Annotated in this window: 49 protein-coding genes, 1 tRNA gene and 4 pseudogenes (2 of these 54 only partly in view); 26 read left to right on the top strand and 28 right to left on the bottom strand. The window is 73.1% G+C overall.

What is annotated here, in order from left to right; genetic code table 11:
- The 5 genes from argC to ACFY30_RS09265 all read left to right on the top strand — a co-directional run.
- Nucleotides 1-812 carry the 3' portion of an N-acetyl-gamma-glutamyl-phosphate reductase gene (gene argC, locus ACFY30_RS09285; protein WP_390844529.1) on the top strand. It extends 214 nt beyond the left edge of the window, so only the last 812 of its 1026 coding nucleotides appear in the window; its start codon lies beyond the left edge, outside the window; the stop codon is at nucleotides 810-812.
- Nucleotides 813-886: 74 nt separating this feature from the next.
- On the top strand, nucleotides 887-1774 hold the full coding sequence (locus ACFY30_RS09280; RefSeq protein ID WP_390844528.1) for a transketolase: 888 nt from the start codon (nucleotides 887-889) through the stop codon (nucleotides 1772-1774).
- Nucleotides 1771-2760, top strand: coding sequence for a transketolase family protein (locus ACFY30_RS09275; RefSeq protein ID WP_390844527.1), 990 nt, complete (start codon nucleotides 1771-1773; stop codon nucleotides 2758-2760). The genes ACFY30_RS09280 and ACFY30_RS09275 overlap by 4 nt, the downstream gene beginning before the upstream one ends.
- A complete protein-coding gene (locus tag ACFY30_RS09270) occupies nucleotides 2757-4457 on the top strand; it encodes an AMP-binding protein (RefSeq protein WP_390844526.1) in 1701 nt (566 codons plus the stop codon). The genes ACFY30_RS09275 and ACFY30_RS09270 overlap by 4 nt, the downstream gene beginning before the upstream one ends.
- Nucleotides 4458-4488: 31 nt before the next feature.
- The gene (locus ACFY30_RS09265; protein ID WP_390844525.1) at nucleotides 4489-5634 is read left to right on the top strand and encodes an acyl-CoA dehydrogenase family protein; all 1146 of its coding nucleotides are present in this window, start codon (nucleotides 4489-4491) and stop codon (nucleotides 5632-5634) included.
- A gap of 26 nt (nucleotides 5635-5660) precedes the next feature.
- Here the strand turns inward: ACFY30_RS09265 and ACFY30_RS09260 are convergent, their stop codons facing one another.
- Nucleotides 5661-6251, bottom strand: a complete 591-nt coding sequence (locus ACFY30_RS09260) for a CGNR zinc finger domain-containing protein (RefSeq protein ID WP_390844524.1) — start codon at nucleotides 6249-6251, stop codon at nucleotides 5661-5663.
- A gap of 109 nt (nucleotides 6252-6360) precedes the next feature.
- Between ACFY30_RS09260 and ACFY30_RS09255 the strand changes: the two genes are divergently transcribed.
- From ACFY30_RS09255 to ACFY30_RS09240, 4 genes are all read left to right on the top strand, one after another.
- Nucleotides 6361-7815, top strand: coding sequence for an MFS transporter (locus ACFY30_RS09255; RefSeq protein ID WP_390844523.1), 1455 nt, complete (start codon nucleotides 6361-6363; stop codon nucleotides 7813-7815).
- A 101-nt stretch (nucleotides 7816-7916) separates the two neighbouring features.
- A complete protein-coding gene (locus ACFY30_RS09250; protein ID WP_390844522.1) occupies nucleotides 7917-9095 on the top strand; it encodes an FAD-dependent monooxygenase in 1179 nt (392 codons plus the stop codon).
- An 18-nt stretch (nucleotides 9096-9113) separates the two neighbouring features.
- Nucleotides 9114-9686 carry a YdeI family protein gene (locus ACFY30_RS09245; RefSeq protein ID WP_390844521.1) on the top strand — a complete coding sequence of 191 codons (573 nt, stop codon included), beginning with the start codon at nucleotides 9114-9116 and terminating at the stop codon, nucleotides 9684-9686.
- 116 nt (nucleotides 9687-9802) lie between these two features.
- Nucleotides 9803-10534, top strand: a complete 732-nt coding sequence (locus ACFY30_RS09240) for an alpha/beta fold hydrolase (RefSeq protein WP_390844520.1) — start codon at nucleotides 9803-9805, stop codon at nucleotides 10532-10534.
- Nucleotides 10535-10778: 244 nt separating this feature from the next.
- On the opposite strand, the gene ACFY30_RS09235 is transcribed toward ACFY30_RS09240, so the two are convergent.
- The 11 genes from ACFY30_RS09235 to ACFY30_RS09185 form a co-directional block, all read right to left on the bottom strand.
- Entirely contained in the window at nucleotides 10779-13127 is a 2349-nt protein-coding gene (locus tag ACFY30_RS09235) for an amino acid adenylation domain-containing protein (RefSeq protein WP_390844518.1), read from the bottom strand.
- A 410-nt stretch (nucleotides 13128-13537) separates the two neighbouring features.
- Entirely contained in the window at nucleotides 13538-14644 is a 1107-nt protein-coding gene (locus tag ACFY30_RS09230; protein WP_390844517.1) for a 3-deoxy-7-phosphoheptulonate synthase, read from the bottom strand.
- A gap of 74 nt (nucleotides 14645-14718) precedes the next feature.
- Nucleotides 14719-15741, bottom strand: a complete 1023-nt coding sequence (locus ACFY30_RS09225) for a ketoacyl-ACP synthase III family protein (protein WP_390844516.1) — start codon at nucleotides 15739-15741, stop codon at nucleotides 14719-14721.
- A 173-nt stretch (nucleotides 15742-15914) separates the two neighbouring features.
- Nucleotides 15915-17867 (bottom strand): anthranilate synthase family protein, encoded by a 1953-nt coding sequence (locus ACFY30_RS09220; RefSeq protein ID WP_390844515.1) that lies wholly within the window; start codon nucleotides 17865-17867, stop codon nucleotides 15915-15917.
- Nucleotides 17864-18529, bottom strand: a complete 666-nt coding sequence (locus tag ACFY30_RS09215) for an isochorismatase family protein (RefSeq protein WP_390659191.1) — start codon at nucleotides 18527-18529, stop codon at nucleotides 17864-17866. The genes ACFY30_RS09220 and ACFY30_RS09215 overlap by 4 nt, the downstream gene beginning before the upstream one ends.
- A 28-nt stretch (nucleotides 18530-18557) precedes the next feature.
- Nucleotides 18558-19349, bottom strand: a complete 792-nt coding sequence (locus ACFY30_RS09210; protein ID WP_390844514.1) for a 2,3-dihydro-2,3-dihydroxybenzoate dehydrogenase — start codon at nucleotides 19347-19349, stop codon at nucleotides 18558-18560.
- The gene (locus tag ACFY30_RS09205; RefSeq protein WP_390844513.1) at nucleotides 19346-20884 is read right to left on the bottom strand and encodes an amidohydrolase family protein; all 1539 of its coding nucleotides are present in this window, start codon (nucleotides 20882-20884) and stop codon (nucleotides 19346-19348) included. Before ACFY30_RS09205 ends, ACFY30_RS09210 begins: the two co-directional genes overlap by 4 nt.
- Nucleotides 20884-21795, bottom strand: coding sequence for a phosphopantetheine-binding protein (locus ACFY30_RS09200; RefSeq protein WP_390844512.1), 912 nt, complete (start codon nucleotides 21793-21795; stop codon nucleotides 20884-20886). The genes ACFY30_RS09205 and ACFY30_RS09200 overlap by 1 nt, the downstream gene beginning before the upstream one ends.
- A 6-nt stretch (nucleotides 21796-21801) precedes the next feature.
- Complete coding sequence (locus tag ACFY30_RS09195; protein ID WP_390844511.1) at nucleotides 21802-23502, bottom strand: (2,3-dihydroxybenzoyl)adenylate synthase; 1701 nt, start codon at nucleotides 23500-23502, stop codon at nucleotides 21802-21804.
- Complete coding sequence (locus ACFY30_RS09190; RefSeq protein ID WP_390844510.1) at nucleotides 23499-24593, bottom strand: ketoacyl-ACP synthase III family protein; 1095 nt, start codon at nucleotides 24591-24593, stop codon at nucleotides 23499-23501. Before ACFY30_RS09190 ends, ACFY30_RS09195 begins: the two co-directional genes overlap by 4 nt.
- On the bottom strand, nucleotides 24593-25936 hold the full coding sequence (locus tag ACFY30_RS09185; protein WP_390844509.1) for a salicylate synthase: 1344 nt from the start codon (nucleotides 25934-25936) through the stop codon (nucleotides 24593-24595). Before ACFY30_RS09185 ends, ACFY30_RS09190 begins: the two co-directional genes overlap by 1 nt.
- Before the next feature lie 264 nt (nucleotides 25937-26200).
- On the opposite strand from ACFY30_RS09185, the gene ACFY30_RS09180 reads away from it, so the two are divergent.
- Entirely contained in the window at nucleotides 26201-26599 is a 399-nt protein-coding gene (locus ACFY30_RS09180) for a VOC family protein (RefSeq protein WP_390659198.1), read from the top strand.
- A gap of 158 nt (nucleotides 26600-26757) precedes the next feature.
- Nucleotides 26758-26830, top strand: a tRNA-Arg gene (locus ACFY30_RS09175).
- A gap of 88 nt (nucleotides 26831-26918) precedes the next feature.
- Here the strand turns inward: ACFY30_RS09175 and ACFY30_RS09170 are convergent.
- From ACFY30_RS09170 to ACFY30_RS09160, 3 genes and pseudogenes are all read right to left on the bottom strand, one after another.
- Nucleotides 26919-27128, bottom strand: a pseudogene (locus ACFY30_RS09170) (site-specific integrase); the annotation flags it as partial.
- Nucleotides 27129-27518: 390 nt separating this feature from the next.
- A complete protein-coding gene (locus ACFY30_RS09165; RefSeq protein ID WP_390844745.1) occupies nucleotides 27519-28316 on the bottom strand; it encodes a hypothetical protein in 798 nt (265 codons plus the stop codon).
- Nucleotides 28317-28646: 330 nt separating this feature from the next.
- Nucleotides 28647-28805: pseudogene (locus ACFY30_RS09160) on the bottom strand (helix-turn-helix domain-containing protein); the annotation flags it as partial.
- A 915-nt stretch (nucleotides 28806-29720) separates the two neighbouring features.
- Here ACFY30_RS09160 and ACFY30_RS09155 point away from each other — a divergent pair.
- The 6 genes and pseudogenes from ACFY30_RS09155 (at nucleotide 29721) to ACFY30_RS09130 (ending at nucleotide 34439) form a co-directional block, all read left to right on the top strand.
- Nucleotides 29721-30191, top strand: a complete 471-nt coding sequence (locus tag ACFY30_RS09155) for a DUF4232 domain-containing protein (RefSeq protein WP_390844508.1) — start codon at nucleotides 29721-29723, stop codon at nucleotides 30189-30191.
- Between the two features lie 405 nt (nucleotides 30192-30596).
- On the top strand, nucleotides 30597-31751 hold the full coding sequence (locus ACFY30_RS09150) for an Ig-like domain-containing protein (RefSeq protein ID WP_390844507.1): 1155 nt from the start codon (nucleotides 30597-30599) through the stop codon (nucleotides 31749-31751).
- Nucleotides 31752-31826: 75 nt separating this feature from the next.
- Nucleotides 31827-32246 (top strand): annotated as a pseudogene (locus ACFY30_RS09145) (aldo/keto reductase); the annotation flags it as partial.
- A gap of 26 nt (nucleotides 32247-32272) precedes the next feature.
- On the top strand, nucleotides 32273-32989 hold the full coding sequence (locus ACFY30_RS09140; RefSeq protein WP_390844506.1) for an NAD(P)-dependent oxidoreductase: 717 nt from the start codon (nucleotides 32273-32275) through the stop codon (nucleotides 32987-32989).
- A gap of 220 nt (nucleotides 32990-33209) precedes the next feature.
- Nucleotides 33210-33734 carry a PaaI family thioesterase gene (locus ACFY30_RS09135; RefSeq protein ID WP_390844505.1) on the top strand — a complete coding sequence of 175 codons (525 nt, stop codon included), beginning with the start codon at nucleotides 33210-33212 and terminating at the stop codon, nucleotides 33732-33734.
- Nucleotides 33735-33953: 219 nt separating this feature from the next.
- A complete protein-coding gene (locus ACFY30_RS09130) occupies nucleotides 33954-34439 on the top strand; it encodes a VOC family protein (protein WP_390844504.1) in 486 nt (161 codons plus the stop codon).
- A 604-nt stretch (nucleotides 34440-35043) separates the two neighbouring features.
- On the opposite strand, the gene ACFY30_RS09125 is transcribed toward ACFY30_RS09130, so the two are convergent.
- Nucleotides 35044-35448, bottom strand: a complete 405-nt coding sequence (locus ACFY30_RS09125; RefSeq protein WP_390844503.1) for a hypothetical protein — start codon at nucleotides 35446-35448, stop codon at nucleotides 35044-35046.
- A 285-nt stretch (nucleotides 35449-35733) separates the two neighbouring features.
- On the opposite strand from ACFY30_RS09125, the gene ACFY30_RS09120 reads away from it, so the two are divergent.
- The 3 genes from ACFY30_RS09120 to ACFY30_RS09110 all read left to right on the top strand — a co-directional run bounded on the left by ACFY30_RS09120 (nucleotide 35734) and on the right by ACFY30_RS09110 (nucleotide 37913).
- Nucleotides 35734-35931, top strand: a complete 198-nt coding sequence (locus ACFY30_RS09120; protein ID WP_390844502.1) for a hypothetical protein — start codon at nucleotides 35734-35736, stop codon at nucleotides 35929-35931.
- Between the two features lie 211 nt (nucleotides 35932-36142).
- Nucleotides 36143-37471, top strand: coding sequence for a hypothetical protein (locus ACFY30_RS09115; RefSeq protein ID WP_390844501.1), 1329 nt, complete (start codon nucleotides 36143-36145; stop codon nucleotides 37469-37471).
- Nucleotides 37472-37559: 88 nt separating this feature from the next.
- A complete protein-coding gene (locus tag ACFY30_RS09110) occupies nucleotides 37560-37913 on the top strand; it encodes a YceI family protein (protein ID WP_390844500.1) in 354 nt (117 codons plus the stop codon).
- A 53-nt stretch (nucleotides 37914-37966) separates the two neighbouring features.
- Here the strand turns inward: ACFY30_RS09110 and ACFY30_RS09105 are convergent, their stop codons facing one another.
- Nucleotides 37967-38818, bottom strand: a complete 852-nt coding sequence (locus ACFY30_RS09105) for a hypothetical protein (RefSeq protein ID WP_390844499.1) — start codon at nucleotides 38816-38818, stop codon at nucleotides 37967-37969.
- 285 nt (nucleotides 38819-39103) lie between these two features.
- Between ACFY30_RS09105 and ACFY30_RS09100 the strand changes: the two genes are divergently transcribed.
- The gene (locus ACFY30_RS09100) at nucleotides 39104-39310 is read left to right on the top strand and encodes a dehydrogenase (RefSeq protein WP_390844498.1); all 207 of its coding nucleotides are present in this window, start codon (nucleotides 39104-39106) and stop codon (nucleotides 39308-39310) included.
- Between the two features lie 156 nt (nucleotides 39311-39466).
- Here ACFY30_RS09100 and ACFY30_RS09095 read toward each other — a convergent pair whose 3' ends face one another.
- Complete coding sequence (locus ACFY30_RS09095) at nucleotides 39467-41842, bottom strand: ATP-binding cassette domain-containing protein (protein WP_390844497.1); 2376 nt, start codon at nucleotides 41840-41842, stop codon at nucleotides 39467-39469.
- A gap of 5 nt (nucleotides 41843-41847) precedes the next feature.
- Complete coding sequence (locus tag ACFY30_RS09090; RefSeq protein WP_390844496.1) at nucleotides 41848-42273, bottom strand: helix-turn-helix domain-containing protein; 426 nt, start codon at nucleotides 42271-42273, stop codon at nucleotides 41848-41850.
- Between the two features lie 194 nt (nucleotides 42274-42467).
- Here ACFY30_RS09090 and ACFY30_RS09085 point away from each other — a divergent pair, with 194 nt between their 5' ends.
- Entirely contained in the window at nucleotides 42468-43775 is a 1308-nt protein-coding gene (locus ACFY30_RS09085; protein ID WP_390844495.1) for a chloride channel protein, read from the top strand.
- Here the strand turns inward: ACFY30_RS09085 and ACFY30_RS09080 are convergent.
- The 5 genes and pseudogenes from ACFY30_RS09080 to ACFY30_RS09060 form a co-directional block, all read right to left on the bottom strand.
- Nucleotides 43723-45544 (bottom strand): annotated as a pseudogene (locus tag ACFY30_RS09080) (glycoside hydrolase family 15 protein). The gene ACFY30_RS09085 and the pseudogene ACFY30_RS09080 sit on opposite strands and share 53 nt — an antisense overlap.
- Before the next feature lie 14 nt (nucleotides 45545-45558).
- A complete protein-coding gene (locus tag ACFY30_RS09075) occupies nucleotides 45559-46977 on the bottom strand; it encodes a DUF2252 domain-containing protein (protein ID WP_390844494.1) in 1419 nt (472 codons plus the stop codon).
- Nucleotides 46974-47225 (bottom strand): hypothetical protein, encoded by a 252-nt coding sequence (locus ACFY30_RS09070; RefSeq protein WP_390844493.1) that lies wholly within the window; start codon nucleotides 47223-47225, stop codon nucleotides 46974-46976. Before ACFY30_RS09070 ends, ACFY30_RS09075 begins: the two co-directional genes overlap by 4 nt.
- Before the next feature lie 51 nt (nucleotides 47226-47276).
- Complete coding sequence (locus ACFY30_RS09065) at nucleotides 47277-48416, bottom strand: YhjD/YihY/BrkB family envelope integrity protein (RefSeq protein WP_390844491.1); 1140 nt, start codon at nucleotides 48414-48416, stop codon at nucleotides 47277-47279.
- 836 nt (nucleotides 48417-49252) lie between these two features.
- The gene (locus ACFY30_RS09060) at nucleotides 49253-50560 is read right to left on the bottom strand and encodes a hypothetical protein (RefSeq protein ID WP_390844490.1); all 1308 of its coding nucleotides are present in this window, start codon (nucleotides 50558-50560) and stop codon (nucleotides 49253-49255) included.
- A gap of 158 nt (nucleotides 50561-50718) precedes the next feature.
- On the opposite strand from ACFY30_RS09060, the gene ACFY30_RS09055 reads away from it, so the two are divergent.
- Nucleotides 50719-51141 carry a DUF6325 family protein gene (locus ACFY30_RS09055; RefSeq protein WP_390844730.1) on the top strand — a complete coding sequence of 141 codons (423 nt, stop codon included), beginning with the start codon at nucleotides 50719-50721 and terminating at the stop codon, nucleotides 51139-51141.
- Between the two features lie 20 nt (nucleotides 51142-51161).
- Here the strand turns inward: ACFY30_RS09055 and ACFY30_RS09050 are convergent, their stop codons facing one another.
- From ACFY30_RS09050 to ACFY30_RS09040, 3 genes are all read right to left on the bottom strand, one after another.
- Nucleotides 51162-51533, bottom strand: coding sequence for a hypothetical protein (locus ACFY30_RS09050; RefSeq protein ID WP_390844489.1), 372 nt, complete (start codon nucleotides 51531-51533; stop codon nucleotides 51162-51164).
- Between the two features lie 146 nt (nucleotides 51534-51679).
- Complete coding sequence (locus tag ACFY30_RS09045; RefSeq protein ID WP_390844487.1) at nucleotides 51680-52399, bottom strand: SDR family NAD(P)-dependent oxidoreductase; 720 nt, start codon at nucleotides 52397-52399, stop codon at nucleotides 51680-51682.
- A gap of 144 nt (nucleotides 52400-52543) precedes the next feature.
- Nucleotides 52544-52969 (bottom strand): hypothetical protein, encoded by a 426-nt coding sequence (locus ACFY30_RS09040; protein ID WP_390844486.1) that lies wholly within the window; start codon nucleotides 52967-52969, stop codon nucleotides 52544-52546.
- A 120-nt stretch (nucleotides 52970-53089) separates the two neighbouring features.
- On the opposite strand from ACFY30_RS09040, the gene ACFY30_RS09035 reads away from it, so the two are divergent.
- The 3 genes from ACFY30_RS09035 to ACFY30_RS09025 all read left to right on the top strand — a co-directional run bounded on the left by ACFY30_RS09035 (nucleotide 53090) and on the right by ACFY30_RS09025 (nucleotide 54662).
- A complete protein-coding gene (locus tag ACFY30_RS09035; RefSeq protein WP_390844485.1) occupies nucleotides 53090-53386 on the top strand; it encodes an SHOCT domain-containing protein in 297 nt (98 codons plus the stop codon).
- A gap of 34 nt (nucleotides 53387-53420) precedes the next feature.
- Nucleotides 53421-54011 carry a GNAT family N-acetyltransferase gene (locus ACFY30_RS09030; RefSeq protein ID WP_390844484.1) on the top strand — a complete coding sequence of 197 codons (591 nt, stop codon included), beginning with the start codon at nucleotides 53421-53423 and terminating at the stop codon, nucleotides 54009-54011.
- An 81-nt stretch (nucleotides 54012-54092) separates the two neighbouring features.
- A complete protein-coding gene (locus ACFY30_RS09025; protein ID WP_390844483.1) occupies nucleotides 54093-54662 on the top strand; it encodes a DUF4232 domain-containing protein in 570 nt (189 codons plus the stop codon).
- Nucleotides 54663-54846: 184 nt separating this feature from the next.
- On the opposite strand, the gene ACFY30_RS09020 is transcribed toward ACFY30_RS09025, so the two are convergent.
- Nucleotides 54847-55930: the 3' portion of an MFS transporter gene (locus ACFY30_RS09020; protein ID WP_390844482.1), read on the bottom strand. Its footprint extends 191 nt past the window's final position; only the last 1084 of its 1275 coding nucleotides appear in the window; its start codon lies off the right edge, out of view; its stop codon occupies nucleotides 54847-54849.

Genomic DNA, 55930 nt, shown 5'->3' with positions numbered 1-55930 from the left:
CCACCCCGCACCGGGAGACCATGCAGCGGATGCCGGAGTACCTCGCCGCCGCACACGTCGTCGTCGACCTGTCCGGCGACTTCCGGCTGCACGACACGACCGTCTACGAGGACTACTACGGCACCCCGCACCAGGCGCCCGCCCTGATCGACGGCTTCACCCCGGGCATCCCCGAGTTCCACCGGGAACGGCTGCGCACCGCCGACCGGATCTCCGTGCCCGGCTGCATGGCCAACGCCGGCATCCTCGCCCTGGAGCCGCTCGCCCGCGACAAGCTGATCGAGGGCGACATCACGGTGGACGCCCGCACCGGGTCCAGCGGCTCCGGCGCCAAGGCCGGCTCGGAGAACCTGCACGCCGAACGCAGCGGCGCGCTGCGGGTGTTCGCCCCCACCAGGCACCGGCACGAGGCCGAGATCGCCCAGGCGACCGGGCACACCGTGCGGATGACGGCGACCGGCGTCGAGGCGGTGCGCGGGGTGCAGCTGCTGTGCCGGGCGGGGCTGGCCGACGGGGTGGACGAGCGCGCCGTCCGCGCCACCTACCGGGCCCGGTACGCCGACGAGCCCTTCGTCCGGATCGTCGCCGCCCGGCGCGGGATGCACCGCTTCCCCGACGCCAAGATCCTCGCCGGCTCCAACTTCTGCGACGTGGGCTTCGCCCTGGACCGCGGCGCCTCCACCGTCACCGTGATCGCGGCCCTGGACAACCTCGTCAAGGGCGGCGCGGGCAACGCCGTGCAGTGCATGAACATCCGCTTCGGCGAACCGGAGGAGCGCGGCCTGGAGTTCACCGGCCTGCACCCCAACTGAGCAGGCCCTCGGCCCCCTTCACCGCCGTACGCCACCCGACACCGTCTCCACCGCACCCGCCGAAAGGACCAGGCATGAGCAGCCCGCCCCTGCTGCGCGGCACCCCGCCGCCGGCCGCAACGACCGCCGACGACCCCCGCCGGGAAGCGGACCTGCCCGAGGTCGTCACCCGGATCAGGGAGCACGTCGTGACCATGTGCGCCTCTCCCGAGGGCGGGCATCTGGGCGGGTCGATGTCCCTGGTGGAGATCCTCGCCGTGCTCTACTTCCGGGTGCTGCGGCACGACCCGCGCTTCCCGGGACTGCCCGAGCGGGACGTGCTGCTGCTCAGCAAGGGACACGGCGGCATCGGCCTGTTCGCGACCCTGTGCGAGGCCGGCTACTTCCCGGCCGGGGAGCTCGCCGGGTACGCCCGCCCGGGCAGCCACTTCACCGCCCACCCCCACCCCGGGATCCCCGGCGTGGAGATGCCCTCCGGCTCCCTCGGACACGGGCTGGCCGTCGGCGTCGGGTACGCCCTGGCGCACCGGCTGGAGGAGTCCGACCGGCGCTGTTTCGTCGTCATGGGCGACGGCGAGCTGCAGGAGGGCTCGGTGTGGGAGGCCGCGTCGGTGGCCTCCGCGCACCGGCTCGGCCGGCTCACCGCGATCGTGGACCGCAACGGTCTGCAGATCAGCGGCTCGACCGAGAAGGTCGCCGCCCTGGAGCCGCTGGCCGACCGCTGGCGCGCCTTCGGCTGGCGGGTCCTGGAGGCCGACGGCCACGACACCGACGCGCTCACCGCCGCGCTGACCCTGGCCCCCGACCCGCACCGGCCGACCGTGCTGATCGCGCACACCGTCAAGGGCAAGGGCGTCCCGCAGATCGAGGGCCAGGCCCGCAGCCACTACGCCCGGCTGGGCCGCCGGCAGGAGCTCCAGCTCCTGAAGGCCCTGCGCGCCGAGGCGGAGGCCCGCCGATGACCACCGTGGCCGCACCCGCCTCCGCCGCCCCGGCGGCCGACACCCGTTCCGCCCGCGAGGTCTACCGCGACACCGTCGCCCGGCTCCTGCCCCGCGAGGACCGGCTGGTCGTGCTCGACAGCGACACCGGGCTGTTCAACGGCGTCGACTTCGGTCTCGCCGCCGACCGCTACCTCAATCTCGGGATCGCCGAGCACACCCTGATGGGCGCCGCCTCCGGGCTCGCCCGCGAGGGCCGGATCCCGCTGGTGAACACGATGGCCGCGTTCGCCTCCTCCCGCGCGCTGGAGGCCGTCAAGCTCGACATCGCGCTGAACAACCTGCCGGTGCTGATCGCGGCCACCCACTCCGGGGTGTCGGCCGGTCACCTCGGACCGACCCATCACGCCCTGGAGGACCTGGCGACGCTGCGGGTGCTGCCGCACATGACCGTCGTGGTGCCCGGTGACCCCGCCCAGACGGCGGAGCTGCTGCGTCAGGCCCTCGCCTGCGGCGGACCGGTCTACCTCCGGCTCGGCCGCGGCGCCACCCCCGCCCTGCCGGCCGGCGCCGAGGCGCCGCGCCTGGGCAGGGCGCAGATCCTGCGCCGGGGCGCCGACGTCACGATCGCGGCCTGCGGGCCGTACCCGGTCCTGGCCGCGCTGGAGGCGGCCGGGCTGCTCGCGGCGGACGGCATCGAGGCGAACGTCCTGCATCTGCACACCGTCAAGCCGCTCGACACCCCGGCCCTGCTCGACGCTCTCGGCGACCAGCGGACGGTGATCACGGTCGAGGAGCACTGGGCGGCCGGCGGGTTCGGTTCCGCCGTCGCCGAGGAGCTGAGCGCGGTGCGGCCGGTCCGGGTCCACCGGATCGCCATGCCGGACGCCTTCGTCCCGGTCGCCGGCGGCCAGCGGCTGCTGCTCGAACAGGGCGGGGTCAGCGCGCTCGCCGTCGCCGACCGCGCCCGCCGGGCGCTCGACACCACCCGGGGAGACTCCCGATGACGACGACAGCACAGCCGTACAGCGCCGTGGACGGCGCCGAGGCCTGGCGCGCGGCCGGCTGGTGGCGGGACGAGACGATCCTGCACGATCTGCGCCGCTGGGCCGCGCTGCGGCCCGAGCGCCCCGCCCTGGTCTGCTACTCGGGCGCCGACGCCCGGACGGTGGGCTACGCCGAGCTGGCCCGCCGGGTCGACCGGCTCGCCGTCGGGCTGCTGCGGCTCGGCGTGCGGCGCGGTGACGTGGTGACGCTGCAGCTGCCCAACTCCTGGGAGCTGGTGGCGCTCTGTCTGGCCGCCGCCCGGATCGGCGCGGTCGCCGGGCCGGTGGTGCCGACCATGCGCCGCCGCGAGGTGGAGTTCATGACCCGGCTCACCGGGAGCCCGGTGTACATCGCCGCCGCCGAGGTGCGGGGCTTCTCCTACGACGAGATGAGCGCCGAGGTCGCCGCTGCCGTGCCCACCCTGCGCCACCGGGTCCTCCTCGGCGGCGACGGCGCGCTCACCGCCGGCGCACTGGACTTCACCCGCGACCTCTACGGCCCGGAGCCCGACCCGGCGCTGCTCGCGTCCCTCGACGCGCTCGAGGCCGGTCCCGACGACCCCGCGCAGATCATGTTCACCTCCGGCACCACCGGTGAGCCCAAGGGCGTGGTGCACAGCCACAACACCCTGTACGCGATGAACAAGGCGCAGGCCGACGTGCTCGGGCTGACCGGGGACGAGATCACCGCGATGGGCTCGCCCACCACGCACCAGGCCGGTTTCACGTGGAACTTCGTGATGCCGATGCTGCTCGGCGCGACCGCGGTGCAGGTGGACCGCTGGGACGCGGAACGGATGCTGGGCATCCTCCAGGAGCAGCGGGTGACGTTCTTCATGGGGGCGCCGACCTTCCTCTCCGATCTGATCGACGCGCAGCGCCGCACCCCGCACGACCTGTCGGCGCTGCGCAGCTTCGCCACCGGCAGCGCGCCGATCGCGCCGCTGCTGGTGGAGGACGCCGACGTGGTGCTCGGCTGCCGGGTGTACGCGCTGTGGGGCATGACGGAGAACGGCTGTGTCACCGTCACGCGTCCCGGGCAGCCGCCGCTGCGGGCCGCCGAGAGCGACGGCACGGCGGTGCCGGGCATGGAGGTCCGGATCACCGGCAAGGAGGGCGGCCCGGTCCCGCCCGGGGGGAGCGGACGGCTCCAGGTGCGCGGCGCCGCCCAGTGCCTGGGCTACTTCCGCCGGCCGGAGGTCTACGCCGCCTCGGTGACCGCCGACGGCTGGTTCGACACCGGTGACCTGGCCCGGGACGACGGGCACGGCGGGATCCGGATCGCCGGGCGGGTCAAGGACATGATCGTGCGCGGCGCCGAGAACATCCCGGTCGTCGAGGTCGAGGGCGCGCTGCTGCGGCACCCGGCGGTCAAGGACGTCGCGGTGGTCGGCTACCCGGACGCGCGGCTCGGCGAGCGTGCCTGCGCGTTCCTGGTCACCGACGGCGCGGAACTCGGACTCCCGGACGTGCGGGCCCACTTGGCGGGCCTCGGCATGGCGAAGACGTACTGGCCGGAGCGGGTGGAACTGCTGCCTGAGCTGCCGCGCACCCCCTCGGGAAAGATCCAGAAATTCGTCCTGCGCGAGCTGCTGTCCGACCGGTCCGGCCCGCTCGCCCCGCTCGGCCCGTCCCCCGCCGGCCGCCCCCGCGTCTGACGCCCGCCCCGAGAGAAGGAAGCACAGCCCCATGGACTTCACCTTCACCGCACAGCAGGACGAACTCGCCAAGCGGGTGGCCGAGTTCGCCGCCGACCGGATCGCCCCGCACCGGCAGGAGCAGGACCGCTCCGGCACCTACCGCCCGGGCCTGGTCGCGGACCTGGCCGCCGCCGGCCTGTTCGCGCTGCGGATTCCCGAGGAGTACGGCGGCCTCGGCCTGGACGCGGTCAGCGCGGGCATCGCGCTGGAGCGGCTGGCGGCCGCGGATCTGTCGGTGTGCTTCCCGGTGCTCAACGCCGCCCTCATCGGCGGGGTCCTCGCCGACAACGGCACCGCCGAGCAGCGGGCGGCCTGGCTGCCGGCGATCGCGCGCGGCGAGGCCGTGGTCGCACTGGCGCTGACCGAGCCGGACCACGGCACGGACGCGGCCGGCATCCGGATGGCCGCGACGCCGGACGGGGACGGCTGGGTGCTGACCGGCGAGAAGACCTCGATCATGATCGCCGCGCACGCCACCCACGCCCTGGTCTTCGCCCGCACCGGCCAGGAGGGCGCCCGCGGCATCAGCGCCTTCTACGTCGCCCTGGACGACACCCGGGTCCGGCGCGAGCGGCTGACCGACCTCGGCTGCAAGGCCGGCGGCCGGGGCCGGCTGGTGCTGGACGGGCTGCGGGTCGGACCGGGCGAGCTGGTCGGCGAACCGGGCGGCGGTTTCACGGCCGTGATGCGCGGCTTCGGCGTCTCCCGGGCGCTGATCGCGCTGATGGCCATCGCGGTCGGCGACGCGGCCCTGGAGGAGGCGTACGCCCACGCCACCCGCCGTACCGCGTTCGGGCAGCCGCTCGGACGGTTCCAGTCGGTGACGTTCCCGCTGGTGGAGCACACCACGCTGCTGCACGCGGCACGGCTGGTCGCGTACGAGGCGCTGTGCCGGGCGGACCGGGGCGAGGATCCGCGGATCCCGTCGAACATGGCGAAGTGGTGGGCGCCGAAGGCGGCCGTGGAGGCCACCCACCAGGCGCTGCTGACCATGGGGCACCTGGGCTGGAGCGAGGACGGGCCGGTGGCGCAGCGGCTGCGCGACGTCATCGGTCTCCAGCTCGCCGACGGGACCGCGGCGGCCACGAAGATGACCGTGGCGCGGCTGGTCCTGGGCAAGGAGTACGCGCCGTGACCGCGCCCGTGGTGCGCCGGCCGGGTTCAGCCGTTCGCGGCGGCCGCCTTCAGGCCCTGCCGGTACACGGTCATCTTGGAGCGGGTGCCGCACACCGCCATGGAGCACCAGCGGCCGGAGCGGTTGCGGGCGCGGTCGTAGAACGCCCACTCGCAGCGGTGGTCGTGGCAGGACTTCAGCCGCTGCCAGGTGCCCTCACCGGCGGCCTCCACGACGATCCCCAGCACCTGTGCCATCAGACCGCGGGCGCCGTCGTGGACGGGCCTGAGGCCGGGCAGGCCGGTGGCGTCGAAGCCCAGGACCAGCGGGAGCTGCGCGGCGACGCGCTCGACGGCCGCGCGGGCCGCGGGGTCGGGTTCACCGCCGTTGTTCTCCCGCAGCAGCGCCCTGAGCGCCTCGCGGAGTTCGACCGCGCGCCGGCGGTCGGCCTCGGTGACCTCGCTCGCGGCGCCGGGCGGTCCGTACTCCCCGAGCCAGCGCGTGAAGCCCTCGACGGTGGCGAACTCGTCCGGTCCGAACTCCACGTTGAGGCTGTTGACGAAGGACTGCACCAGGGCGAGCCGGCCGGGCGCCACCTCGCGGTCCCCGGGCTGCCGCACCCGCGATTTTCCTGTCATTCCCCAGACAGTACCGGTCACTCACGTTCACCGGTATCCACTCCGTGATCTCGCATCACCGGACCACCGCACCACCTCATCCCCCCATTGATCCCTCGAAAGGAATGCCATGGCCGGCACCACCGGCGGGCGACCGCCGCTCCTCCTGCTGTGCACCGCGCAGTTCATGCTCGCCCTCGACTTCGCCATCGTGAACGTCGCCCTCGGCGGCATGCAGCGTGACCTCGGCTTCACCGACAGCGGTCTGCAGTGGGTCGTGGGCGCCTACGCGCTCTTCTACGGCGGTTTCCTGCTGCTCGGCGGCCGGGCGGGCGACGTCATCGGCCGCAAGCGGCTGTTCGTCGCCGGACTCACCGTCTTCACCCTCGCCTCGCTGGTCGGCGGGCTCGCCACCGAGCCGTTCGTGCTCGTCGCCGCACGCGCGCTCCAGGGCCTCGCGGCCGCGGCCGTCTCCCCGGCCGTCCTCGCGCTGATCGCCGCCGGATTCCCGGAGGGCAAGGAGCGGGTGAAGGCGATGGGCGTCTTCGGCGCGGTCTCCTCGGCCGGCTTCTCCGGCGGTGTGGCGGCCGGCGGGCTGCTCACCGAGTACATCAGCTGGCGTGCCGTCATGCTGGTCAACCTGCCGGTCGGCATCGTCCTGGTGGCCCTCGCCGCGAAGAAGCTCGCCGCCGACCACCACACCACCCGCGCCACCAAGCTCGACATCCCCGGCGCCATCCTCGTCACCTCCGCGATGTGCGCGTTCAGCTACGGCCTGACCGTCGCCTCCGACGAGGGCTGGAACTCCACGGCCGTCATCGCCTCGCTGACCGCCGGCACCGTGCTGCTGATCGCATTCCTGATCGTCCAGACCCGGGTCCCGGCCCCCCTCGTCCCGCTGTCGATCTTCCGCAACCGCAGCCTGTCCTCCGGCAACGCCATCGCGTTCCTGTCCGGCGGTGTGATGTCGGTGTCGACCTTCTTCATCACCCTCTACCTCCAGCAGGTCCTCGGCTACTCCGCCGTCAAGACCGGCCTCGCCTTCTTCCCGCAGGCGTTCACCGTGTTCCTCGCCAGCGTCCCGGTGATCCGGCTCACCGAGCGGCTGGGCGCCCGCAACACGCTGACCATCGGCGGGCTGTTCCTCGCCGCCGGCTCGGCGCTGCTCGCCCAGGTCAGCGCCGACAGCTCCTACCTGCTGGTGGTGCTGCCCGGCGGCGTCCTGCTCGGCCTGGGCGTCACGGTCATGATGATCACCACCGCCGTCGCAGCCACCAGCGGTGTCAGCGGCCCGCAGATGGGTCTCGCCTCCGGCCTGTACAACTCCGGCCGCCAGCTGGGCGTCGGCCTGTGCCTCGCGGTCGGCGTGGCCCTGGCCGGCCTGGCGGACGGCGCCGTCCGCGCCATCCCGATCGACGGCTTCCAGTCGGCGTTCTGGTTCACCGGCGCCCTCTCGGCCGGCATCGTCGCGGTCTCGGTCCTGGGCCTGCGCGGCACGGCCGTCGCCCAGGCCGCGCCGAAGCCCGCCGCCCCGGCGGCGGACGGCGTGAGCGCTCCCGCCGGGGCGCCGGCGGCCGCCAAGTAGTCCGTACCCCGTCCGACGCGGCCGGCCCTCTCACCCCCCGAGGGCCGGCCGTCCCCCCGTCCCGGCACACGCCGGCGCATGCGAGAGGACCAGAACGAGCCATGACTCACATACTCGTCGCGGGCGGCGGCATCGGCGGGCTGGCCGTCGCGCTCGGCCAGGCCCGCAGCGGACACCGGGTGACCGTCCTGGAGAGCCGGCCCGAGTTCGGCGAGATCGGCGCCGGCATCCAGCTCGCGCCCAACGCCTTCCACGCCCTGGACGCCCTCGGCGTCCGGGACGCCGTGGCCGGCCGCGCCGACTTCATCGACGAACTCCGCTTCATGGACGGCACCACCGGCCGGCGCGTGGCGGCCATGCCGCTGACCGGCGGGTACCGGACCCGGTTCGGCAACCCCTACGCCGTCGTGCACCGCGCGGACCTGCACCGGGCGCTCCTCGACGGCTGCCGGGACGCCGGAGTGCGGCTGCTCGGCGGACAGCGCGTCACCGGCTACGAGCAGTCGGGCGGGCAGGTGAGGGCGCTGACCGCGGCCGGTGACCGCTTCCCGGCCGAGGTGCTCATCGGCGCCGACGGGCTGCGCTCCGCCGTGCGCGAGCAGCTCGTCGGCGACGGCCCGCCGCGCATCTCCGGCCACACCATCTACCGCTCCGTCATCCCGATGTCCGAGGTCCCCGAGCGGCTCCGGGCCCGCGCCGTCACCCTCTGGGCCGGCCCCGGGTGGCACTTCGTGCACTATCCGATCGGCGGCGGCGACTACCTCAACCTCGCCGCCACCCGCGACGACGGCGCCCGCCGGGAGATCACCGGCACCCCCGCCACCCGCGCCCACGTCCTCGCCCAGTTCGGCGAACTCGCAGACACCGCACGCCAGTTGCTGGAGCTGGGCCGCGACTGGCGGATCTGGGTGCTGTGCGACCGCGACCCCGTCGACACCTGGGTGGACGGCCGGGTCGCGCTGGCCGGCGACGCCGCGCACCCGATGCTCCAGTACGCGGCCCAGGGCGCCTGCATGGCCCTGGAGGACGCGGTGGCCCTCGGCACCCTGCTGCGCTGCGACCCGGCCGACGTGCCGCAGCGCCTGGAGAAGTACAACGGCGTACGGCGCGAGCGCACCGCCCGCACCACGCGCACCGCCCGCTGGATGGGCAGCGAGCTCTACCACCCGGCGGGCCCGCGCGCCGCCGAACGCGACGCACTGCTCGCCGGGCACTCCGCCGAGGACCTGCACGACGCGGTGTCGTGGCTGCACGGCGCCACCGATTTCATCAGCACCTGAACGGGGGCGATTTCCCGCATGGTTGTGAACGACAGTTCCGAGGCGATCCACTTTTCCGACGAGAACGAACTGGAGAACTGGTTCGAGAGAAATCACCGGAACACCGACGGGCTCTGGCTGAAGATCGCCAAAAAGGGGGCGGGAATCCGTTCCGTCGACGCGGTCCAGGCCCTCGACGTGGCCCTGTGCTACGGCTGGATCCCGGCCCGGCGGCAGTCCCTCGACGAGAGCTTCTTCCTCCAGAAACTCACCCCCCGCCGCGCCCGCAGCGTCTGGTCGATGGTCAACATCCGCAAGGTCGAGGCGCTGATCGAGGCCGGCCGGATGCGTGAACCGGGCCTCTCCGAGATCCGCGCCGCCCAGGCCGACGGCCGCTGGGACGCCGCCTACGAGGGACAGGCCCGCGCCGAGATACCGGCCGAGCTCACGGCGGCGCTCGCCGAACGGCCGGCCGCCGCCGAACGGTTCGAGCGCCTCGACCGCACCGGCCGGTACCTGCTGATGCTGCCGCTCCTCAAGGCGGTGGGCGAGCAGAACCGGGCGCTACAGCTGAAGAAGGTCCTGCACCAGCTGGAGACCCCGGGTCACTGACCCCCGAGAAGCCGCCGTCCCGCGTTTTCGCAGCGGGGCGGCGGCTTCTCGTTTCCATAACCATCCGTCATTTCCCGTCCCGCCACGGCGAATTCCCCGCAACTACCCTTCCGGGCATGACTCTTCACCTACGCCAATGGGGCACGGGCGACCGGATCGCCGTACTCGTCCACGGAATGCTGAGCAGTTCGGAGTGCTGGTGGGAGATCGGCCCGGCGCTGGCCGCCCGCGGCTACCGGGTGGTGGCGGTGGACCTGCCCGGGCACGGGCACTCCCCCGCCCTCCCCGGCGCGGGCCTGGACGACTTCACCGCCGCGCTGGCGGAGTCCGTGCCGGCCGCCCCCGATCTCGCCGTCGGTCACTCGATGGGCGCCTTCGTCCTCGCCTCCGCCCTGGACCGGATCGCCCCGCGCCGGGTGGTGTACGTGGACACCCCCTTCGGCCCGAGCCGCCTCGACGCGGATCCGCAGACGCTCACCGCGGTGTACGCCAAGGCGAAGGCCCGCCGTACGCTCGACGCCCTCGACCGGCAGGAACCGGGCTGGCGGCGGTACGACCGGGAGGTGGAGGCGCGGGCGGCCGAGCAGTTCGACGTGGCCACCTCGGTGAGCCTGTTCGCCTCCGTGGCCGGCCGGGGGTTCGCCCCGCCGGCCCACGTCCCCTCCCTGATGGTCCGCCCCGAGCCCAGCCGCTTCGTGCCCCCGGAGGCGGTCGAGTCGCTGCGGCGGCAGGGGGTGGAGGTCCGTTCCGTCGAAGGCGCCGGCCACCTCACCTGGTACGGCCACCACGAGGCCTTCATGGCGGCGGTCGACGGCTGGCTGGCGGAGCCGCTGCCGAACGCCGCGTGATCCCCGGACGCGGGGGGGGGGGGCCGGGCGGCGGGGGGGGGGGCGCGGGCCGCGCGGGGCCGGGGGGGGGGGGGCCGCGGCCCCCCGCCCCCCCCCCCCCCCCCCGCCGCGCCCCCCCCCGGGCCCTCCAGGCGGGCGTGGGCGGGCGGGCGGGCGCCGCGGCGCCCCACCCCGGGTGCTCCCCCGCGCGCGCGAGTGCCCCGCCGGACGGTCCGGCGGGGCACTCGCGCGTCACGGGACGGGGTCAGGCCGCCGCCGGAACCCGCGCGGCGACCAGCGCCGCCATCTGCGCCACGGTCGGCTCGTCGAAGAGGTCGACGATCTCGATGTCCACCGTGAACTCCTCGCGCACCAGCGTCGTCAGCCTGGCGGCGCGCAGGGAGTCGCCGCCCAGCTCGAAGAAGTTGTCGTGGACGCCCACCCCGTCGAGCTCCAGGACCTTGGTCCACAGCCCGAGCAGCGCCTCCTCCAGCTCCCCCGCGGGCGCCTGGTACGGGGTGTCCAGCTCCGGGCGCGAACGCGGCGGCTCGGGCAGCGCCGCCCGGTCGATCTTGCCGTTGACGCTGGTGGGCAGGCCGCCGATGACGTACACCGCCGGCACCATGAAGGACGGCAGCCGCTGGGACAGGCCGCGGCGCAGGTCCCGTACCGAGGGCGCGGGTTCCGGGCCGGGCTCGATGTACGCGGTCAGCTGGACGTCGCCCTGGCCGTCCCGGTGGGCGAGGACCGCGGCCTGGCTGACGCCGGGCAGGGTGGTGAGGACGACCTCGATCTCGCCGAGGTGGACGCGGTTGCCGCGCACCTTCACCTGGTTGTCGGTGCGGCCGACGATCTCGATGCTGCCGTCCGGCCAGTACCGGGCCAGGTCGCCCGTGCGGTACATGACCGGGTGGCGGGCCGGGTCGATCGGGTTGGTGATCCACTTCTCGGCGGTGGCCTCCGGGCGGCCCAGGTAGCCGGCCGACAGGCTGACGCCGGCGATGCACAGCTCGCCCACGAGGCCCGGCGGCAGCGGGCGCAGCTCCTCGTCGAGGACGTACGTGGTGACGTTGGTGGTGGGGCGGCCGATGGGCGGGAGCCGGCGGGCGCGGCCCTGTGCGCCGAGGCGCTCGCCGAGTCCGGTGATGTCGCAGCTGGCGACGACGGTGGCCTCGGCGGAGCCGTACAGGTTGATCAGCCGGAACGGCAGACCGGCCGGGGGCCAGGACTGGATGCGCTCACCGCAGACCCGGATGTTCTCCAGCGGGGTGTCCTCGGGCCATTCCAGGCGCCACAGCCGCTCGGCCATCGGCTTCATCAGCAAGGTGGTGGTGATGCCCTCGCGCAGGAACCACTCCTGCAGACGGTGCTCGGAGGAGACCACCGAGACGTCGGGGATGTGCACGGTGCCGCCGCGGGCGAGCACCGGGAAGCACTCGACCTCGATCATGCCGTAGCCGGGGGCGGCCAGCCAGGTGCCCTGGGAGGCGCCGGTGGTGCCGGTCAGTTCGGCCATGCTGTGGATCAGGTTGCGGGCGGCGCCGAAGCGGACCATGACGGCCTTGGGGGCGCCGGTGGAGCCGGAGGTGTAGCAGATGTGGATCAGGTCGTCGGCGTCGACCGGCTCGCTGACCTCGGTGTCCGGCTCGGTACGCCAGTCGTCGGTGTCCAGGGCGATGACCGGGGCGAGTCCGCGGACCTTGTCCACGTGGGCGGCGAGGGTCAGGACGACGGCGGCGGAGGCGTCCTCGATCATGTAGCGGACGCGGTCGGCGGGGAAGTCGCTGTCCAGCAGGATCGCCGCGCAGGCCAGCTTGAAGCAGGCGAGCTGGGCGATCAGGCTCTCCGCGCCGCGCGGGAAGCAGACGCCGACCCGGTCGCCGGGCCGCACCCCGCGGGCGGCCAGGCGGTGCGCCAACTGGTTCGCCCGCCCGTCGAGTTCGCGGTACGTCAGCCGGGTGCCGGGCAGGATCACGGCGAGGGCGTCGGGGGTGCGGCGGGCGTGCTCGGCGACCAGCTCGTGGAAGAAGGCCGGGCCGACCGGGCCCTCGGTGTCGTTCCACTCCACCAGGATGCGGTGCAGCTCCTCCTCCGTGAGCAGGGCGATGTCCCGGACGGCGCCCTCGGGAGCCGTCGCCAGCGCGGCGAGGACCCGCTCCAGGTGACGGGCGTACTGGTCGGCGGCCGTGGCGTCGAACTCATCGCCGTCCAGGGCTAGTTCGAAACCGCCGTCGGTGACCGAGAGGGTCAGCGCGGCGAGCGCGGAGGACGCGGGGCCGGTGGTGTCGACGGCGGCGTGGGCCGGCCGGCCGGTGCCCGTCTCCGCCGCGACGGGGGCCTCGGGCACGGCCCGCAGCAGCTCGCCGAGGGTGGTCCGGCCGTCCACGCGCAACGCGAGCGGCTCGGCCGGGCCCGGCTGCCGCCGGCGCCCTATCAGCAGATCGGTCTCTCCGGTGTACCGGTGCACGAGCGCGGCCAGCGCGGCCGTGGCGTACACCTCGGCCCGCTCGGCGACGGCCGCGGGAGCCGCGATGACACGCCGGTGCAGCTCACCGGTACGGGCGCCGTCCAGGACACGCGCCAGGGGCAGTGACGAACTCGTGGTGACAGCCACGGCATTGATTCCTCTCGGTTCTGATGTGCGGAAGCGGGTGGGGTGAGTGGGCGCCCCGCGCAGCAGGGGCGGGGCGCCCTCACCGGGACGGCGGGGGCCGGGCGTGCCCGCGCGGGGCGGGAGCCAGGTGTGCACCCGTCGTCCGGGGCGGGAGCCGGGCGACCTGCGGTGCGCGACGGAGCCAGGCGTCCCGCACCCGGCGGGCGCAGGGAGCGGCCTCGCGGGGCGGTGGTCGGGCACCTCGCGGACGGAGCCGGGCGTACCGCGCGGGGCGGACCCAGGTGTGTCTCACGAGGCGGGAGCCAGGCGTGTCCTTGCGGCCGCGAGTCGGGCGCATGTCACGAGGCCGACCCAGACGTACCTCGCGGGGCGGAGCCCGGAGGGGCCCTGGGGGTGGAGCCGGGGCGGGGTCAGGCGGGTGTCGGAGTGAGGGTTCGGCGGGTGCTCACCGCTGTGGCCAGCTCGTCGATCATGGCGGCCGTGGTCGGCCAGTCCACGCAGGCGTCGGTGACGCTCTGGCCGTAGACGAGGCGGTCGGTGCGGCCGAGTTCGAGGTCCTGGCGGCCGGCCGCGAGGAAGCTCTCGATCATGACGCCGGCGATGCCGCGTTCACCGGCGGCGATCCGGGTGGCGATGTCGGTGACGACGAGCGGCTGCCGCTCGTGGTCCTTGTTGCTGTTGCCGTGGCTCGCGTCGACGATCAGCTGCTGCGGCAGCCCCGCCGCGGCCAGCTCCGCGAGGGCGGCGGCGACCTCGTCGGGACCGTAGTTGGGGCCGTCGGCCCCGCCGCGCAGCACGACGTGGCCGTCGGGGTTGCCTTTGGTCGCGACGACGGCGGCCCGGCCGTCCCCGGCGATGCCGGGGTAGACGTGCGGGCGGGAGGCGGAGACGACGGCGTCCACCGCGTCCCGGACCCCGCCGTCGGTGGTGTTCTTGAACCCGATCGGCATGGTGAGCCCGCTGGAGAGCTGACGGTGCACCTGGCTCTGCACGGTGCGGGCGCCGATCGCGCCCCAGGCGACGGCGTCGGCCAGGTAGTGCGGGACGAGCGGGTCGAGGAACTCGCAGGCCACCGGCAGCCCGGTGCCGGCGATCTGGGCCATCAGGCCGCGCGCCAGCCCGAGCCCGCTGGGCAGGTCGTCCGAGCCGTCCAGGCGGGGATCGCTGAGCAGCCCCTTCCAGCCGACCCGGGTGCGCGGCTTCTCCACGTACACCCGCATGACGACGATCAGGTGGTCCCGGGTCTCGGCGGCCAGCGCGGACAGGCGCTCCGCGTAGCCGAGGGCGGCCTCCGGGTCGTGCACCGAACACGGGCCGGTGACGACGACGAGGCGGTCGTCCTGGCCGTTCAGCGCACGGGCGATGTCGCGGCGGGTCAGGGCGGTGGTCTTCTTCGCGAGGGCCGACAGCGGTATCCGTGCGCGCAGGGCTTCCGGGCTGGGCAGCAGCGCGGCGGGACCGGGCGCCGGGGTGGCCGTCGGCTGGGGGGCGACGCTCGCGGTACGAAAGGGGGTCATGGTCGTGATCCGTTTCTTCGAGGAGGACGCTTTCGAGCGGGACGCTTCGGGACGGACGCGTGGAGCGGAGGCGCTCAGACGCCGTCGGCCGTGAGGACCGCCGCGGAGAAGGTGAAGCCCATGCCGGTGCCGATCACCAGGATGCGGTCGCCGCGCTCGAGCAGGTCGTTCCGCAGCAGGTGGTCGAGGCCGTACATCTGGTCGCAGGGCCCGAGGTGGCCGATGGTCAGGCCGAGTTCGTGGACGGTGTTGCGCGGGGTGATGCCGAGGGGTCGTACGAAGCTCTCGCGGTACAGGGTCCGGCCGACGAACGGGGTCAGGAACCAGTCGATGCCGTCGGCGCCGACGCCCGCCTCGTCCAGGGCGCGGGCGACCACCCGCCGGGTGCAGTCGGCGACGCGGGTGTGCACGTCGCGCAGGGAGACCTCGCCGGAGGCGAGGAACTCACGGGTCCTGCGCCGCATGTCGGGCTGCCCCTCGGGCGAGGTGCGGAACGGCTCGGCGCCACGGGAGAGTCCCTCCAGCACGGTGTCGGTGCGGCTCACCAGGGAGCGCAGCCGCAGCCGCCCGCCGTCGCGGGTGACCACACCGGCGGCGGCGCCGTCGCCGAAGACCATGCCGGGGGAGGTGTGGAAGCGGTCGGTGGGGGGCGCGAAGCGGTCGGCGAGGGTGATCAGCGCGGACGGCACGTCCGGGCGGGCGAGGAGGGTGGAGGCGGCGACGTCGAGCGCGGCGAGCGAGCCGTTGGACCAGGCGTTGACCGTCGTGGGTGTGGAGTCGACGTGCTCGCCGAGCAGTTCACGGGCGATCCAGCAGGCGGCGGGCCACAGGTCGATGCCCTGGAAGTGGCCGTGGCTGTGCAGCAGCACGGTGTCCGTGTCGATCCGCGCGCCCTTCTCCACCGCGTCCTTGACGGCCTGCCGGCCCGCGGTCACCGCCATCTCGGGCGGCGCCTGGGTGGCCCGCGCGTAGCTGATCATGCCGGTGCTCTCGGCGGCCTCGGCCGAGTACCGGCCGTCGGCGACCGCCGCGGCCACCGGCTCGAACTCGCCGAGGGTGCCTCCGGTGCCGGCGATCCAGATGTTGTCGAAGCGCATCGGACGGTTCCTTCCAGGGGTGGGGCGGCGGGAGAGGGCAAGAGGGGTGGAGACCCAGAGGGGTGGAGACAGGGTGGAGACAGGGGGAGACGACGGCCGCGGGGTACGGGGGAGGCGGGCGGCCCGGCCGGAACCGGGTCCCGCCGCACCGGGCCCTGCTACCACTGAAAACGTTATGCCGGTATCGCGTCCTGGACAACGGCCTCCCGATAAGGTCCCGTTACCTCTCCGAGCAGGTCCGCGATCAGCTCGGCGAGCAGCTCGGGACCGCGCCGCGTCAGCACCGACGCGGGATGGAACTGCACCGAGGCGAAGCCCGGTCCGCGCAGCGCGTGCACCTCTCCGTCCGCCTCACGGAACACCCGGACCAGGCCCTCCCGGCCGGCGCAGTCGATCAGCTCGGCCGCGCTGTGGGCCGCGAACGTGTTGTAGAAGCCGACGGGTTCACTGCGCCCGAAGCAGTCGATCACCCGCTGCACCCCCTGACTGGGCACCGTCCGGCGCACCAGCGGCAGCCCGAGCAGGGTGCTGAGCACCTGGTGGCCCAGGCAGACGGACAGGAACGGGATCCCGCGCCGCAGCAGTTCGGTGGTCACCCCGCGCAGCCGGGCGATCTTCGGGTCGGCCGTGTCCCGGGGGTCACCGGGCCCGGGCCCCACGATCACCAGGTCGTAGTCGCCGAGCCGGAACTCCTCGTCGTGGCGGCGCACGTCGACGTACGGCCCGCGCGCCTGGAGCAGATGGCGAGCCATGTGGGTGAAGGTGTCCTCGGCGTCGATCACCAGCACCCGGCGCCCGGACAGCGCGGCGTCCGGCCGCATCCGCTCCCGCGGGTCCCGGAACCAGAACCCGGCCAGCGGCCGGTTGCGCTCGGCCAGCGCCGCACGCACCGCCGGATGCGCGGACAGCGGCGTGCGCCGCTCACCCGCCGCCCCCGGCCGCCCGCCCGCCGGCGCCCGCAGCGCCTCGATCAGCCCCGCCGCCTTGGCCCGGGTCTCCGCGGCCTCGGCCGCCGGATCGGAGTCGCGCACCAGCGTGGCGCCCACCGGGATCCGCACCCGGCCCGCCGCGTCGACCTCGGCCGTGCGGATGAGGATCGCCGAGTCCATCCGGCGCCGCCCCGCCGCGTCCCGTCCGATGAGGGCCGCGACCCCGGCGTAGTGCCCGCGCCCCTCCGGCTCGTGACGGCTGATCACCTCGCAGGCGCTCTCCAGCGGGCCCCCGGTGACGGTCGGCGCGAGCAGTGTCTCGCGCAGGATCTCCCGTACGTCCAGGGAGCTGTGCCCCTCGATGAGGTACTCGGTGTGGGCGAGCCGGTCCATCTCCTTCAGGAACGGCCCGGTGACCCTGCCGCCCAGGTCGCAGACCCGGCCGGTCATCTTCAGCTCCTCGTCGAGGACCATGTACAGCTCGTTGGCCTCCTTGGGGTCGGAGAGAAAGCCGAGCACCTCGGCCGGGTCCGGGCCGCCCGGCGGATAGCGGTACGTCCCGCTGATCGGGTTCATGACGATCCGGCCCGCGTCCAGGCTCACATGGCGTTCCGGCGAGGCGCCCACGAAGGTGCGGTCCCCGGTGTGCACGACGAACGACCAGTGACTGCCCGGGGCACGGCCGGCCAGCCGGCGGAAGAACGACAGCGCGGTCCGCGCCGACCAGCCCTCGATGCGCGCCGTGAACGTACGCCTGAGGACGAAGTTGGCGCCGGCGCCCCGGCCGATCTCCTCGGCGAGCACCCGGCGGACCCGGGCCGCGTACTCCTCGTCGTCGGCGTCGAAACGGCCCTCGTCCATGTCGATCGGCAGGTCGGGCAGCCGCTCCAGGACGTCCGCCAGGGGCAGCACCGCCTGGTCGTCCACGGCCAGGGCGAGCAGCGGCGCCCCGTCGTCCGGGCAGGCGAACCCGCGCTCGCGGATCTGCCGGTACGGCAGCAGCGCCAGCACCTCGTGCCGCTCCCCGGCCGCCTCCCCCGCGGGGCTGAGCGGGATGTCCGCGATCAGGTCGTGCACGGCGACCCGCCCGGTCAGTACGTCGATCCGGTCGGGCCCGGTGGCGTCGGGCCGGTGCAGCAGGGCGAACGGCGGCGGGTCGGCACCGAGGATGCGTTCCAGGACCGGGTGGGCCGTCATGACCGCCCCCCGTCCATCGCGGCCAGCACGGCCCGCGTCGGCAGGGTCACCGAGCAGCGGGTGGCGACGTAGTCCAGGGTCTCCCGGTGGCGCTCGGCCGAGAAGTCAGCGATCGCGTCGCCCACCACGAAGGTCTGGATGTCGTGCGAGAAGCCCTCGTGCGCGGTCATCAGGATGCCGACGTGGGCGTACACCCCGCAGATCACCAGCTGGTCGCGGCCGGTGCGGCGCAGCAGGTCCAGCAGGTCGGTGCGGCAGAAGGCGCTGGGCCGCCACTTGGTGAACACCTCGTCGCCGGGCGCCGGCGCGATCCGCTCCGGGATGGCGCGGTGCTCGTCGTCCGCGCTCATCCCGGCGCCCCAGAAGTCCTTCAGCAGCCCGCGCTGTTCATCGGTCATGCCGCCGGGCTGGGCGGTGTAGACGACGGGGGCGCCGGCGTCGGCGAACGCCCCGCGCAGCGCCTCGGTGTGGTCGAGGAGATCGGTCAGCGGTTGCCGGCCGCCGGCGTCGGGGTCGCCGTGGCCGAAGGGGCTCAGGAAGTAGTTCTGCAGGTCGTGGACGAGCAGCACCGCGCGCGCCGGGTCCACCGTCCAGGGTGCGGTGTTGCGCGGGAGTTCGTCCTCGGCCGGCATGGGATACGGGTCGATGAGAGGGATCGCCATGGTCAACTCCAAAGTCCGGAAGGGGGGTTCAGGCGCCGAGCGCGGCGCCGCCGTCCACCACGAGGTCGTGCAGGGTGATGTGGGAGGCCTGCTCGGAGAGGAGGAAGAGCACCGCGTGCGCGATGTCCTCGGGCCGGGCGAGCTTGCCGAGCGGGATGCCCACCCGGAAGGTGGCGGCCGAGCCGTCGACGGAGGGCCGGGCGAAGTCGCCCTCCGGGTACATCGAGGTGAGCATCGGGGTCTCGGTGGAGCCGGGCGCGACGACGTTGCAGCGGATGCCGTACCGGGCCACCTCCAGGCCCAGGGTCCTGGTGAAGCTGGTGGCCGCCGCCTTGGACGCCGCGTAGGCCGCCATGTTCCAGCGGGGCACCCCCGCCGAGTTGGAGGCGACGGTCACCACCGCGCCGCGCCGCCGCGGCACCATCCGGCCGACCACCGCCCGGCTCACGTGGAAGACACCGGTGGCGTTGACCGCGAAGGTGAAGTCCCAGTCCTCGTCGCTGTATCCGGTGACCTCGCCGGTGCGCAGCACCCCGGCCGCGTTCACCAGGCAGTCCAGCGGGCCGAGTTCGGACTCCGCGCGGTCCACCGCCGCGTCCACCTCGGCGCTGGAGCGCACGTCGGCGCCGAGCGCCAGCACCCGCGCGCCGTCCGCCGCCAGCTCCTTCGCCAGCGGCCCGAGGGCGGCCCGGTCGGCGTCGAGCACCGCGACCCGGGCGCCGGCGGCGGCGATCTGCCGGGCCACCGCCGCCCCGATGCCGCCCGCGGCGCCGGTGACCAGGGCCGTCCTGCCGTCGAGAGCCGCGTGTGCGCCGCTCATGACTGTCCCCTCCATCCCGTGTGGTGTGCGGCGGCCGCCCGGCGGCGCCGGTCGACCGTCTCGGTACGGCGGCGCAGGCTCGCCGCGACCGCGTCGGCGTCCACGCCCAGGCAGCGCACCGTGAAGGAGGCCAGCGCCTCCAGGTACTCCGCCTCCAGGGCGTCCTCGTCCAGGGCCGTGGACCGGCCGTCCTCGACGAGCACCCGGCCCCCGACGATCACCGTCTCCACGTCCATCGAGCCGCCGAGCGACAGGAAGCCCTCCAGCGGGCGCGGGTTGAGCAGATAGCGCCAGTCGGCGGCGGGGACGAGCAGCAGGTCGGCCTGCTTGCCGGGCTCCAGGCTGCCGATCCGGTCCCCCTGGTCCAGACCCCGGGCGGGCAGCCGGGTGGCCATCGCCAGGGCGTCGGTGGGCAGCACCTCGGTGGGGTCGGCGTACATCTCGTTGTAGAGCTGCCACACCGCCCGCATCGCCTCCGGCATGCCGCCGAGCGGTACGGCGGCGCCGTCGGTGGACACGGACACGTCCAGGCCGGCCCGCCGGAACTCGGGGATCGCCCGGGTCTCGGAGACCGTGGACTCGCCGGCCTGCCCGTACTTCGCCGGCGAGTGACTGATGTGCGCGCCCGCGTCGATCAGCAGCGCCCGCTCCCCCGGGTCGGCGAAGCCGCAGTGCACCGCCATGAACCGCTTCGACAGCAGCCCGGCGTCCGCGAACCGCCGCACCGGGGTGGCCCCGTAGTAGGCGAGCATCACGTCGGCCTCGTTGCGCAGGGCGCCCACGTGGGTGGCGAACGGCACGTCGTAACGGGCCGTCAGTTCCGCGAACCCGGCGGCGAGTTCGTCGCTCATGTTGGTGCCGTAGACCGCGGTCGGCCAGGCCCGGACCAGACCCTCCGGATCGGCCTCGCACGCGTCCAGCAGCTCCTCGACGCGCTGGAGTTCGAGGTCGGTGTCACGGGTGCGCCGGAACCGGCTGTCGCCGGGGGCGCAGACCGCGTCGGCGGCCCAGGTGCTCACCGTGAGGCGCATCCCGAGCTCCCGCGCCGCCCGGGCCAGCGCCTGCGGCTTGTTGAGGGAACCGACGTCGCCGAGGGCGGTGACGCCGGAGCGCAGCTGGGTCCACATCGAGTAGCGGGCGATGGCCAGGGCCTCGTCGGGGGTGAGCCGGTCCACGTGGTCGTGGAAGGCGTCGAAGACCACGGAGATCTGCGGCACGTCACCGCCCAGCGCCATGAAGACGGGCTTGTCGTCGCGGTCCGAGGCGGTCCGCAGCGCCCCCTTGAAGGGGAAGCGCATCGCGAACATCTCGTGCCAGTGCGCGTTGACGAAGCCGGGCAGGATCATCCGGTCGTGGGCCTCGATGATGCGCAGCCCGCCCTCGCGGTGGTGCGGCTCGACCGCCGCCTCGACCTCGGCGCGCGGCCCCGCGGCGACGATCACGCCGTCCACGGCGAGCACCGCGCCGTCCGGCACGACCCGGTCGGTGGTGTCGGCGGGATAGAGCACCCCGCCTCTGATCAGCAGGGCGCCCATCACGCCACCGCCGTGTCCCGAGCGGCCCAGGCCTCGGTGAGGTGCCGGTGCCAGGCGTCCAGGGTCGGGGAGGCGGTCAGCGCGGCGAAGTCGACGGGCACGCCCTGCCGGCGCCAGCGCGTCACCAGCAGCATCGTCTCCAGCGAACCGAGCCCGAGATGCACCAGATTGACGTCCCCGCCGACCGCCTCCGGCGCCTGCCCGATCGCGGTGGCCACATCACGCCGCACCTCGTCCACGGAAAGCGGAACGGTACGACGCGGCACCCGCGCACGGGTACGGGAAGGGTTGGCCACGGAGGAGGGGGCGGGGTGGGAGGTGGAGGGGTCCGAGTAGGGGGTGGTGGAGGGGGCCGGGTGGGAGGTGGCGGAGGGAGCGGGGTGCGCGGCGGATGCCGGGGAGCTCGCGACGGACGCGACGCCGGTGCCCGAGGCGGATGCCGAGGGGATCTCGACGGACGCGGGCGCGGCCGCGAACGCGGCGGAAGCGGTCGCGGGCGGGGCCGGGGTCGAGGCCGGGACCGGGGCCGGGGCCGTGGGGGCCAGGGCCGTCGGACTCGTGGCGGCCGGGACGGCGGCGCTCGCGGCGGACGCCGTGATGCTCGCCGCGGACGCGGTCGTCTCCGGGGCCTGCGCCAGGGCCAGGGCCTGGGCCTGGGCCTGGGCCGGGGCCTGGGCCGGGGCCTGGGCCTGGGCCGGGGCCGGGGCCTGGGCCGGGGCCGGGGCCTGGGCCGGGGCCGGGGCCGGGGCCGGGAGGCTCCCGGCGGTCGGGACGGCGGCGCTCGCCGCGGACGCGGTCGTGCCGGCGGCGGAGGCCGCGGGGCCCACGCCGGAAGCCGTAGGCGTCACGCCGGACGCGGTCGCGGTAGCCGTCGTGGTCGCGGTCGCGGTGAGTGCAGTGGGTACGGTCATGGCGGTTCACCTCGTCGGTGTCGGGGCGGCTGCGGCAGGGGCCCGGTCGGCCCGGGAGGTACCCCAGTCGCGGGAGCGCGCCGGGTCGGCGGCGGCCGCCGACAGGACCTTCTTGTCGATCTTTCCGAGCGGTGTGAGCGGCAGGTCCGCGACGTACTCGACACGGTCCGGCAGCTTGAAGTCGGCGAGCCCGCGCCCCTGCAGGGCGGCCTTGAGCACGCTCAGCGCCGGCGGCGGCTCCTCGCCCCGGCCCACGAGGAAGGCGTAGATCCGCTCACCGAGGAGCTCGTCGGGCACCGGCACCACCGCCGCGGCGGCGACCCCGGGCACGGCCACGAGATGGGCCTCCACCTCACCGGCGGCGATCTTGTCCCCGCCCCGGATGACCACGTCCTTGATCCGCCCCTCGACGACCAGCCGGCCCTCGGGGGTGACGCTGGCCAGGTCACCGGTGCGGTAGAAGCCGTCCTCGGTGAAGGCGCGGGCGTTGTGTTCGGGCGCCCGGTAGTAGCCGCGCAGGGTGTACGGGCCCCGGGTCAGGAGTTCGCCGGCCTGCCCCGCCGGAACCGGCGCGCCGGTCGACGGATCGACGATCCGCACCTCGTCGGCGTCCGACACCGGCCGGCCCTGGGTGTGCAGCACGGAGTGCGGGTCGTCGTCCGGGCGGGACATGGTGAGCAGCCCCTCGGCCATCCCGAACACCTGCTGGAGCCGGCAGCCGAGCTCGGGCGTGATCCGCGCGGCCAGCTCCGGTTCGAGCCGGGCCCCGCCGATCTGCAGCACCCGCAGGCTGGACAGGTCCGCGTCCGTCCACTGGGCCTCCTCCAGCCACAGCCGTGCCACGGTGGGCACCACGGAGGTCAGCGTGACGCGCTCGGCCTCGATCAGCCGGAAGCAGTCGTCGGCGGTCGGATCGGGCGCGAGCACGACCGTCCCCCCGCACGACAGCGTCCCGACGACCCCCGGGCAGCCCCAGGTGAAGTTGAACTCCACCGGCAGCGCGGCCAGATACACCGCCCCGGGCCCGAGCCCGGCCAGCGCCGCCACGGTGCGCGTCTGGTACGCGTAGTCGTCGTGGGTGCGCGGAATGAGCTTCGGCAGCGCGGTCGTACCGCCCGACAGCAGGAAGAAGGCGACGTCGGACGGATCGCCGGCGGGCAGCGGCAGCGGGTCGGCGGTCACCCTCTCCAGGGGTACGACGAGGTCGTCGCCGTCCGTGACCCCCGTACCGTCCATCACGAACACCCGCCGCAGCGCGGGGAGTTCGGCGGCCAGCCGCCGCCCGAGGCCGGCGTGGTCGAAGCCGCGGAAGCGGCCCGGCACCACGTACCCGGACGCCCCGGACAGCTCGCACAGGTGCCGGACCTCCTGCGCCCGGTGCGAGGTGAGCGAGAACACCGGCTTGGCGCCGGCCCGGAACAGCGCGAAGGCGACCTCCACGAACTCGGGGACGTTGGGCAGCTGGAGCACGATCCGGTCGCCCGGCCGCACCCCCTCGCGGACGAACCCGGCGGCCCTGCGGTCGACCCGGTCGGCCAGCTCGGCGTAGGTGAGGCGCTCGCGCCCGGCGACGAGGGCGGTGGCGGAGCCGTACGCCTCGGCCCAGGCGCGGGGCAGCGAGCCGAGGTCGGTGCCCCGCCACAGTCCGGCGCGGCGGTAGCGCGCGGCGGTCTCGGCGGGCCAGGGCGTGCACCCTTCGAGCATCATCGGTGGTCCTCCTCGGCTGTGGGGCGGTGAGCGGGGTGCGCGGTCTGTTCGCGGTGCCCGGCGGTGATCTCCACGACCGCACAGGCGACCTCCATGCCGGGCCCGGCGGCGAGCAGCACCACCTGGTCTCCCGGTCCGACCTCGCCCCGGGCCCACAGGTGCTCCAGGCCGATGAACGGGTCGGCGGCGCCGACGTGCCCGATGTCCCGGGTGAACTCCCAGGTCCCGAGCGCGGGTTCGACGTCCAGGGGGGCGAGGTAGATGCTGTGCAGCGCGCCGCGCGCGTACCCGGTGTGGCAGATCCGGGTCACCTTCTCCAGGCTGGTGCCGGCCTCCTCCAGGACCCGGTCGACGGTGTCGGCGACCACGTCCCCGAAGTGCACGGCGGGCGCGGCCGTGCCCTGCTCCCACCGGCGGCGCAGATGGGCGTTGCGTTCCTCGAAGTTGAGCGAGCGGCCGACGGTGATGCCGGGCGGGAAGAGCTCCTCGCCGGCGCGGTGCATCTCCTCCAGCGCGGGCGCGGAGGCGGAGCCGATGGACAGCAGCCGGGCGAACCCGCCCCGCCGCGAGACCACGGCGGCCGCACCGCCGTCCGCGAGCAGGAAGAGCTTGGAGGAGTTCCACCTGTCCACGACGGGCGCGGAGAAGTTGTCGGCGGAGGTGACCAGCACGGCGTCCCGGGAGGGGTCGGCGGTCAGCCGGTGCGCGGCGAGTTCCAGCGCGGCGAGCATCCCGAGGCAGCCCGGCCCGATCTGGGCGGCGGTGAGCGGCCGGTCGAGGGTGTGCCGGAGCACGTAGTGCGGCGCGGACCACCCGTCGGGTCCCTGGTGGTAGGTGGCGGCGTGCAGCAGGGCCCCGTAGTCGTCCGGTGTGAGTCCGGCGGCGTCGGCGGCCCGGCGCAGCGCGGTCCGTCCCGCCCGTACGGCCATCTCCGGGGCGGGCACCTCCCCGGCGACCCGTACGGCCCGCATCCCGGAGCCCTCGCGGTCGGCGAAGGCGTACCAGCCGCGGTCCACGGCCTCCTGGGTGGTGACGGCCTCCGGCAGCCAGCTGCCGATGCCGGCCAGGTGCACGTCCCCGAGGATCCTCATCACGCGTCCTCGGGCCGCGCGGGCACCAGGAACCGGGCGACGCTGTCGAGCTTCTCGCAGGTCTCCTCGAACTCCCGCTCCGGCGTGGAGTGTCCGACGATGCCCGCGCCGGCCCGCAGCCAGGTGCGGCCGCCCTGCCGGTAGGCGCTGCGCAGCACCAGGGCCGCGTCCATGGCGCCGGAGTGGTCCACGGTGAGCACGGCGCCGCTGTACAGCCCGCGGGTCTCGGTCTCGTAGCGGCGGATCGAGTCGTAGGCCGCCGCCTTGGGCACACCGGAGGCGGTGACGGCGGGGAAGACGGCACCGAAGGCGTCCCATGCCTCCCGCCCGGGGGCCAGCTTCCCGGCGACGCGCGAGGCGAGGTGCTGCACGCTGCCCCGTTCCCGTACGGCCATGAACTCGGGGACCTCGACGGACCCCTCGACGCACACGTCGACCAGTTCGTCCGCGCCGACCTTGACCGAGATGGCGTGCTCGTAGACCTCCTTCGGCGAGCCGAACAGGTCGGCCCTCAGGCTCTCGTTGACCAGCAGGTCCTCGGTGAGCGCCCGGGTCCCGGCCAGCGGCTGGCTGACCACGCGGCCGTCCTCGGAGACCTGGACGACGATCTCCGGGCTGAAGCCGATCGCCTCGACGTCGCCGAGACTGACCATGAACGACCGCGCCGGGTTGTTCCCGCGCCGCCCGGCGACGTAGGTCGCGGTCAGATCGGTCTCCCCGGGCACTTCCACGACCCTGGACAGAATGACCTTGTGCAGCTCACCGGCGTTGATGTCGTCGACGGCGCCCTGCACGGCGGCCCGGTAGCGGGTCCCGTCGGTGGCGTACACGTCGAGCGGGGCCGGCTGCCCGCCCGGGGCCTGCGCGCTGTCGACGACGGTGTTGACGAGGGCGTCCAGGGTCTCCTGGTCGGCGGCACGCAGCAGCGCGTGCCCCTCCCCGAACCGGACCTCGGCGCGCGGCACGACGAGGTGCATCAGCCGCTGGTCCCCGAGGTGCCGGCGGTCGCCGTCCTTGGCGTACGACAGCTCGAAGGCGGCCCAGCCGTAGGCGCGCCAGTACGGCACCTCGACCTGGGCGAGCAGCTCGGAGACCAGCTTCAGCGGCTGCGCGCTCCACGGCAGCTCGGCCGCCGGCAGCCCCTCCTGCACGAGCCGGGCCCCGTCGCGGTCGAGGGTCAGCTCGGCCCGCACCCCACCCGCGTACGCCCAGCTCCCCCCGTTCTCGTAGACGACGTACGACTCGTGCAGACCGGAGTCGGCGAGCCGGGCCGCGATCAGCAACGGGTCCTCGGACAGCGGCAGTTGAGTCTCGTAGTAGTGGCGCGAGGCAAGGGTGATCATCGGGTGGTCCCTCCCGTGAGGCTGTGAGTCTGTGACTCCGCGAGTCGTGAGCCTGTTACCTCCAAAAAGATTACGGAGGTAACACCGCACGGACAGGACCGCTCCGATCACCCTTCCTTCTCGACTTGCCTACCGAACACACGCCCCGGCCCCGTCTAGGCCAGAACCCGACCTATATCCGCCCTACGGTGATTCCCGTACCCGCACCCCGCGGGCCACCGCGCCGACACCCCCGTCCCCCCACCGCTCGACCGAGGAGTACCGATGCTGCGAGGCCTCACCACCGTCCGCTTCCACGCCGCCGACCTGGAGGCGGCGAAGCGCTGGTACACCGAACTCCTCGGCATCGAGCCGTACTTCGAGCGCCCTGGCTACGCCGAGTTCCGCATCGGCGACTACCAGCACGAACTGGGCCTGCTGGACAGCAAGTTCATGACGGACCTGGGCGCCCACACCGACACGCCCGGCGGCGCGGTCACCTACTGGCACGTGGACGACGTCAAAGCCACCCTGGCCCGCCTCCTGGACCTGGGCGCCACCCCCCACGAGCCGCTGCGCGAATTCGGCGAGGGTTTCGTCGGCGCCTCGGTCGTCGACCCCTTCGGCAACATCCTCGGCATCATGCAGAACCGCCACTACCTGGACATCCTGGCCACCCGCTGACCATCCCGGCCCCCTCGGCCCCGAGCCGAACGGCTCGCGATCCCACCCCGGGTCACCCGGCCCCCCCTGCGCCGAGCGTCCCTCGGGCGCCGACGAAACCAGCCGCTACACTGTGGACGGTGGCACAGCCGCACACCGGCCTGCCACCGATCCACCCCGCCTTCGTAGCTCAGGGGATAGAGCACCGCTCTCCTAAAGCGGGTGTCGCAGGTTCGAATCCTGCCGGGGGCACAGCAAAAGGGCCAGCTCAGGAGGGTTTCCTCCCAGGCTGGCCCTTCGTCTTGTTCAAGGCCGTGCCACACGCGTGCCAGTTAATCCACTATGAGTCCACATCCCCTCGCCGGGGAGTCTCGCCCTCCCCCTTACGGATCACGGCCCCGAGCCGATCGGCGATGGCCCGATCACGGTCACTGGTCATGTGCTGGTAGATCAGCGCGGCGCGTGAGCTGCTGTGGCCCATGCGGGTCGTCAGCTCACGGGTGCTCGCGCCGGCGGTCGAGGCCAGCGTGTTGGCCGTGTGCCGCAGGTCAGCCCAGCATCCGCAGTCAAGAAACCCAAGCTTCCCGAGCTGAGAGCGCGAGTTCGATTCTCGTCACCCGCTCCACGCGAAACCCCCAGGTCGGAGACCTGGGGGTTTCTTTGTCGTCGCATCAAGTTGTGCACGATCGAAGAGGAAGAGCCCTCAGCCTGCTGTTCCCCGAGAAACGCTGCCGGACGGTGCGTCGCATCACCGCACGCAAAGCCTTCGGGCCCACTACGCCGCCGCGCTGCGCTGATCACCGCTTGCCGGCATCCGCAGCGTGTGATCACCGAAGTCGGCAATCAGGTCCAACCTGCCGCCGAGCGCCTCGACGTACCGTGCGATGGCATCGAGACGTCACCGACATCCGCACCCGAACACCCGCTGACGCCGCGTCCGTCAGCCGTCGGTCGCCTCCATGTTGGCGGCGGAGATCGGGACCCAGCGGCCGGGACGGTGCGAGATGTGGTCGTACCGGTAGCCGTCCAGTCCCTTGGTGCTGGTGCTGCGGAAGGGGCGGCCGTGGTCGCCGACGCGGACCGTTCCGGTGCGGCCCTGTGAGGACCAGGCGAGGTCGAGGTACCAGTCGCAGGTGCAGGACTCGTTGAGCGCCGTGACCACAAAGACTTCGGGCTCCTGCAGAGACACGCGGTAGGGGAAGTCGATCGCGGGAATCTTCGTGCCCGCCCCGTCGTCGCCAGGCATCGAACGGGCCCGGGGTTGGTGCGCGTCGAGGTCCACGGAGAAGTAGCGAGGGACGATGCCGGCGCCGCAGCCGTCGCCCAAGGAGTAGAGGGTGCCCCGGTCGGCGGCGGGCGGTGCACGGTGGACCACGCGCACGTGCAGGGCCTCCAGGACGACGGCGGCGGAGCCGCGTCCCTGCACGGTGATCTGCACACCGGTGGGGCCCCCGTGCACCGCCCGCTGGGAGGAGACCCACGCCGCGATGTCCTCCGGGTGCGGCGGTGGCGCGACCTGTCCCGGCGCCTTGGCGACAACGTAGTCCTCGCCACAGCCGTTGAGTCCGAGTGTGTGGAAGTCGGCGGTCCAGGTGAGGGGAGCCACGGGTTGGGCCGTGCCTGCGCCGGCCCGGTTCGGCGTGGGGCCGCCGTCGTGGGTGGCCGACGCGGAGGGAGGCCCGGCGGCGGATGCGGTGAGACCGAGCAGCGCGACGACGAGCGAGGCCGCCGGCACCATCGACCGCAGGGGCCGTAGCCGGGGACGCCCGCCGGGAAGCCGAGACAGGGGCGACGGCAGGGTCGACTCGGGACGCCGGCCTGCCGACGGGTTCGTCCTGGGCGCCACCACGTCCTGCCTGTCCCCGCTGGCAGAAACGGCCGCTACGACATCGTCGGCGGCGACGATTGATCCCCCTGCGCCCGTGCTGGGGTGGGGCGCCGATGCCTGCCGGCCATGGGAAGGGCGCGGTCGTTGCCGCGCGGCATGGGCCAGAATCCAACGGCGGTGCAACTCCAGGCGCTCCTCGGGGGAGGCTCCGCAGAGTGCTGCGAACTGCTCGATCCCGCTGAAGTCCAGGGGAACCGCCTCTCCGGCGCAGTAGCGGTGCAGCGTGGAGGCATTCATGCCCAGACGGCGGGCCAGCGCCGCGTAGCTGCGGTCGGTGCGTTCCTTCAAACGCGTCAGCAGTAAGGCGAACTCCGCTACGTCATCGTGGATTGCAGCCATGTGGTCCGTACTCGCATCCATCCGTCGGCCTGTGCAGTCATGTCCCGATCCGGACAGCATCCCAGGCACCTCTCCACACCTGTACGTCATGACGGCCGGCATGGTTCCGGGATTGCGCCGTCCCTCTCCCCGAGCTCCTCGAGACCACCCTCACCCACGCCCACTCCGACACCATGACCGGCCGCCACAACCGGCTGATGGCTGGGGAGTGCCACTCGCACACGGGACGACAGGCACCCCGTCGACGACGCACCACCAGCGCACCGGATCGAGCGGGGACCATGAGCCGCCACCGGAAGCCGATCGCCTCGGTGCGGGCGTCGACCTGGGCGACGGTGACGATACGACGCTCAGCCGGCCCCCGCCCGATCACCTCCGCTCTCCGCCGTCACAGGGGTTTCCCATCCCGGTCAGGCATCCCAGGCTTCCTCGTTTGTGCAGGTCGTCAGGGGTGGGATCGTTCCACCGTTGCAGGTGGCCGGCGGCTGTTGTCTCAGGCCCACGAGACATCCGAAGCTGTGGCTGTCGCACCGGCTGAAGCGGCCGACCGCCCGGCAGTGCCACGCAACCCCACTCACCCGTTCGCTGGGACGCCCCTCTCTTTGGGCGCCCGGGATGCAGGGCGCGGACGCCCGAGGGGGGGCGCCCGAGCACCTCCGCCATCGCCTCGCGGTCCGGGAAGCGGACGGGTGGTGTGGTGGCGGCAGCCCGGCACGCACCTTGATCCGCAGTGCCAGACCGCGGGCGCGTGCGACCTCGTACCGATCAGAAAGGAACACGCATATGAACGTGAAGTCCCTTGTGAGCCGCCGTGTGGCCGTGGCCACGGGTCTCGTTCTGGCTCTCGGGTGGGGTGTGTCGGCGCACGCCTCCGCCACCGGGCCACGGACGACCGTAGGTAAGGCCAGTGATGCGGTGACGCACCGCTCGGGCGGCAGTGGCGCCGTCGCCGCCTGCTCCCAGGAGGTCCTCGGGGTGTCCGCCGTGAAGGAGCCCGCGGACAGCGAGGACGCCAGGCACCTCCTCCTCACCGTCCAGAACGCCGGCGACAAGAAGTGCAACCTCTACCGCTACCCGCTCGTGCGGCTCGGTGCCGGTCGGACCACGGCGCCCGTGATCAAGGACAGCGACCCGCACCCGGGGGTGCCCGTCACCCTCGCCCCGGGTGAGGAGGCGTATGCCGCTCTGCTCGTCAACGGCCCCATGGACGAATACGAGGCGAAGAGCATCACCCTCAGCCTCCAGGGTCGTAAGCCCGGCAGCCGCGCGGGCAAGCCGATCGATGTCCCCATGCCCGTCGAGACGTTGTACGCCAACGACTATCAGCGTGTCACCTACTGGACGACTGCTCCCGGTTTCGCCCTGGATTTCATCATGTCGAAGTGACGGGCCTCGGTCGGGACCGCTTCCCGGCGGCTGACCGGAACGCTCACACGGCCTGCTGAACACCGGCCGGAGTCGGCCGATGGCACGGCAAGCATCACGACACCCCCACCCGCCCCTGGGACACCCGTGTCCTCGGGTACTCAGGACGCGGGGGGGCGGTGAGGCACACGTGCGCATGGTCGGTCGGCGCGCCCGCCGCGGCGAATGGGACCGGACGACGACCGTTCCCCACCAGTCGCCGTCACCTCGCCGCACAGCGGCTGACCTCCGTTTTTTCAGCTCTGCAGTCACGACATCGCCAACTCACCCACCCCGTTCCCATCCTTCCCGGAGATCCTGTTGCCCTGCACACGCGTACTCGCCCATGGCCATGCCCGCGCCCTTGCCCGCGTCCGGGCGGTTGTCGTGGCCGCCCTGCTGGCGCCGCTCGCCGCCTGCTCGCCGAGCGCCTCCCCCGGCGTCCCGGACACCGAGGTGACGCCGGGCACCGCCGCCCCTCCCGTCAAGGTCACCGTCACTCCCACGGGAGAACAGGTCCCAGCGGGCGAGCCGGTGAGGGTCACGGCCGCGGGCGGCAGAATCACCTCGGTGACTGTCACCGACGCCGAGAAGCACAGGCTCGCCGGCAAGGTCGCCGCCGACGGCCGGTCGTGGGTCTCCGACCGCAAGGCCGTACCGGGCGCGGCATACACGGTGACGGCGGCGACCCGGACCGAGGGCGGAACCGCAACAAGCACCAGGGCCGCCTTCACCACGGCTCCGGCGGACAAGGTCAACAAGGTCGACTGGCGACCGGGCGCCGACGCCACCGTCGGCATCGCCCAGCCGGTTTCCCTGGTCTTCGACCATCCGGTCAGGAACCGGGCCGAGGTCGAGAAGCAGCTCAAGATCACCACCTCGAACGGCACCGAGGGCTCCTGGGGCTGGATAAGCGACTGGTCGGGCAGGGACCGTGTGGACTGGCGGCCCAGGACGTACTGGAAACCCGGAACCAAGGTCACGCTGAACGCCGAGTTGAACGGCACCGACTCGGGCGCGGACGGCGGCTGGTTCGTACGCGACTACACGACCACCTTCACCATCGGCGCCCGGCAGGTAGTCAAGGTCGACCTCGACAGTCATCAACTCACCCTCGTACGCGACGGCGAGACGGTCCGGCGCATACCGGTCTCCGGCGGCACGCCCGGCGGTGACAAGCGCTCCTGGCGCGGAACCGCCGTGCTCATGGCCAAGGAAGGCACGATCAACATGAACTCCGAGACGGTGGGCCTGGGCGACACCTACGACAAGATGGTCGACCAGTCGATGCGGCTGACCTGGTCGGGCATGTACGCGCACGCCGCCCCGTGGAACGCCCACTACTTCGGCAAGGCCAACCGGAGTTCAGGATGCATAGGAATGAGCGATGCGGACGCGGCCTGGTTCTACGGGCAGGTGCGGCCGGGCGACCCGTTCGAGATCACCGGCAAGGACACCAAGGGCGTGGTCGCGCCCGGGAACGGCTTCGGGGCATGGAACCTCTCGTGGACCGAGTGGCAGCGGAAGAGCGCCCTGCGCTGAGAACTGGTTGCGCGTTCCCGCCCGCTTCCCCGATCACTTGGCCTCACTCGTCGACGACGCCAGGCCGCAGGTAGGCCGGCCGGCATCGCCCTGGCTCGGCTCGAGGCCCTCGCCGCGCTGCGCGAGGAGGGCCTGATCCGGCACCTCGGCCTCAGCAACGTCGACACCAGCCATCTCGCGGAGGCTCGCGCCATCGCGCCCGTCGCCGCCGTACAGAACCACGCCGCCCAGCGTGACGAAGCGGACCTCCTCGCCGCCTGCCAGGAGGCCGGCATCGCTTTCGTGCCCTTCTTCCCTGTGGGTGGCGGTCGGGAACCCGACGACGAGCGTCTTGCCAAGGTGGCGGCCCGGCACCGCGCCACCGTCCCCCAGATCGGCCTCGCCCGGCTGCTGGCCTCCTCACCGGTGGCCCTGGCCATCCCGGGCACGGGGTCCCTCTCCCACCTGGAGGACAACATGGCCGCCGCCGCGATCACCCTCACCGACCTGTCCTGACGTCGCACACGAAAGAAGCCCCTGCCATGAAGCTGCTGATCCTCGGTGCGACCGGTCCCACCGGTCGTCATGTGGTCGATCTGGCCGTGCGGTCCGGTGACTCGGTCACGGCCTTCGTCCGTAACCCGGCGGCCCTGGGCGACCCGGCCGAGCGGGTCACGCCGGTCACCGGCGACGCCACCTCACACCGCGACCTCGCCGCCGCGGCGGCCGGGCACGACGCGATCGTCTCCGCGCTCGGCCGGGGCAACTCGGTGCGCGCCGACGGCCTCTTCACGCGCGCCTCGGCAGCCGTGCTCGGCGCGGCCGAGGAAGCGGGTGTCTCCCGCCTGGTGTGGCTGTCGTCGTTCGGTGTCGGCACCACCTTCGACTGGTCGAGCACCACACAGAAGCTGATCTACAGCACGCTGCTGCGGTCGATCTACGCCGACAAGGAGATCGCGGACGAGAGCATCCGCTCCAGCGGGCTGGACTGGACCGTGGTCTACCCGACCAGGCTGACCCACGGCCCCGCCAAGGGCACCTGCGGCGCGGGCGACCGGCTGCCGATGAAGGGCAACCCGACGATCAGCCGCGCGGACGTCGCCGCCTTCATGCACCGGGCGGCGCACAGCGGGGATCGAACTCGCCGCCTCCGGCAAGGTCGCCCCCGAGAAGGTGGTCTCCCACGTCATCGACTGGGAGGACCTGCCGGCCGCGCTGCCGGAGGGGCACCTGAAGCCGGTCTTCGTCCGGGCCCATGACTGACCGCACCCGGCCCGCACCCCACCGGCCCACCCCACCGGGAAACCCGATGCACACTTCCCTCACCGACCCACCGCCCACGGGCACTGCCACCGGCCCCACGCGAGCGACAGCCGACGAACTGGAACACCACAAGGCGGCCATCACCCGCCTCGGCCACGAACTGCGCGCCCTGGTGGAAGCGTCCGCACCGCCGCCTCCCCGGACACCCTCCACCGTGTGGCGGACGGCGTCCGCGCCGTCACCAGCCAGCTGACGGGCCGACGGCGGTCACGGACGGAGATCCCCGAGGTGGACGAGTTCCCCACAGGGACACGTATCTACAGCCCTGTGACCGGGGCCGGGAGCCCGCTGGCCCCGCCCGTCCAGGTGGCGCCCACCGCCGACGGCCTGGTGGGTCACTGCACGCTCGGCATCGCCCACGAAGGGCCGCCCGGCTACGGCCACGGCGGCATGAGCGCCATGCTCCTGGACGAACTCATGGGCCGCGCCTGCGCAGCAGCCGGAACGCCCGGCCTGACCGTCTCCCTTCAGATGCGCTATCACCGCCCGGTCCCCCTGGAAACACCTCTGCGGATCCTCGCCCGCGTCACCGGCACGGACGACCGCAAGATCTTCGTGAGCGGGTCGATCACCCCCCGGACAGACGCTGACGCGAACCTCGTCACGGCCGACGGGGTCTTCATCGCTCCCGACCCCCACCGCGCTCGCACCCTGTTCCCGGGGTTGCAGGCAGAACCGTGACCGGCCGCGAGCGGACACCCCGCAGAAGCCCTGGCGGGACGTGCGTCCAGACGTCCATGGCCGGCCTCGCGCAGCCGACCGCAAGCTGCTGTGGGCGGGTGCGTGCGGACAGGTGCCGGCAGGGGGCACATCGGTGTTTGACCTCAACCAAAGTTGGGCTTCTAGGTTCGTTCCAGAGCCGCAGGAGCAGACCGGCGGTGCCTTTCCAGGGGGTTCGTCATGGCCGAGAGCACAACTCACCTCGAGATCCCGGACCGTTACCGCTACGCCGTGATCCCGCACATCATGGTTGATGACGCCGCCGCGGCGATCGATTTCTACCGGCGGGCGTTCGGCGCTCGTGAGGAGTTCAGGATCGATGCTCCGGGCGGCGGGATTCTGCACGCCGAGATCACCATCGGACGGTCGGTGCTGATGCTGGGCGACGCCAGCGTGGACGAGGCCGAGGCCGGCTCCTTCGCCGCCCCCGCCTCGCTCGGTGGAGGCACGTCCGTCACGCTGCATGTCTTCGTGCCGGACGTCGACAGCTTGGCGAAGCGCGCAGAGGCCGCCGGCGCCGAGATCCTCCAGCCGCCGACAGATATGTTCCATGGTGACCGCACCGTCATCCTCAAGGATCCGTCGGGTCACATGTGGGTGTTTCTGACCCACGTGGAAGACGTCTCGGAGGAGGAGCTTCGGCGTCGGCTGGCCGCCGCCGGGTGACCGCTCGCGGTTGTGCACGGTGACCAGATGGAGACGCGGGTGAGCGTCTGCTCACGTGCTCAACCATCGTGCTTCGGCTCAGCTACGGCAGAGCGTCACGGAGGACAGGGAGTCCAGCTCCGCTGTCCCATGGGAGCGTGTTCAGCCGCGCGGTGATCAGGCCCGCGGTCCAGGGGCCGTCCGGCCGGTTGCGCAGGCCGGTCAGCGCGTCGCGGTACCCGTCCAGGGTCGCGCCAGTCCGAACGGCGACGGCCGTACTGGTCGGACCGGCCCGATGGACCAGGTCGCAGAGGTCCTCGTACAGCGGCCCGACGGCGCCGAGGCCGGCCGACGTGTCCGACGTCGTACGGCGCGCCGGATCGCTGTCCTGTCCGGACCGGTGCGCCGTGCCGGTCCGGTGGTCGACGAGCGTCCACGGCCCGTCTTCCGCGCGCTCCCAGTGCAGTGCCGGATCCCGCGCGTACGTGTCCCCCCTCTGCTGGGACAGGCGCGGGTACGGACGAGGCCCAGGCCGTCACACAGAAGGATGACGGCCCCGCGGCTCACGTTGTCCCCCGTCGCCTGGGCCGTCTTCCTCGTCTGTGCCGGCGAGTAGCCCGCGGGGTCAGGCGACGCCGCAGCTCCCCGGGCCGAAGCCCGCCCACTCGCCGGAGCTTGCCTCGCCGTAGCCCGCCCAGATGCAGACGCCCGTACCCTCGTCGTAGGCCTTGTTGACGGGCTTCGTCGAGCCGTTGCCGCCTGTGTTCCAGATGCTGAAGTCGTACTTGTCGCCGGGCTCGTACGGCGCGACGTCGACCTTCATGACCACGTCCCAGCCGTCGGCACAGGTGTCGGTCAGGTAGAACCACTCGCCCTCGGCCTTGAACACGCCCTTCGAGCTGTGCGCGCAGTTGGGCCGGGCACTCTCGCCGTACACGGTCGCGTTGGTCTGCGCGAACGCCGGCGAGCCCGCGAAGCCGATCATCGCCGCCGCGGCGACGACGACTCCTCCGACGCGGAACTTGTTCATGGAAACCCCCATGTCGTGAACCATCCGGGCCTCGCGGCCCGTGTGAACACGCTAGGCCGCGGTGTCCCCTCGGTACCACGGTGCACGGTGGCCAGTTCCGTCCCCGGGGTGTGCACGGTGCCCAGTCGCCACAAGGACGTGGACGAGGTCGTGGAGGCCGGAGCCGGGTGGTCAGCAGGTCGCGGTTGAGCGGCTCCGGGTAGCCCTGGTGGACGGTCGGTGCCTGAGGGGGGGACGACACTCGCTTCAGGGGCGTGGGAGTCCCTTCCGCCTTAGGGTGAGGGTGTGCGAGACGACCGACGCGACGAACCGCTCTCCGACGACGAACTCGAGCTCTTCCTGCAGTATCTCCATCGCTTCGCCCAGCACGACGTCGATCAGTTCGCGCTCCTGGAGGTGGGCGACCCCGGCCACCCGTGTTACGTGGTCCTGTCCCGGTCTCCGGTGCCCGGAACCGACCGCGCCGCCTACCGCCGTCCCTGACCGGACCGGGCGTGTCGAACGGAGTCGAACGGAGTCGAGCGGCGCCGACTTCAGCAGCCGACCTCGCCTCGCCCCCGCCCCCGCCCAACCCCCGGTGAAACTCGCGGGACCGATGACACACCCGTGCGATAGAAAGGCTGCTTCGCCGCGCCGTCCGTCGTAGGTGCACGGACGGAGCCCGGCACAGCTTTCGACCATCCGTGGGGGGAAAATGTTCAGAACGCGGGCCGCCCGGGCCGCCGTCGGCGCCGTCGCCGTCTTACTGGCCGGCATCCCGGCCGCGCACGCCGTGGAGGGACAGGCTCCTGATGTCCGGTGGGCGCACAGCGTCTCGGACGATCTCGGCACCCTGGCCGTCGGTGTCCGTTCCGACAGCGCCGTCACAGCGATCAGGGCCCATATCGTCTCCGCGGCCACCCAGCAGGAAGTCGCCGTCGTGGAGAACGACGCCTTCAGCCTCGTCTCCGGTGCGCCGGAGGACGGCGTGTGGCAGACGAAGCAGCCGCTGGACCTGGCGGAGCTGGGCAGTTACACCGTCCGCGTCGAGGCCACGGACGCCGACGGCGACCACACCACCGACAACTCCGCGGGCTCTCTCGCCTACTACGTCGCGGCGGTGTTCGAGGACGTGCGCACCGACCGCACGGAGGTGGACATCGACGACCGCCATGTGCGCGTCGACGGTGTCCTGAAGGGGCGGTGGCCGGCGACACGTGAGGTGAAGCCGCTGGCCGACCACCCGGTGGACATCGACGTCGACCACTGGACGGAGAACACCGTCCGCACCGACGCGGAAGGGCGTTTCTCCGGCACGGTCACCGTGAACGACGCGGTGCCGGTCCAGGCCGTCTACCGGCACGTCAACGAGCACCCGTACGTCCTGTACGGCGAGTCCCCGTCGACGCGGATCGGCGTCCACCAGGTGGCCACCCGCTGGACCGTCGAGGAGCCGGCAGCGGCCCGGACCATCGACTTCGGGCAGGAGGTCACGCTCACGGCGACCCTGGAGCGCGAGACCGAACAGGGCTGGGTCCCCTTCGAGGGCCAGAGCGGCGGGGTGCTGTTCGAACCCTCCGCGGGCGGTCAGTCCGCCGGCGTGGGGTACTTCACCACCGGCGCGGACGGCAAGGTCACCTTCACCCACACGCCGTGGGAGTCCGGCAGCTTCCGCGTGGCCTCGCACAGCGACGACCCCTTCATCGCCGACGCGTCCTCGAACAGTGCTCGGATCACCGTTCTGCGGGCCTCGGTCTTCACGTCGTTCTCGGCCACCCGGACACCGGACCACGGCGTGCACGTCGAAGGTGCGATGGACTTCCCCGACGGCTGGACGCCCGCCGACATCCCCGTGCACATCCAGTACTCGCGTGACGGCGAGCAGTGGGCGGACCTGGTCACGGCGGAGGCCACCTGGTCCGGCAGCGGTTACGCGTTCTCCGCCGACATCGCCGGTGCGCGGCACGGTTACTACCGCGCGTACTTCGCGGCGACCGAGGCGTTCCGGGCGGCCACGTCGGAGGCCGTGAAGGCGAGCCACTGACCTCGGACGAGGAGGGCCGACCAGGAGAGGATCCTCCTGGCCGGCCCCTCGCCGGCCACCACCGGGGAACCCCCGGCCGCTCACCTCGGTGATCCGCAGTCCTCAGACCGGCAACCCGAAGCGCGACGAGCACCTGCGCGGCCCCGGCTTCCTGGACGCGGACGGCCACCCGGCGATCACCTTCGCCTCGACGCGGGTGGAGCAGACGGACGCGAACGTCTTCAGGGTCACCGGTGACCTGACCGTCCGCGGCGTGACCGGGCCGGTCACCGTGGACTTCGTGCTGACCGGCGCCGAGAACGGTTCCCGGGGTGCCCTCCGGGTCGTCTTCACGGGCGGCGCGACCGTCCACCGCAAGGACCGGGGCGTCGGCGGGGGCGGGGGCCTGGTCGGCGAGAAGGTGGCGCTGGAGGTTGACGTCCCCGCGATCCGGCAGCCCTGACCGCGCCTCGCACCCGCCCGACCCGGACGAGGAGGGAGGACACGGCACGGGCCCTAAGGGCGTTCTCCGAGCTGGAGGAGGCCGGCGAGGGAGAAGCAGAGGGCGCCGGTGAGGGTGCCCCAGTTGGCGATGCCGGCGCTCACCGCGCTGTCCGTCGCGGGGCGGGTGTAGGCGGCCAGCGCGGAGACCATGAAGAGGGCGGAGCCGAGCTGGTTCACCGCGACGATCCACCAGCCGAGGCTGCGTGGGTGGACGCAGTACCGACCGTGGCAGAGCTCGAGGAACCCCAGGTGGCCGGAGACCAGGAAGAGCGCGCAGCCGATCACGTCCGGCACCCAGATCAGCCGGTTGATCTGCTGGACGCTCAGGCCCTGCAGGAAGGAGTCCAGCAGGGTGACGGCGAAGACGAGGGTGCCCATGAAGAGGACGAAGACGCTCACCCAGTCCACGCGCATCGGCTCGTAGCTCCACCACCGCCAGGCGGGGGTGACCAGCCTGCCCTCGCCGCCGGCGACGTGGCGGGGTGCGTTGATCACCTGGAGCAGCGAGACGTAGCCACCGGTGTTGAAGAACAGACCGCCCGCGAAGTAGATCGAGGCGCACTCGACGGCGTCGCCGGAGCCGAACTGGGCGACCGCCGCACCGGCCGCGAACAGGGCTCCGCCGACGACGAAGGCGAGGGCCGCGACGCTGTTCAGTCTGCGCAGCCGGGTGAGGCCGACGGCGTCCGCGCGGGTGGGCCGGCCGGTCGCCGCGCCCGGCTGACGGACGGTGAGCACTCCGCGCCGCCGCGCGGGCCGTGACTCCCAGAGCGCGGTGCCACCGCCCGGAGGGTGCCAGGTGAGCCGGGTGGTGAACGGCCCCGCGGCGCCCTCGGCGCGCCGGTCGGGATGCCGATTCCTCACGGGCCGAGCCTAGACGCGGGGCGGCGGACGAGGACCGCGCAACGCCGTCCCGCCGGGCGCCGGTCGGGGGAACGGGGCCTGCCGGGGGTCCGCCTGTGGTCCGGCGACACGGCGGCGGGGCGGCGGGGCGGCGCCTGTTCGTGGTCCCGCGGTACGGCACCGGGGCGGCGGGCGGGGCCTGTTCGTGGTCCCGCGGTGGGGCACCCGGGCGGCGGGGCGGAGCCTGTTCGTGGTCCCGCGGTACGGCACCCGGGCGGCGCGGGCGGGGCCAGTACGCTGCCCGGCATGTCCGACGAAGCGACGTCCCTGTGTCCCCGGTGCGGCGGCCCGCTGACCACGGGGGCCATGGTGCTGTGCGGCCGGAAGGAGGACGGGCGGCGGGTCTGCCGTGTGGTGTCGCGCCGCGACGGCCGGCACGTCTGGTGGAGAGGGGCGGACGGGCTGTACGGCGGCCTCGAGCCCTGCCCGGACCCGAAACTGTTCGCCGGCTGACGTCCACACGGACCGGAGCGGGACCGCGACCGGCCGGGATCGTCGCGGCACCCCGAAGGGGACCACGACCGCGGAGGTAATCCCGCCCCCGCACCCTGTCTCCAGGCCCCCGGGCCCCCAGGCCCCAGCTTCAGCCTCGCCCCCGCCCCCGCCCGCTCACCCGCCCACGTACGCCGCGAGGTGTTCGCCGGTGAGGGTGGCGCGGGTGGTCACGAGGGCGGCGGGGGTGCCCTCGTAGACGACGCGGCCGCCGTCGTGACCGGCGCCGGGACCGAGGTCGATGATCCAGTCGGCGTGGGCCATGACCGCCGGGTGGTGCTCGACGACGATGACCGACTTGCCGGAGTCGACCAGCCGGTCGAGCAGCCCGAGCAACTGCTCGACGTCGGCGAGGTGGAGGCCGGCGGTCGGCTCGTCGAGCACGAAGACGAGTCGGCCGCCGCCCTTGTCGGCCATGTGGGTGGCCAGCTTGAGGCGCTGCCGCTCGCCGCCGGAGAGGGTGGTGAGCGGCTGGCCGAGGGTGAGGTAGCCGAGGCCCACGTCGGCGAGCCGGCCGAGGATGCGCTGCGCGGCCGGCGTGTGCGCCTCGCCGGCGCCGAAGAACTCCTCGGCCTCGGCCACCGGCATCGCCAGCACCTCGGTGATGTCACGGCCGCCGAGGTGGTGGTCGAGGACCGCCGCCTGGAAGCGCCGCCCCTCGCAGTCCTCGCAGGTCGTGGAGACGCCGGCCATCATCGCCAGGTCGGTGTAGACGACGCCGGCGCCGTTGCAGGTGGGGCAGGCGCCCTCGGAGTTGGCGCTGAACAGGGCCGGCTTGACGCCGTTGGCCTTGGCGAAGGCCTTGCGGATCGGGTCGAGGAGTCCGGTGTACGTCGCCGGGTTGCTCCGCCGCGAGCCGCGGATCGGCGCCTGGTCCACGAAGACCACACCCTCGTCCGCCGGGATCGAGCCGTGGATCAGCGAGCTCTTGCCGGAGCCGGCGACGCCGGTGACGACGGTCAGCACACCGAGCGGGATGTCGACGTCGACGTCCTTGAGGTTGTGCGTGGTCGCGCCGCGGATCTCCAGCTTCCCGGTGGGCGTGCGCACCGTCTCCTTGGGGGCGGCGCGGTCGTCGAGGTGGCGGCCGGTGACGGTGTCACCGGACCGCAGTCCCTCGACGGTGCCCTCGAAGCAGACCGTGCCGCCCGCCGTGCCGGCGCCGGGACCGAGGTCGACGACGTGGTCGGCGATCGCGATCACCTGCGGCTTGTGCTCCACGACGAGCACGGTGTTGCCCTTGTCCCGCAGCCGCAGCAGCAGGTCGTTCATCCGCTGGATGTCATGGGGGTGCAGGCCGGTGGTGGGCTCGTCGAAGACGTAGGTGACGTCGGTGAGGGAGGAGCCGAGGTGGCGGATCATCTTGACGCGCTGGGCCTCGCCGCCGGAGAGGGTGCCCGCCGGGCGGTCGAGGGCGAGGTAGCCGAGGCCGATCTCCGTGAACGAGTCGAGGGTCTGTCGCAGCGCGGTGAGCAGCGGTGCCACCGTCGGTTCGGCGAGGCCGCGGACCCAGTCGGCCAGGTCGCTGATCTGCAGGGCGCAGACGTCGGCGATGCTCAGCCCCTCGATCTTCGAGGAGCGGGCCCCCTCGCTGAGCCGGGTGCCGTCGCACTCGGGGCACACGGTGAACGTCATCGCCCGCTCCACGAAGGCCCGCACATGCGGCTGCAGCGCGTCGACGTCCTTGGACAGCATCGACTTCTGGATCTTGGGGATCAGTCCTTCGTACGTGAGGTTGATCCCGTCGACCTTGATCTTGGTGGGCTCCTTGTGGAGGAGGTCGTGCAGCTCGCGCTTGGTGTACCTGCGGATCGGCTTGTCCGGGTCGAAGAAGCCGGAGCCCTTGAAGATGCGGCCGTACCAGCCGTCCATGCTGTAGCCGGGGACCGTCAGCGCGCCCTCGCCGAGCGACTTGGTGTCGTCGTAGAGCTGGGTCAGGTCGATGTCGGTGACCGTGCCGCGGCCCTCGCAGCGCGGGCACATGCCGCCGGTGCGGGTGTACGTCGCCTTCACCGCCTTCTTGGCGCCGCGCTCGACGGTGATCGCGCCGCTCGCCCGGACCGAGGCGGTGTTGAAGGAGAACGCGCTGGGCGGGCCGAGGTGCGGGGTGCCGAGCCTGCTGAAGAGGATGCGCAGCATCGCGTGGGCGTCGGTGGCGGTGCCGACCGTGGAGCGGGGGTCGGCGCCCATCCGCTGCTGGTCGACGATGATCGCGGTCGTCAGCCCGTCGAGCACGTCGACCTCGGGCCGGGCCAGGGCCGGCATGAAACCCTGGACGAACGCGCTGTACGTCTCGTTGATCAGGCGCTGCGACTCCGCGGCGATCGTGCCGAACACCAGCGAGCTCTTGCCCGAGCCGGAGATGCCCGTGAACACTGTGAGCCGGCGCTTGGGGATCTCGACGCTGACGTCCTTGAGGTTGTTCACGCGCGCCCCGTGCACACGGATCAGATCGTGGCGGTCGGCGAGGTGCTGTTCGACGGTGAGGCCCATGCGGCTCACGCTACGGGCGGAGGACCCGTCTTCGCTTCTCCATTCCTCACCGGCCTCGTGTGGATCTTGGCGTAGCAGGCCGGTACGGAGGCGCCCTCGTCGTGTTCACGGGCCCGGTACGCGCTCGGGGTCTCGCCGACCAGCTCGGTGAACCGCGAGCTGAACGACCCCAGCGAGGTACAGCCGACGGCGAAGCAGACCTCCGTCACGGACAGGTCGCCGCGCCGCAGCAGCGCCTTGGCGCGCTCGATCCGGCGCGTCATGAGGTAGCTGTACGGCGTCTCCCCGAAGGCGGCGCGGAAGCTGCGGGAGAAGTGGCCGGGCGACATGAGGGCGAGGCGCGCCAGCGCCGGGACGTCGAGCGGCTCGGCGTAGTGGCGGTCCATCGCGTCTCGTGCCCGGCGCAGCCGGACCAGATCCTCCAGCGTCACGGGATCACCTTGCCACAGGGGCCGGCGCCACTGAGCGCGAATCATCCGTGATGTGTATCTTCGTCCTGATATAAGACCACGTCACTTACAGGACGGCGTCACCTCGGGAGGCCCCCATCGCCGGGACGAAGTCGGAGGGCGGCTCCGGGTCCGCGCCGGGGAGCCAGCCCCAGGAAGCCGATCTGCTGCGGACCATGCTGCGCAGGCCGGAGTACCTCAGGGCGCTGCTGTTCTGCGGGCTGATCGGTGTCCCGGTGGCGCTGGTCGCGTTCTGGTTCCTGGTGGCGGTCCAGCAGTTGGAGCAGCTGATCTGGCAGGACTGGCCCGAAGAGCTCGGCTGGGAGCGGGCTCCCTGGTGGTGGGGGCTTCCGCTGCTTGCGGTGGCCGGGCTCGTCGTCGGTGTGGTGGTCGCGCGGCTGCCCGGCCGGGGCGGGCACATCCCGGCGGGCGGGCTGCACTCGGGCGGGGTCACCAAGGAGGCCCTGCCCGGTGTCGTCGTGGCCGCGCTGGCCGGTCTGCCGCTCGGCGTCGTGCTGGGGCCCGAGGCGCCGCTGATCGCCCTGGGCGGCGGTCTGGCATTGCTCCTCGCGAGCCTGGTCCGGGCGCCGCAGACGGAGGCGAGCACGACCCTGCTCGGCGTGGCCGGGGCCGCGGCGGCGATCTCGGCGCTGTTCGGCAACCCGCTGGTGGGCGCGGTGATGCTGATGGAGGTGGCCGGGGTGGGCGGCCCGCAGCTGTTCGCGGTCATGCTGCCGGCCCTGCTGGCCAGCGGCGTCGGAGACCTGATCTTCACCGGGTTCGTCCACTGGACCGGCCTGAGGACGGGGAGCCTGGACATCGGCCTGCCCAAGCCGCCGCCCCTCGACTGGGGTGACGTGCTGTGGGTGCTGCTGATCGCGCCGGCCCTGGCGCTGCTCGTCCACTGGATCTTCGTGGGCGGCAGGTTCGTGGCCGGCTTCGTGACGACCCGGACGGTACGGAACACCACCCTGTGCGCACTGGGGGCGGCGGTCTGCGTCTCGCTCTACGCCGTCACCACCGGCCGTTCGCCGGCCGAGGCCGCCCTGTCCGGGGAGGCCACCCTGGGCCGGCTGGCACAGGATCCGCACGCCTGGTCGGTGGGCGCCCTGGTCGCGGTGCTGGCGTTCAAGTCCCTCGCCTACGCGCTCTGTCTGGGGAGCCTGCGCGGTGGTCCCGTCTTCCCCGCCCTGTTCCTGGGCGGGGCGGCCGGGGTGCTGCTGGCGCCGCTGCCCGGGCTGGGGCTGGTGCCGGCGATGGCGGCCGGCATGGCGGCGTCGGTGACCGCGGCGCTGCGGCTGCCGGTGAGCAGTGTGATCCTGGTCGTGCTCCTGCTGGGCAACGTGGACACGGTGGCGCTGGTGGTGCTCGCCGCCGTCGTGTCGTTCGTCCTCACCCAGCTGCTGCCGCAGGGTCCGGGCATCCCCTCGTTCAGCGAGCGTCCAGCCGGTCGAGCGCCTCGTCCAGCGTCGCCGCGGCCGTGATGAGCGACAGGTGCGTGAACGCCTGCGGGAAGTTGCCCAGTTGCTCACCGCTGGGGCCGATCTCCTCCGCGAACAGGCCCACATGGTTGGCGTACGTATGCATCTTCTCGAAGGTGTAGCGGGCCTGTGGGAGACGGCCGGCCCGGGCGAGCGCGTCGACGTAGAGGAAGGTGCACAGGCTGAACGTGCCCTCCGAGCCGCGCAGTCCGTCGGGGGAGGCCGCCGGGTCGTAGCGGTAGACCAGGCTGTCGGAGACCAGCCGCTGCTCGATGGCGTCGAGGGTGGCCAGCCAGCCGGGGCTGCGCGGGGCGATGAAGCCCACCCGGGGGGCGAGCAGGAGGGAGGCGTCCAGGACGTCACCGCCGTAGTGCTGGACCAGTGCCTGCTCCTTCTGGCTCCAGCCGCGCTCCATGACCTCCTCCAGGATCGTGTCCCGGGCCTGGATCCAGCGCCGGGTGTCGGCGGGCCGCCGGAACTCCTCGGCCGTCTTCAGGCAGTTGTCCAGGGCCGCCCAGCACATCACGCGGCTGTAGGTGAAGTCCTTGCGGCCGCCGCGGGTCTCCCAGATGCCCTCGTCGGGCCGGTTCCAGTGGTCCGTGAGCCAGTCCATCAGCCGGCTGAGGCCCTTCCAGCCGTGGTAGCCCACCTGCTGGCCGATCTCGTCGATGCCCTCGGACATGGCGTAGAAGACCTCGCCGTAGATGTCGAGCTGGAGCTGGTCGGCGGCGGCGTTCCCGGCCCGCACGGGGCGGGAACCGCGGTAGCCCTCGAAGTGGTCGAGGATCTCCTCCGACAGCTGGGGGTCTCCTTCGACCCGGTACATGATCTGCAGCGGTTCCCCGCCCATTCCGTCGCGGTCGCGCAGCCGTTCGCCGAGCCAGCGCACGAACTGGGCGGCCTCCTCGACGAATCCCAGGTCGAGCAGGGCGCGCACCGACAGCGAGCCGTCGCGTATCCAGGTGTAGCGGCAGTCCCAGTTGCGTTCCCCGCCGACCTGTTCGGGCAGTCCCATCGTCGCGGCGGCGACCGGGGCGCCGCTCGGGCCGTAGGTCAGCATCTCGAAAGTGATGGCCGAGCGGTTCACCATGTCAGGCCAGCGGCCGCGGTAGCGGGAGGTGCGCACCCAGCTCTGCCAGAACTCGATGACGTCCCCCAGCTCCTCGTCGGCCGAGTCCACGGTGAGCGGCGGCGGGGGCCCGCCGTCCCGGCCGCACACGGTGAACACGGCGGCGGCCGACTGCCCGGCGTCCAGGGTGACCGTGCCCCGGACGTCCGTGCCGTCCCGCTCCAGCGGGAAGGTGGCCTGGAGGTACGAGGTGATCCCCGGCGCGCGGAAGGCGGCGACCCCGTCGGTCGTGTCGAGGGTGTGGGGGCCCGGGCGTAGTCGAAGCGCGGACGGCACTCCAGGGCGTAGCGCACGGTGCCGCGCACCGTCCGTACGATCCGCACCAGGGTGTGCCGGTCGGACGGGGTGCGCGAGCGGACGACCGGCATGTGGTCGACGACCTCGCCGACGCCTTCGGGTGACAGGAAGCGGGTGACCACGACGGCGCTGTCGGGGTAGTAGATCTGCCGGCGGGTCACCTCCGTGGTCGTCGGCGCGAACCGGAAGTGGCCGCCGCGGTCGTGGTCCAGCAGGGACGCGAAGATGCTGGCGAGTCGAAGCGCGGTGCCGCGAACCAGTCGATCACGCCCTCGGAGGTCACCAGGGCGGCGGTCTGCAGGTCCCCGATCAGCCCGTGTTCGGCGATGGGCGGGTAACGGTCCATGGAACGGTCTCCCTTCAGGCCGCTTCGGCGCGGACCCGTCCCGCCCCGACGGCGTCGAGGAGGGCCTGGTGGTCCTTCTCGTTCTGATCGGCGTACAGCTCGGCGAAGGTCGCCAGCGCGCGGTCGAAGGAGTCGCCGCCGCCCAGGTAGGCGGCGATCGCGATGCGGTCCCCGGAGCGGGCGTGGGAGCGGGCCAGGGTGGCGCCGCACAACTGGCCGAACAGGGTCATCCGCCGGGGCGACATGTTCTCGGCCACGGCGATGCCCTTCCAGTCGCGCAGCTGGCGGACGTAGAAGTCGCGGCGGCGGCCGTCGATGCCGGTGACGCGTTCCCACCCCAGGAAGATGTCGCTGGTGGCCTGCATCAGCCGCTGCCCGGCGACGACCCGCTCGCCCTGGGTGCGGTACCCGCCGGAACCCGCGTAGGGCGCCAGGACCGACTCGTCGGCCTCCTTCGCCTGCAGGAACAGCGGGTCCTCGTCGTCCTTGCCGAGCAGCAGCACGATCCAGCAGCGGGTGCCGACGCTGCCCACGCCGACGACCTTGCGGGCGATGTCGGCGACGCGGTAGCTCTCCAGCAGGAACCGGCGGTCGGAGGGCAGGGAGTGGCCGTACCGCTCGACGAGCCGGCTGATCTCCCTCTCCAGCGCGCCGCTCTCGGCGTGCGGAAGCAGGTTCTCGAGCCGGATCAGCAGCGGCGGGTCGTCGGCGATCCTGCGCCGGCCGTCGACGACACGGGTGAGCTTGTCGAAGGCCTGCAGCGTGTCGTGTCCCCGGGCCCGCGCCCGGGTCTGCGCCCAGCGCTCGCGGGTGTCGGCGTCGAGGTCCACGTCGAACCGCTGCTGCAGCTCGTCCGCCTCGAAGCGGGTGTACCAGACCTCGAGATTGCCCATCCCCGCGAACTCCCGCATCCGCTCGCGGTACGACCGTACGGTCGCGCGCACCACGGACGCCCGCTCCTTGGCGCGGAAGCCGTTGGCGCGGCCCGCGATGACCAGGCTCGCCGACAGCCGTTTGACGTCCCACTCCCACGGGCCGGGCAGGGTCTCGTCGAAGTCGTTGATGTCGAACATCAGCCGGCGTTCCGGGGAGGCAAGCAGCCGGAAGTTGAGCATGTGGGCGTCACCGCACAGCTGCACCCTGATGCCGGTGCGGGGTGTCTTCGCGAGGTCCGCGGCCATGATGGCGGCGGCTCCCCGGTAGAAACGGAACGGCGACTCGCTCATCCTGGAGTAGCGGATCGGTACGAGGTCGGGGACCCGTTTCGCGGACTGCGCCTCGATGATGTCCACCGGGTCGGTACGCGTGGGCGGCGGGGTGAACTCGGCGTGCGCGGACCGCGGTACGTCGGCCCGGGCGGCCCGGCCGCGCTCGGCGCGCTCCTTCGGGGTGCGGTGGCGCATCTCGTGGCCGGTGGGGTTGTGCTCGCTCATTGAAGACGCTCCGCGAAGTGGTCGCCGGTGCGCGGGGCGCCGGCGAGGGCCGTCAACGACGGTTCGGCCGCCCCGAGGCCCGGGAGGAGACTCGTGCCGGCGACGTAAAGGTGATCGAGGTCGTGGGCCCCGGCGACGTGGTGACGGATCGTCACGAAGACTGCGGGGGGATCCCGGTCGTCCCGTGCACGGGGGAGACGGTCACCCCGTTCGAGCGTGAGGACGTCGTGGTGCCGCGCGTCGGACATGCAGGCCGCCGTCCTCGGAGCATGCTCCGGTGCTGCCGGGTGCAACGGTGGTCATTCCGGTGGTGAACCGGTCGACCTCGGTCCGTCTACCAACGTATCCCCCGACGGTGACCCCGGCGAATCGACCGGCTCCGGCGGCATCGGTGAACCGGCCGGGCCCGGTGTCCCCGGTGAACCGGCCGGGCCCTGCGGTCCCGGCGCGCCCGGCGGTCCCGGAGCGCCCGGCGGCTCCGGTGAGCCCAGGTGCCGCGCCGCCCAGGGTTCCCGGGCGACGACCGCGCCGGCCGTGACGCAGAGGGTCACGACCACGCACAGCGTGATGAGCCAGGACAGCAGGGTGAAGACCGCGCCCATCGAGCCGTACTTCTCCAGACTGTTGTTGAGGGCTCGCGGCACGTACAGCGACGCGGTGGAGGTGAGCACGCTCAGGGCCGCGCCGGTCAGCAGCGCTCCCGGCAGCAGCGGCAGCCACGGCACGCGCGCGGTCAGCAGCAGGTGCTGGGTCCACCACCACATGCCGACCTCCGCGAGCAGCAGCAGCGGCAGGCCCAGCCACCACCCGAACCCGAAGCCCTCCCGCAGGACTCCCTGCACTCCGATCATGACCAGCCAGGCCGCGAGCCAGGCGATCCAGCGCCACGCCGCCACCCGTGCGCTCGCCCCGGGCAGGCGCCAGGCGCGCTCGCACAGCCGTTGCATGGCGCGGCTGCACGCGGTGGCCGAGACGAGCACCATCAGCCCGCTGACGATGCCGGTGGTCTGGCGCAGTTCGTCGTCGGTCCCGCCGGACTGGAAGGCCTTCTTCAGTTCGGCGTCCGCGGTTCCGGACAGGCCGAAGACGTGGTGCAGCGAGCTGACGAACTGGTCGCGCAGCTCCTGGGGGGCGATGGACGCCACCACGAAGAGCAGGGGGACCGCCGTCAGGAACGTCTGGGCGGCCAGCCGCGTCGCCGAGTCGAGCACGTTCACCGAGATGAGGTGCGACATCAGATGCGTGATCAGCGGGAACCGGGTCTCGGCCCGGGTGCGCAGCCCGACCAGCCGGGACCGGACCGAGGCGGCCCGCCCCTGCCGCCGTTCCCGCCGCCGTTCCCGCCGCCGTTCCCGGCGCGGCCGACGGGGCCGGCCGGGCCGGCGTGCCGGGCGGTCCCCGCCGGCCCCGTCGGCCCCGTCCCCTGTCCCTGGCTGCATGCTGCCAGCGTGCCGCCGCGCCGACCCCCCGGCTCGCGGCGGGAGCGTGACACGGGCTGAACGGGTGAACGGACCGGCCGAGGTCCCACGCCCCCGCGTCACCGAGCGGCGCGTCCCGCAGCGACGGCGGAGGCCACGGGACCGTACGCCCGCTCCGTGCGCCCCGCCCCGCACGCACCTCGCGTACGGCGACCGCCACACGGTCCGCCGGAGCGGGTCCAGGGCGCCCGGGGCGGCGGCGCCGGTCCGCCCTCGGACCCCTGGCGCCGGCGCGCCGAGCGCCGTGCGGAGCGACCACCCGTACGGCGAGCGGAAAGGCGGCCTCGCAGAGCGGCCGCGGGTACGACGCCCAGAGGCCGGCCTCGCAGAGCGGCCCGCCGTCCGCACTGGGCCGGCTGGCAGAGCCGGCCCACCGACCGCCAGGAGCCGGCCGCCGGGCAGCCACCAGTGCGGAACCGGAAAGCGGCCCCGCCGAGCAGCCACCGCTGCGGCAACCGGAAAGCGGCCCCACCGACCGCCGGGGGTCGGCCCGCCGAGCGGCCACCAGCGCGGCCGGGGAAACCCGGCCCCGCCGAGCAGGCGCCGTTACGGCGACCGGAAGCCGGCCCAGCCAAGCAGCCCACCGACCACCAGGAGCCCGCCCGCCGAGCGGCCACCAGTGCGGAACCGGAAAGCGGCCCCACCGACCGCCGGGGGTCGGCCCGCGGAGCGCCCACCAGCGCGGCCGGGGAAACCCGGCCCCGCCGAGCAGGCGCCGTCGCGGCGACCGGAATACCGGCCCCGCCCGTGGCCCTGGCCCTGGCCCCGCACCGTGACCCTGGCCCCCGCCCGTGTGCTCAGTGTGCCGGGCGGTCGGCGGGGTCGGTGTCGAGGAACTCGCGGACGCCGAAGGCGGCCAGCACGATCACGGCCGTCCAGAACACGACCGCCATGGTCGGATAGCTCCAGGTGAACAGGACGATCACGGCCACCACCAGGATCGCCGCCCCGATCCACGTCTTGAAGCGGTGCACGAACCGGCCCACCGGGCCGAGCCGCAGACCCGCCGAGACGGCCACGTCCCGCCCCGCGCCGATGCCCCTGCCGAAGAAGTGACGGGTGAGGACGGCGCCCCGGGAGGGACCGACGAAGAACGCGCCGAGGGCCGTCACGACGGCCAGCGCCCCGACCGCCCGCACGCTGGAGCGCAGGAACCGCACCAGCGCGTCGTAGACGGCGCCCGCGGCGTCCTCGTTGGTGCCCGCGGGCAGATGGTCCAGATACACCGCGCGGAAGACGGTGAGGGTCACGCCGAGGAGGACCATGGCGAGGAACACCCCGATCGCGGCCCCGATCAGCGCCCGCCGGCGATGGGACGCCAGGAACACGCCCCCGGCGGCGATCAGCACCGCGATGACGGGCAGCCAGTTGCCGACGATCTCCAGCACCCGCACATACGACTTGATCTTGCCGACGTCCTTGCCCTGCACCACGACGAAGTCCGTGTGGACGTCCGGGATCTTCGACGCCACCGTCAGTCCCGAGTCGACCAGCCGTTGCTTCACCTCGGCCACGATGGGCGCGACGTCGATGGCGACCTCATCGTCCTTCAGCGTCACGACACTGTCGGAGCTGCCCGTCAGGGCCTTGTCCACGGCGTCGTGGGCCCGGCGGTTGGCGTTCTCCCAGACCTTCTCGAAGGCGGCGCTGGAGACCACGCGCATCACGGTGCCGCTCACCAGCTCCTTCAGACCGCTGGTGATCGGACCGTCCAGGTCGCCGACGAGGCTCGCGATCCTGGGCGGCACGCCCTGCTGTTTCGCCGCGTCGCTCAGCTCCGCGACCAGGCCCTCCACGTCGATCTGCTGGAGCACGGCGTCGGTGACCCGGGTGGTCACGGCCTGCTGGACGGCGGGGTCGGAGGCCAGCGGCGCCACGGTGGCGACGTAACGGTCGGTGTCCCGGACGATGCTGTTCGCCCAGACCGCGACCACGGCGAGCAGGGCCAGCACGGACGCCAGAATGATCAGCAGGCAGGAGCCGAGTGCCCGCAGCCGGTGCTTCGGCTCGTGCCGGGAGCCCTCCAACTCGCTGATCCTGCGCCGCAGTTCCTCCAGCTCACCGTCCCGCGGCCGGCCGGGTGGGGGTCCGTCGCTGACTGTCATGTCTTCGAGGGGATCCCGGCGCGGACCGCCGTGCGAGCCGGGGAGGGCCGGTGGGGTGACGTGCGCACCGGGTGCGACGGCCCGGGTCCGGTGTTGCAATGGCAGTCGGGGGCCCGCGAGCACCAGAGGTGACCACCGTGAGCGAGCAATTCGACGAGATGGGACCCATCGACTACGTGGTGGTGGAGTTCCCCGGCAACCGTATGACGGGCGAGGGTTTTCCGCTGCTGGTCGATCTGGTGGACCGCGGCATCATCCGCATCCTGGACCTGATGTTCATCAGGAAGGAAGAGGACGGCTCGGTCACCGCCCTGGAGATCGCCGACCTCACCGGGGACGGCGGGCTCGACCTCGCCGTCTTCGAGGGCGCCCACTCCGGTCTGCTGGGCCAGGACGACCTGGAGGAGGCCGCCGCGGCCGTCGAACCCGGCAGCTCCGCCGGACTGCTGGTCTACGAGAACCTGTGGGCGGCGCCCTTCGCCACCGCCCTGCGGCACGGCGGCGCGCAGCTGGTCGCCTCCGGGCGCCTGCCCGTGCAGGCGATCCTCGCCTCCCTCGAAGCGGCCGAGGCAGCTACCTGAGCGGAATGCCGGCCCGGGGCTCAGCCGCCACCGCCCACGACGGAGTAGCTGCGCCAGGGGGTCTGGCCGGGTGTGAACTCGACGGACATCTGCGTCCCGAGGTAGAAGCTCTCGCCGCCGGTCCGGCCGCTCTGGTCGTCGCCGGCCTTGGTCAGCACGCAGTCGTCGTTGGCGTAGAGCCGGATGTCGCTGACCGTGTAGTTGGTCACCTGGTGGGCGCCGCCCGGCATCTGGTGGCAGTCCTCGTCGGACGGGCTCTGGATCTTCACCACCCGCTTGGCCGGGGTGGTGTACTCGATCGTGCCCATGGCGTTGTGCTCCGTACAGCCCGCGGCGGCGAGCACGAGAACGACGGCTCCGGCCCGCCGGCCGGCGCGGCTACGACAGATCATGGCGGCGAGTCCTCGTCTGTGCGGGAGGTCAACGGATTCTGCGGGTCCTGCGGGTTCTGCGGGTCCTGCGGGTCCTGCGGGTCCTGTGTGTCAGGCGAGAAGCCTGAGGCCTCTTCAGCCCAGGCTGCCGTGACCCGCCGTCCGCGTCATCCGGGGCGGGCCCAGTCGGCTGAATCCCCCAGGGCGCAGCCGCGGTGACGACCGACCAGGTGTTCACCGGCCTGGCCCTGATCGTCGTCCTGGCGGTGGGCTCGCAGGTGCTGGCGAGCCGGCTGCGCGTCCCTGCGCTGATCCTGCTGCCGGGAGAGGATCACCGCCTCCGGCCTCGACCTCGCCCCGGGGGAACTGTTCGCGGCGGCCACCGGGGCCGGCGCCGAACTGGAGGGCCTCACCGGGGTCCTGCTGCTGACCGAGGAGGACGACTTCAACTCCTTGGTGGCCTCGCGCGCGCACAGGAACTGGCCGGTGAGGTTGACGTCCAGCACCTTGTGCCACTGGTCCAGCGTCATGTCCGTGATGGCCGCGTCCCGTTGCAGGCCCGCGTTGGCCACCATCACGTCGATGGTCCCGAACTCCTCGACCATCCGGGCGACCATGTCGACGACCTGGTCCTCCTGGGAGACGTCCGCCTCGTGCGCGTACGCCCGGACCCCGAACCCCTCGATCTCGCGGACCACGTCCTCGGCGGCGTCCCGGCCGGCGACGTAGTTCACCACGACGTCGGCGCCGACCCGCCCGAGTGCGACGGCGGTCGCCCTGCCGATACCGGAATTGGCGCCGGTGACGAGGGCTTTCTGGCCTCTCAGGAGGGGAAAGGGGATCGGGGCGACCGGCTGAACATCCGGAATGCCGCTGCTGGTCGCCATCGATGTCTCCCTACGGGTGCGCCCCCGCCGGCCGGGGAAAGTCCACCCTCAAGGAAAACACCGCGGGGACACGCCGGCCCGGCGACGCGTGCCCCGGCTGCCCGTGCGGGTGACGGCCGGGGCCGAACGACGCAATGCCGTGCCTCAGGCTCTGGCGTCCCTGCTGGGTCCGACGCACAGCGCCCACATCACGAAGCCGTCGATGACGATCAGCATGATGGCCCAGAACGGGTACCAGGGCAGCCACGCGAAGTTGGCGATCATGGACAGTCCCGCCAGGGCGATACCGACGACACGCGCCCACATGGCGCCGCTGAACAGCGCGATGCCCGCCAGCGTCACCACGATGCCGAGCACGAGGTGCAGCCAGCCCCAACCGGTGAGGCTCCACTGGAAACTGAAATTCCTGGTGGTGACGAACACGTCGTCCTCGGCTATGGCGGCTATTCCCTCGAATATCGCCATGACGCCGCCGAACACCATCATGATCGCGGCGAACAGAGTCCAGCCGGATACGGCCATTCCACCGCGCGCGGTGCCCTGCGACATTCCTGTGCGTTGCGTAGCCATTTCGAGCTCCTTCGACCCGGGGCAAAAACGCATTCCCAGCCTGCCACGAATTGCGGTCCCCGGCAGATCAGCGGGAACCGTGCTCCAATGGAGGTACCGTCCGGGTGAAAGGAGATCGCCATGCCAGGTCTTCTTCGCGGTGTCGCCCGCACCGCGGTGGTCGCGGGAACGGCGACCGCGGTCTCCAACCGAGTGTCACGCCGCCAACAGGGCCGCTGGGCCGCCCAGGAGGCCGCTCCGGCCTACCAGCAGCCCGCCCAGGAACCCCAGGCCTACCAGCCGCCTCCGCAGACCACGCCCCTCGCCGACGACATGAGCAGCAAGATCGACCAGCTCAAGCAGCTCGGCGAGCTCAAGTCCCAAGGCGTCCTGACCGACGCGGAGTTCGAGGAACAGAAGCGCAGGCTGCTCGCCTGACGGCCGGGTCGCCTGCGCCGCGTACGATCGGCGGATGCCCCCCACCACGGTCGTGCTCCGGGCCGACGCGACGCCCGGCGCTCCCGCTCTCACCCTGCGCCCCTGGCGGCCGACGGACGTCGCGGAACTCGTCGAGGCGTTCCGGGATCCCGTCCTGCGCCGCTGGGGCAGCGTGCCCGCGACCGACGAGCCCGGCGTGGCGCGGTGGCTGGCCGGGCAGCGGGCGGACTGGGAGGCCGGCGAGCGGTTCGCCTTCGCCGTCCTGGAGACAGGGCCGGGGCCGGAGCACGGGCGGCTGGCGGGCCACATCGTCCTCAAGGACGTAGCGCCCGGCGAGCCGCGTGCCGAGGTGGGGTACTGGACCGCGGCCCACGCGCGCGGGAGGGGCGTGGCACCGCGTGCCCTTGAGGCGCTCACCCACTGGGCGTTCGACACCTTCGCCGGGGCCGGGCTGAACCGCCTGGAACTCCTCCACCAGGCCGACAACGAGGCGTCGTGCCGGGTGGCCGGGAAGGCGGGCTACGCCTTCGACCGCGCCCTGCCCGCCGCGCCGCCCGCCTATCCGCTCGACGGCCATCTCCACGTACGTTTCGTCACCGGTCCGTCACAGGACGTCACCCGGTAGAACCCGGCGTCCCCGCCCGTCCGTCTGCGCCGGTGGGGGCCGGCGAGGGCCGGTCCCGCCGGAGCGGCCTCGGGGGACGATATGCGGTACGGCATCCACAGGACGGCGTCGGTGGTGCTCGCGGTCTCGGCCGCGCTGGTGGTGACGGGGTGCGAGCCCGGTGACGTGGGGGCGGACCCGGCCGGCCCGGCTCCGGCCTCGGGGGGTGCGCCCGCCTGTTCCGCCGGCAGTCTGGAGGCCGCGGCCCGGCAGGCCGCCGAGCGGCCGGACGGCACCGGGACCGGAGCGGCGGTCGTGGCGTTCACCAACACCTCCGGTGCCTCCTGCGTCCTTCGGGGCCACCCGACGGTCGCGGGCGCGGGCAACGGGTCCCCGGAGCACAACCGCCCCCTGAAGGTGACGCCCAGCGGTACGGCCACGCCGGTGACGGTGGCGCCGGGCGGGAAGGCCTGGGTGAAGCTGACGTTCGTACAGGTCCAGGGAGAGGGCGACGGCTACTGCGCGTCGGGCGCCGACCCGGTCACGTACCCGACGACGGTCGTGGGGCTGCCGGGTTCGGGTGCGTACCAAGTCGCCCTGGACGACGGGGTGTTCGCGGAGTGCGACGACACGGTGACCGTCACTCCCGTCTCCGCGGTCGAACCCGCCTGACCGTGCCGGTCCGCGCGACGGGCGGGCCGTGCGGGCCGGGCTCACCGAGAAGGACAGCCGGCTCGCCCGGGAGTTCCATGGCGACGCGAGCGGTCGTATCGAGACCCTCCCGTCGCGGACGGGCGCGACCGCCTGGCCGCGCTCCTCGCCCGCGTGGTCCTCGGCGACAAGGCGCCCGAGGTGTTCACCGGCCCGGAGAGCGGAGCCTGAGCACCCCGCTCGGCGTGCCGCGATCCGCACTCGACCGTGCGCGGCGGCCGGACCGGTCGCCTGGTTCGCCCCGCCCCTTCCGGGTGCCGCCGGAGCCCGCCCGGGCCGCCACCGCCAGCGCCACCGTCACCGCGGCCGACGTCAGCGCCATCACCGTCATCGCGGCGCCCGGAGAGGTGAGTTGGGCCATTCCGCCCGCCAGCGCCGCGGCCGTCCCCTGGAGGGTGAGCATCCCGGCGGAGTGCAACCCCAGGGCGTGTCCGCTGAGTTCGGCGGGGGTGAGGGACATCAGGCGTTCCTGCTGGACCAGGCTGGCGCCGAAGCCGACGGAGGCGAGGGCCGCGCAGGCGGCGGCGAGGGGAAGAGCGGGGCGCAGGGCGAAGAAGAGGTACGGGACGGCCAGGAGCAGCAGCAGAGGAGTCGCCGCCCGGGCCCGTACGGCCGGCGGGAGCAGGCGGCCCACGGTCACGTCACCGGCCAGCATCCCCAGCGCCGCGCACGCGAACAGCGTGCCCGCCGATCCGGGCGTGTACGGCACGAACAGGGCCTCGCAGCCCACGACCAGGCCGTTGGGCACCCACAGGCCGAGATAGGTGAGACGGCGGGGACGGGAGGACCACAGCACGGCGTTGGTGCGCCAGGTGGCCGCGGCCGAGGGGCGGCCCGCCGCGCGCGGCGGGCGGGCGGTCAGGCCGAGGCGGGCGAGCAGGGCGGCGCCGGCGTAGAGCAGGGCGGCGAGCAGCAGCACGGGGCGCGGGCCCAGGGCGGTGATCAGGACGCCTCCGGTGGCGTACCCCGTGACCTGGAGGAGCCCGTGCATGACGTTGAAGAGCGAACGCCCCGGCAGATAGCTGCCGGGGCTCAGGATCTCGTTCAGCAGCCCCCAGCGGACGCCCCCGCCGAGCGAGTCGATCAGGCCCTGGAGGAGGACCACGGCGAGGACGCCGTACACCGGCAGCCCGGGCAGGGCCAGCACGGTGGTGGTGACGGCGAAGGCGAGGGACAGGCCGGCCAGGGTCGCCCTCGGGGGCAGCCGGTCGGCGCCCGAGAGCAGCACG

Origin of the sequence: Streptomyces sp. NPDC000345 (assembly GCF_042898825.1) — a bacterium.
Taxonomy (GTDB): Bacteria; Actinomycetota; Actinomycetes; order Streptomycetales; family Streptomycetaceae; genus Streptomyces.
The sequence above is the reverse complement of the archived record's forward strand: the minus strand, read 5'-3'. Positions and strand labels throughout refer to the sequence as shown.

Coding starts and splice junctions, on each gene's coding strand:
- ACFY30_RS09095 (WP_390844497.1), bottom strand. CDS start 41,842: ATGGGCCTCACCGTCGAACAGCACCTCGCCGACCGCCACGATCTGATC.
- ACFY30_RS09070 (WP_390844493.1), bottom strand. CDS start 47,225: ATGTCCGACGCGCGGCACCACGACGTCCTCACGCTCGAACGGGGTGAC.
- ACFY30_RS09030 (WP_390844484.1), top strand. CDS start 53,421: ATGCCCCCCACCACGGTCGTGCTCCGGGCCGACGCGACGCCCGGCGCT.
- ACFY30_RS09265 (WP_390844525.1), top strand. CDS start 4,489: ATGGACTTCACCTTCACCGCACAGCAGGACGAACTCGCCAAGCGGGTG.
- ACFY30_RS09215 (WP_390659191.1), bottom strand. CDS start 18,529: ATGGCGATCCCTCTCATCGACCCGTATCCCATGCCGGCCGAGGACGAA.
- ACFY30_RS09085 (WP_390844495.1), top strand. CDS start 42,468: ATGCTGCGCAGGCCGGAGTACCTCAGGGCGCTGCTGTTCTGCGGGCTG.
- ACFY30_RS09035 (WP_390844485.1), top strand. CDS start 53,090: ATGCCAGGTCTTCTTCGCGGTGTCGCCCGCACCGCGGTGGTCGCGGGA.
- ACFY30_RS09140 (WP_390844506.1), top strand. CDS start 32,273: ATGAAGCTGCTGATCCTCGGTGCGACCGGTCCCACCGGTCGTCATGTG.
- ACFY30_RS09185 (WP_390844509.1), bottom strand. CDS start 25,936: ATGATCACCCTTGCCTCGCGCCACTACTACGAGACTCAACTGCCGCTG.
- ACFY30_RS09100 (WP_390844498.1), top strand. CDS start 39,104: ATGTCCGACGAAGCGACGTCCCTGTGTCCCCGGTGCGGCGGCCCGCTG.
- ACFY30_RS09250 (WP_390844522.1), top strand. CDS start 7,917: ATGACTCACATACTCGTCGCGGGCGGCGGCATCGGCGGGCTGGCCGTC.
- ACFY30_RS09240 (WP_390844520.1), top strand. CDS start 9,803: ATGACTCTTCACCTACGCCAATGGGGCACGGGCGACCGGATCGCCGTA.
- ACFY30_RS09220 (WP_390844515.1), bottom strand. CDS start 17,867: ATGACGGCCCACCCGGTCCTGGAACGCATCCTCGGTGCCGACCCGCCG.
- ACFY30_RS09130 (WP_390844504.1), top strand. CDS start 33,954: ATGGCCGAGAGCACAACTCACCTCGAGATCCCGGACCGTTACCGCTAC.
- ACFY30_RS09040 (WP_390844486.1), bottom strand. CDS start 52,969: ATGGCTACGCAACGCACAGGAATGTCGCAGGGCACCGCGCGCGGTGGA.
- ACFY30_RS09050 (WP_390844489.1), bottom strand. CDS start 51,533: ATGATCTGTCGTAGCCGCGCCGGCCGGCGGGCCGGAGCCGTCGTTCTC.
- ACFY30_RS09275 (WP_390844527.1), top strand. CDS start 1,771: ATGACCACCGTGGCCGCACCCGCCTCCGCCGCCCCGGCGGCCGACACC.
- ACFY30_RS09280 (WP_390844528.1), top strand. CDS start 887: ATGAGCAGCCCGCCCCTGCTGCGCGGCACCCCGCCGCCGGCCGCAACG.
- ACFY30_RS09230 (WP_390844517.1), bottom strand. CDS start 14,644: ATGACCCCCTTTCGTACCGCGAGCGTCGCCCCCCAGCCGACGGCCACC.
- ACFY30_RS09075 (WP_390844494.1), bottom strand. CDS start 46,977: ATGAGCGAGCACAACCCCACCGGCCACGAGATGCGCCACCGCACCCCG.
- ACFY30_RS09195 (WP_390844511.1), bottom strand. CDS start 23,502: ATGATGCTCGAAGGGTGCACGCCCTGGCCCGCCGAGACCGCCGCGCGC.
- ACFY30_RS09245 (WP_390844521.1), top strand. CDS start 9,114: ATGGTTGTGAACGACAGTTCCGAGGCGATCCACTTTTCCGACGAGAAC.
- ACFY30_RS09260 (WP_390844524.1), bottom strand. CDS start 6,251: ATGACAGGAAAATCGCGGGTGCGGCAGCCCGGGGACCGCGAGGTGGCG.
- ACFY30_RS09210 (WP_390844514.1), bottom strand. CDS start 19,349: ATGAGCGGCGCACACGCGGCTCTCGACGGCAGGACGGCCCTGGTCACC.
- ACFY30_RS09200 (WP_390844512.1), bottom strand. CDS start 21,795: ATGACCGTACCCACTGCACTCACCGCGACCGCGACCACGACGGCTACC.
- ACFY30_RS09255 (WP_390844523.1), top strand. CDS start 6,361: ATGGCCGGCACCACCGGCGGGCGACCGCCGCTCCTCCTGCTGTGCACC.
- ACFY30_RS09180 (WP_390659198.1), top strand. CDS start 26,201: ATGCTGCGAGGCCTCACCACCGTCCGCTTCCACGCCGCCGACCTGGAG.
- ACFY30_RS09270 (WP_390844526.1), top strand. CDS start 2,757: ATGACGACGACAGCACAGCCGTACAGCGCCGTGGACGGCGCCGAGGCC.
- ACFY30_RS09025 (WP_390844483.1), top strand. CDS start 54,093: ATGCGGTACGGCATCCACAGGACGGCGTCGGTGGTGCTCGCGGTCTCG.
- ACFY30_RS09045 (WP_390844487.1), bottom strand. CDS start 52,399: ATGGCGACCAGCAGCGGCATTCCGGATGTTCAGCCGGTCGCCCCGATC.
- ACFY30_RS09165 (WP_390844745.1), bottom strand. CDS start 28,316: ATGGTGCCGGCGGCCTCGCTCGTCGTCGCGCTGCTCGGTCTCACCGCA.
- ACFY30_RS09065 (WP_390844491.1), bottom strand. CDS start 48,416: ATGCAGCCAGGGACAGGGGACGGGGCCGACGGGGCCGGCGGGGACCGC.
- ACFY30_RS09190 (WP_390844510.1), bottom strand. CDS start 24,593: ATGAGGATCCTCGGGGACGTGCACCTGGCCGGCATCGGCAGCTGGCTG.
- ACFY30_RS09115 (WP_390844501.1), top strand. CDS start 36,143: ATGTTCAGAACGCGGGCCGCCCGGGCCGCCGTCGGCGCCGTCGCCGTC.
- ACFY30_RS09055 (WP_390844730.1), top strand. CDS start 50,719: ATGGGACCCATCGACTACGTGGTGGTGGAGTTCCCCGGCAACCGTATG.
- ACFY30_RS09125 (WP_390844503.1), bottom strand. CDS start 35,448: ATGAACAAGTTCCGCGTCGGAGGAGTCGTCGTCGCCGCGGCGGCGATG.
- ACFY30_RS09205 (WP_390844513.1), bottom strand. CDS start 20,884: ATGGGCGCCCTGCTGATCAGAGGCGGGGTGCTCTATCCCGCCGACACC.
- ACFY30_RS09060 (WP_390844490.1), bottom strand. CDS start 50,560: ATGACAGTCAGCGACGGACCCCCACCCGGCCGGCCGCGGGACGGTGAG.
- ACFY30_RS09225 (WP_390844516.1), bottom strand. CDS start 15,741: ATGCGCTTCGACAACATCTGGATCGCCGGCACCGGAGGCACCCTCGGC.